Origin of the sequence: Arthrobacter halodurans (assembly GCF_041877255.1) — a bacterium.
Lineage (GTDB): Bacteria > Actinomycetota > Actinomycetes > Actinomycetales > Micrococcaceae > Arthrobacter_N > Arthrobacter_N halodurans.
Genome location: NZ_JBHDLJ010000012.1, coordinates 57,187 through 111,461 on the forward strand (window position 1 = coordinate 57,187; position 54,275 = coordinate 111,461).

General features: G+C 70.7%; 53 protein-coding genes (1 of these 53 running past the window's edge). 24 read left to right on the top strand and 29 right to left on the bottom strand.

The window, feature by feature from the left end; all coding sequences use genetic code 11:
• Both ACETWP_RS13490 and ACETWP_RS13495 read left to right on the top strand, forming a co-directional pair.
• Positions 1 to 320: the 3' portion of a TetR/AcrR family transcriptional regulator gene (locus tag ACETWP_RS13490; protein ID WP_373972774.1), read on the top strand. 262 nt of this gene lie to the left of the window's left edge; 320 of the gene's 582 nt are visible here — the last part of the coding sequence; its start codon lies beyond the left edge, outside the window; its stop codon occupies positions 318 to 320.
• Between the two features lie 70 nt (positions 321 to 390).
• On the top strand, positions 391 to 612 hold the full coding sequence (locus tag ACETWP_RS13495) for a DUF3107 domain-containing protein (RefSeq protein ID WP_373972775.1): 222 nt from the start codon (positions 391 to 393) through the stop codon (positions 610 to 612).
• A 200-nt stretch (positions 613 to 812) separates the two neighbouring features.
• On the opposite strand, the gene ACETWP_RS13500 is transcribed toward ACETWP_RS13495, so the two are convergent.
• A complete protein-coding gene (locus ACETWP_RS13500) occupies positions 813 to 1,496 on the bottom strand; it encodes a ferritin-like fold-containing protein (protein ID WP_373972776.1) in 684 nt (227 codons plus the stop codon).
• 55 nt (positions 1,497 to 1,551) lie between these two features.
• On the opposite strand from ACETWP_RS13500, the gene ACETWP_RS13505 reads away from it, so the two are divergent.
• The 3 genes from ACETWP_RS13505 to ACETWP_RS13515 all read left to right on the top strand — a co-directional run bounded on the left by ACETWP_RS13505 (position 1,552) and on the right by ACETWP_RS13515 (position 6,074).
• Positions 1,552 to 3,027: an RNB domain-containing ribonuclease gene (locus ACETWP_RS13505; protein WP_373972777.1), complete on the top strand. Its 1,476-nt coding sequence runs from the start codon at positions 1,552 to 1,554 to the stop codon at positions 3,025 to 3,027.
• A gap of 303 nt (positions 3,028 to 3,330) precedes the next feature.
• Positions 3,331 to 5,019 carry a DEAD/DEAH box helicase gene (locus ACETWP_RS13510; protein ID WP_373972778.1) on the top strand — a complete coding sequence of 563 codons (1,689 nt, stop codon included), beginning with the start codon at positions 3,331 to 3,333 and terminating at the stop codon, positions 5,017 to 5,019.
• Between the two features lie 119 nt (positions 5,020 to 5,138).
• Positions 5,139 to 6,074, top strand: coding sequence for a DNA-methyltransferase (locus ACETWP_RS13515; RefSeq protein ID WP_373972826.1), 936 nt, complete (start codon positions 5,139 to 5,141; stop codon positions 6,072 to 6,074).
• A 139-nt stretch (positions 6,075 to 6,213) separates the two neighbouring features.
• On the opposite strand, the gene ACETWP_RS13520 is transcribed toward ACETWP_RS13515, so the two are convergent.
• Positions 6,214 to 7,080 carry a PHP domain-containing protein gene (locus ACETWP_RS13520; RefSeq protein ID WP_373972779.1) on the bottom strand — a complete coding sequence of 289 codons (867 nt, stop codon included), beginning with the start codon at positions 7,078 to 7,080 and terminating at the stop codon, positions 6,214 to 6,216.
• A 61-nt stretch (positions 7,081 to 7,141) separates the two neighbouring features.
• On the opposite strand from ACETWP_RS13520, the gene ACETWP_RS13525 reads away from it, so the two are divergent.
• Positions 7,142 to 8,710 (top strand): aminopeptidase P family protein, encoded by a 1,569-nt coding sequence (locus tag ACETWP_RS13525; RefSeq protein ID WP_373972780.1) that lies wholly within the window; start codon positions 7,142 to 7,144, stop codon positions 8,708 to 8,710.
• Positions 8,711 to 8,818: 108 nt separating this feature from the next.
• On the opposite strand, the gene ACETWP_RS13530 is transcribed toward ACETWP_RS13525, so the two are convergent.
• Positions 8,819 to 10,711, bottom strand: a complete 1,893-nt coding sequence (locus ACETWP_RS13530) for an HNH endonuclease signature motif containing protein (protein ID WP_373972781.1) — start codon at positions 10,709 to 10,711, stop codon at positions 8,819 to 8,821.
• A gap of 277 nt (positions 10,712 to 10,988) precedes the next feature.
• Complete coding sequence (locus ACETWP_RS13535) at positions 10,989 to 11,909, bottom strand: YflT domain-containing protein (RefSeq protein WP_373972782.1); 921 nt, start codon at positions 11,907 to 11,909, stop codon at positions 10,989 to 10,991.
• A gap of 119 nt (positions 11,910 to 12,028) precedes the next feature.
• On the opposite strand from ACETWP_RS13535, the gene ACETWP_RS13540 reads away from it, so the two are divergent.
• The 3 genes from ACETWP_RS13540 to ACETWP_RS13550 are packed head-to-tail and all read left to right on the top strand — an operon-like array spanning position 12,029 to position 15,084.
• The gene (locus tag ACETWP_RS13540) at positions 12,029 to 13,312 is read left to right on the top strand and encodes a magnesium transporter MgtE N-terminal domain-containing protein (protein WP_373972783.1); all 1,284 of its coding nucleotides are present in this window, start codon (positions 12,029 to 12,031) and stop codon (positions 13,310 to 13,312) included.
• Positions 13,305 to 13,952 carry a DUF1003 domain-containing protein gene (locus tag ACETWP_RS13545; RefSeq protein ID WP_373972784.1) on the top strand — a complete coding sequence of 216 codons (648 nt, stop codon included), beginning with the start codon at positions 13,305 to 13,307 and terminating at the stop codon, positions 13,950 to 13,952. Before ACETWP_RS13540 ends, ACETWP_RS13545 begins: the two co-directional genes overlap by 8 nt.
• Positions 13,945 to 15,084 carry an Mrp/NBP35 family ATP-binding protein gene (locus ACETWP_RS13550; protein ID WP_373972785.1) on the top strand — a complete coding sequence of 380 codons (1,140 nt, stop codon included), beginning with the start codon at positions 13,945 to 13,947 and terminating at the stop codon, positions 15,082 to 15,084. The genes ACETWP_RS13545 and ACETWP_RS13550 overlap by 8 nt, the downstream gene beginning before the upstream one ends.
• On the opposite strand, the gene ACETWP_RS13555 is transcribed toward ACETWP_RS13550, so the two are convergent.
• The 3 genes from ACETWP_RS13555 to sigE form a co-directional block, all read right to left on the bottom strand.
• On the bottom strand, positions 15,081 to 15,467 hold the full coding sequence (locus tag ACETWP_RS13555; protein WP_373972786.1) for a sec-independent translocase: 387 nt from the start codon (positions 15,465 to 15,467) through the stop codon (positions 15,081 to 15,083). The two genes, ACETWP_RS13550 and ACETWP_RS13555, sit on opposite strands and share 4 nt — an antisense overlap.
• A 67-nt stretch (positions 15,468 to 15,534) precedes the next feature.
• Entirely contained in the window at positions 15,535 to 16,749 is a 1,215-nt protein-coding gene (locus ACETWP_RS13560) for a zf-HC2 domain-containing protein (RefSeq protein ID WP_373972787.1), read from the bottom strand.
• Positions 16,750 to 17,358, bottom strand: a complete 609-nt coding sequence (sigE, locus tag ACETWP_RS13565) for an RNA polymerase sigma factor SigE (RefSeq protein WP_373972788.1) — start codon at positions 17,356 to 17,358, stop codon at positions 16,750 to 16,752.
• Between the two features lie 154 nt (positions 17,359 to 17,512).
• On the opposite strand from sigE, the gene ACETWP_RS13570 reads away from it, so the two are divergent.
• Positions 17,513 to 18,148: an O-methyltransferase gene (locus tag ACETWP_RS13570; RefSeq protein ID WP_373972789.1), complete on the top strand. Its 636-nt coding sequence runs from the start codon at positions 17,513 to 17,515 to the stop codon at positions 18,146 to 18,148.
• Positions 18,149 to 18,237: 89 nt separating this feature from the next.
• On the opposite strand, the gene ACETWP_RS13575 is transcribed toward ACETWP_RS13570, so the two are convergent.
• From ACETWP_RS13575 to ACETWP_RS13585, 3 genes are all read right to left on the bottom strand, one after another.
• A complete protein-coding gene (locus ACETWP_RS13575; RefSeq protein WP_373972790.1) occupies positions 18,238 to 18,405 on the bottom strand; it encodes a DUF3117 domain-containing protein in 168 nt (55 codons plus the stop codon).
• Positions 18,406 to 18,512: 107 nt separating this feature from the next.
• Positions 18,513 to 18,860: a DivIVA domain-containing protein gene (locus tag ACETWP_RS13580; protein WP_373972791.1), complete on the bottom strand. Its 348-nt coding sequence runs from the start codon at positions 18,858 to 18,860 to the stop codon at positions 18,513 to 18,515.
• Between the two features lie 5 nt (positions 18,861 to 18,865).
• Positions 18,866 to 19,660: an LOG family protein gene (locus tag ACETWP_RS13585; RefSeq protein WP_373972792.1), complete on the bottom strand. Its 795-nt coding sequence runs from the start codon at positions 19,658 to 19,660 to the stop codon at positions 18,866 to 18,868.
• A 130-nt stretch (positions 19,661 to 19,790) separates the two neighbouring features.
• On the opposite strand from ACETWP_RS13585, the gene ACETWP_RS13590 reads away from it, so the two are divergent.
• The 4 genes from ACETWP_RS13590 to ACETWP_RS13605 all read left to right on the top strand — a co-directional run bounded on the left by ACETWP_RS13590 (position 19,791) and on the right by ACETWP_RS13605 (position 23,185).
• Positions 19,791 to 20,567, top strand: coding sequence for an amino acid ABC transporter ATP-binding protein (locus ACETWP_RS13590; protein WP_373972793.1), 777 nt, complete (start codon positions 19,791 to 19,793; stop codon positions 20,565 to 20,567).
• Between the two features lie 61 nt (positions 20,568 to 20,628).
• A complete protein-coding gene (locus tag ACETWP_RS13595; RefSeq protein ID WP_373972794.1) occupies positions 20,629 to 21,453 on the top strand; it encodes a glutamate ABC transporter substrate-binding protein in 825 nt (274 codons plus the stop codon).
• Between the two features lie 143 nt (positions 21,454 to 21,596).
• On the top strand, positions 21,597 to 22,274 hold the full coding sequence (locus ACETWP_RS13600; protein WP_373972795.1) for an amino acid ABC transporter permease: 678 nt from the start codon (positions 21,597 to 21,599) through the stop codon (positions 22,272 to 22,274).
• On the top strand, positions 22,271 to 23,185 hold the full coding sequence (locus ACETWP_RS13605; RefSeq protein ID WP_373972796.1) for an amino acid ABC transporter permease: 915 nt from the start codon (positions 22,271 to 22,273) through the stop codon (positions 23,183 to 23,185). Before ACETWP_RS13600 ends, ACETWP_RS13605 begins: the two co-directional genes overlap by 4 nt.
• 168 nt (positions 23,186 to 23,353) lie before the next feature.
• Here the strand turns inward: ACETWP_RS13605 and dapE are convergent, their stop codons facing one another.
• Positions 23,354 to 24,439 carry a succinyl-diaminopimelate desuccinylase gene (dapE, locus tag ACETWP_RS13610; protein WP_373972827.1) on the bottom strand — a complete coding sequence of 362 codons (1,086 nt, stop codon included), beginning with the start codon at positions 24,437 to 24,439 and terminating at the stop codon, positions 23,354 to 23,356.
• Positions 24,440 to 24,570: 131 nt separating this feature from the next.
• On the opposite strand from dapE, the gene dapD reads away from it, so the two are divergent.
• Positions 24,571 to 25,542 (top strand): 2,3,4,5-tetrahydropyridine-2,6-dicarboxylate N-succinyltransferase, encoded by a 972-nt coding sequence (dapD, locus tag ACETWP_RS13615; RefSeq protein WP_373972797.1) that lies wholly within the window; start codon positions 24,571 to 24,573, stop codon positions 25,540 to 25,542.
• A complete protein-coding gene (locus tag ACETWP_RS13620) occupies positions 25,532 to 26,455 on the top strand; it encodes a hypothetical protein (protein ID WP_373972798.1) in 924 nt (307 codons plus the stop codon). Before dapD ends, ACETWP_RS13620 begins: the two co-directional genes overlap by 11 nt.
• Here the strand turns inward: ACETWP_RS13620 and ACETWP_RS13625 are convergent.
• From ACETWP_RS13625 to fdxA, 4 genes are all read right to left on the bottom strand, one after another.
• Positions 26,452 to 27,060, bottom strand: coding sequence for a hypothetical protein (locus ACETWP_RS13625; RefSeq protein WP_373972799.1), 609 nt, complete (start codon positions 27,058 to 27,060; stop codon positions 26,452 to 26,454). The two genes, ACETWP_RS13620 and ACETWP_RS13625, sit on opposite strands and share 4 nt — an antisense overlap.
• A gap of 186 nt (positions 27,061 to 27,246) precedes the next feature.
• On the bottom strand, positions 27,247 to 28,530 hold the full coding sequence (locus ACETWP_RS13630) for a citrate synthase (protein ID WP_373972800.1): 1,284 nt from the start codon (positions 28,528 to 28,530) through the stop codon (positions 27,247 to 27,249).
• Between the two features lie 97 nt (positions 28,531 to 28,627).
• A complete protein-coding gene (gene dapC / locus ACETWP_RS13635; protein WP_373972801.1) occupies positions 28,628 to 29,743 on the bottom strand; it encodes a succinyldiaminopimelate transaminase in 1,116 nt (371 codons plus the stop codon).
• 21 nt (positions 29,744 to 29,764) lie between these two features.
• The gene (gene fdxA, locus ACETWP_RS13640) at positions 29,765 to 30,088 is read right to left on the bottom strand and encodes a ferredoxin (RefSeq protein WP_373972802.1); all 324 of its coding nucleotides are present in this window, start codon (positions 30,086 to 30,088) and stop codon (positions 29,765 to 29,767) included.
• A gap of 187 nt (positions 30,089 to 30,275) precedes the next feature.
• Here fdxA and ACETWP_RS13645 point away from each other — a divergent pair, with 187 nt between their 5' ends.
• Positions 30,276 to 30,617, top strand: coding sequence for a hypothetical protein (locus ACETWP_RS13645; RefSeq protein ID WP_373972803.1), 342 nt, complete (start codon positions 30,276 to 30,278; stop codon positions 30,615 to 30,617).
• A 98-nt stretch (positions 30,618 to 30,715) separates the two neighbouring features.
• On the opposite strand, the gene ACETWP_RS13650 is transcribed toward ACETWP_RS13645, so the two are convergent.
• Positions 30,716 to 32,095, bottom strand: a complete 1,380-nt coding sequence (locus tag ACETWP_RS13650) for an MFS transporter (RefSeq protein WP_373972804.1) — start codon at positions 32,093 to 32,095, stop codon at positions 30,716 to 30,718.
• A gap of 63 nt (positions 32,096 to 32,158) precedes the next feature.
• On the opposite strand from ACETWP_RS13650, the gene ACETWP_RS13655 reads away from it, so the two are divergent.
• Positions 32,159 to 32,653, top strand: a complete 495-nt coding sequence (locus tag ACETWP_RS13655; RefSeq protein ID WP_373972805.1) for an ArsR/SmtB family transcription factor — start codon at positions 32,159 to 32,161, stop codon at positions 32,651 to 32,653.
• Positions 32,654 to 32,708: 55 nt separating this feature from the next.
• Here the strand turns inward: ACETWP_RS13655 and ACETWP_RS13660 are convergent, their stop codons facing one another.
• A complete protein-coding gene (locus ACETWP_RS13660; RefSeq protein ID WP_373972806.1) occupies positions 32,709 to 33,128 on the bottom strand; it encodes a hypothetical protein in 420 nt (139 codons plus the stop codon).
• A complete protein-coding gene (gene typA, locus ACETWP_RS13665; RefSeq protein ID WP_373972807.1) occupies positions 33,115 to 35,037 on the bottom strand; it encodes a translational GTPase TypA in 1,923 nt (640 codons plus the stop codon). The genes ACETWP_RS13660 and typA overlap by 14 nt, the downstream gene beginning before the upstream one ends.
• A gap of 244 nt (positions 35,038 to 35,281) precedes the next feature.
• Here typA and ACETWP_RS13670 point away from each other — a divergent pair, with 244 nt between their 5' ends.
• Entirely contained in the window at positions 35,282 to 36,157 is an 876-nt protein-coding gene (locus tag ACETWP_RS13670) for an SGNH/GDSL hydrolase family protein (protein WP_373972808.1), read from the top strand.
• A gap of 3 nt (positions 36,158 to 36,160) precedes the next feature.
• Here ACETWP_RS13670 and ACETWP_RS13675 read toward each other — a convergent pair whose 3' ends face one another.
• Positions 36,161 to 37,999, bottom strand: coding sequence for an ABC transporter ATP-binding protein (locus ACETWP_RS13675; RefSeq protein WP_373972809.1), 1,839 nt, complete (start codon positions 37,997 to 37,999; stop codon positions 36,161 to 36,163).
• Positions 38,000 to 38,100: 101 nt separating this feature from the next.
• On the opposite strand from ACETWP_RS13675, the gene ACETWP_RS13680 reads away from it, so the two are divergent.
• A complete protein-coding gene (locus ACETWP_RS13680) occupies positions 38,101 to 38,736 on the top strand; it encodes a PH domain-containing protein (protein WP_373972810.1) in 636 nt (211 codons plus the stop codon).
• Positions 38,737 to 38,758: 22 nt separating this feature from the next.
• Here ACETWP_RS13680 and ACETWP_RS13685 read toward each other — a convergent pair whose 3' ends face one another.
• From ACETWP_RS13685 to ACETWP_RS13710, 6 genes are all read right to left on the bottom strand, one after another.
• Complete coding sequence (locus ACETWP_RS13685) at positions 38,759 to 39,814, bottom strand: ABC transporter permease (protein ID WP_373972811.1); 1,056 nt, start codon at positions 39,812 to 39,814, stop codon at positions 38,759 to 38,761.
• The gene (locus ACETWP_RS13690) at positions 39,811 to 41,355 is read right to left on the bottom strand and encodes an ABC transporter permease (protein WP_373972812.1); all 1,545 of its coding nucleotides are present in this window, start codon (positions 41,353 to 41,355) and stop codon (positions 39,811 to 39,813) included. The genes ACETWP_RS13685 and ACETWP_RS13690 overlap by 4 nt, the downstream gene beginning before the upstream one ends.
• A 266-nt stretch (positions 41,356 to 41,621) precedes the next feature.
• Complete coding sequence (locus ACETWP_RS13695) at positions 41,622 to 43,409, bottom strand: ABC transporter family substrate-binding protein (RefSeq protein ID WP_373972813.1); 1,788 nt, start codon at positions 43,407 to 43,409, stop codon at positions 41,622 to 41,624.
• A 365-nt stretch (positions 43,410 to 43,774) separates the two neighbouring features.
• On the bottom strand, positions 43,775 to 44,041 hold the full coding sequence (locus ACETWP_RS13700) for a DUF3253 domain-containing protein (protein WP_373972814.1): 267 nt from the start codon (positions 44,039 to 44,041) through the stop codon (positions 43,775 to 43,777).
• 5 nt (positions 44,042 to 44,046) lie between these two features.
• The gene (locus tag ACETWP_RS13705; RefSeq protein WP_373972815.1) at positions 44,047 to 44,595 is read right to left on the bottom strand and encodes a DoxX family protein; all 549 of its coding nucleotides are present in this window, start codon (positions 44,593 to 44,595) and stop codon (positions 44,047 to 44,049) included.
• Between the two features lie 65 nt (positions 44,596 to 44,660).
• On the bottom strand, positions 44,661 to 46,274 hold the full coding sequence (locus ACETWP_RS13710) for a cryptochrome/photolyase family protein (RefSeq protein WP_373972816.1): 1,614 nt from the start codon (positions 46,272 to 46,274) through the stop codon (positions 44,661 to 44,663).
• A gap of 198 nt (positions 46,275 to 46,472) precedes the next feature.
• On the opposite strand from ACETWP_RS13710, the gene arfB reads away from it, so the two are divergent.
• Positions 46,473 to 46,913, top strand: coding sequence for an alternative ribosome rescue aminoacyl-tRNA hydrolase ArfB (gene arfB / locus ACETWP_RS13715; protein WP_373972828.1), 441 nt, complete (start codon positions 46,473 to 46,475; stop codon positions 46,911 to 46,913).
• 143 nt (positions 46,914 to 47,056) lie between these two features.
• Here arfB and ychF read toward each other — a convergent pair whose 3' ends face one another.
• Positions 47,057 to 48,142 carry a redox-regulated ATPase YchF gene (ychF, locus tag ACETWP_RS13720; RefSeq protein ID WP_373972817.1) on the bottom strand — a complete coding sequence of 362 codons (1,086 nt, stop codon included), beginning with the start codon at positions 48,140 to 48,142 and terminating at the stop codon, positions 47,057 to 47,059.
• Positions 48,143 to 48,196: 54 nt separating this feature from the next.
• On the opposite strand from ychF, the gene ACETWP_RS13725 reads away from it, so the two are divergent.
• Entirely contained in the window at positions 48,197 to 49,471 is a 1,275-nt protein-coding gene (locus tag ACETWP_RS13725) for a DNA recombination protein RmuC (protein ID WP_373972818.1), read from the top strand.
• Between the two features lie 103 nt (positions 49,472 to 49,574).
• On the opposite strand, the gene ACETWP_RS13730 is transcribed toward ACETWP_RS13725, so the two are convergent.
• Both ACETWP_RS13730 and ACETWP_RS13735 read right to left on the bottom strand, forming a co-directional pair.
• Positions 49,575 to 50,669: a 4-hydroxy-3-methylbut-2-enyl diphosphate reductase gene (locus ACETWP_RS13730; protein ID WP_373972819.1), complete on the bottom strand. Its 1,095-nt coding sequence runs from the start codon at positions 50,667 to 50,669 to the stop codon at positions 49,575 to 49,577.
• Positions 50,670 to 50,679: 10 nt separating this feature from the next.
• A complete protein-coding gene (locus ACETWP_RS13735; protein WP_373972820.1) occupies positions 50,680 to 51,615 on the bottom strand; it encodes a hypothetical protein in 936 nt (311 codons plus the stop codon).
• Between the two features lie 100 nt (positions 51,616 to 51,715).
• Here ACETWP_RS13735 and xseA point away from each other — a divergent pair, with 100 nt between their 5' ends.
• Together xseA and ACETWP_RS13745 are read left to right on the top strand one after the other, a co-directional pair.
• A complete protein-coding gene (gene xseA, locus ACETWP_RS13740; RefSeq protein WP_373972821.1) occupies positions 51,716 to 52,996 on the top strand; it encodes an exodeoxyribonuclease VII large subunit in 1,281 nt (426 codons plus the stop codon).
• Positions 52,989 to 53,237 carry an exodeoxyribonuclease VII small subunit gene (locus ACETWP_RS13745; protein WP_373972822.1) on the top strand — a complete coding sequence of 83 codons (249 nt, stop codon included), beginning with the start codon at positions 52,989 to 52,991 and terminating at the stop codon, positions 53,235 to 53,237. The genes xseA and ACETWP_RS13745 overlap by 8 nt, the downstream gene beginning before the upstream one ends.
• Here ACETWP_RS13745 and ACETWP_RS13750 read toward each other — a convergent pair.
• Positions 53,234 to 54,250: a PPK2 family polyphosphate kinase gene (locus tag ACETWP_RS13750; protein WP_373972829.1), complete on the bottom strand. Its 1,017-nt coding sequence runs from the start codon at positions 54,248 to 54,250 to the stop codon at positions 53,234 to 53,236. The two genes, ACETWP_RS13745 and ACETWP_RS13750, sit on opposite strands and share 4 nt — an antisense overlap.
• Positions 54,251 to 54,275: the final 25 nt, after the last annotated feature.

The window sequence follows — 54,275 nt, forward strand, 5'->3', positions numbered from 1 at the left end:
CCTACTTCGAGTTCATTTCCCAGGACAGCCAAGCCCACCGCCTGGTCTTCGAATCCGACCTGATGAACGATCCGGAGGTCAGCGCGCGGTTGGAGGCGTTCAATGCGGGGTTCGCCTCGGCGATCGCCGATGTCATCGCGGAGGACACCAAGCTGCCCCACCCGCAGGCGCTGCTGCTCGGCCGCGCCCTCGCCGGAATGGCCCAGGTGTCGGCGCGCTACTGGCTCGAGTTGGGGGAGCACGTCGACCTCGACGAGGCCAGCGAGCTGGTGTCCCGTTTGGCTTGGCGCGGAATCGGTCGATTCCCCAAGGAACCGTGAAGTAGATTCGTAGGGTCAATACTGAGGCGCCGGCGACCGGCGCACCGCCCGCTGAAGAAGGAGCCGCGCCATGGACGTGCGAATCGGAATCCAGAATGTCGCCCGCGAAGTCGTCATCGAATGCGAGGGTTCCGCGGAGACGGTCTCGGACACGGTCTCGAAGGCGCTCAAGTCCGGCACCGAGCTGCGGCTGACCGACACCAAGGGCCGCGTCGTGATCGTCCCGGCCGGGTCCATCGGTTATGTCGAGGTCGGCGCCGAGGAGCAGCGCCGCGTGGGGTTCGCGCACTAGGCGCGCCCTCGACGCGGCAACGGCGCTGACCGCATCAGCGCAGCGTGGGCCGCCGTCCGGATCCGGCCGCGCCGTCGCGCCGTCGGGTCGGGACGGCGGCCCGCTTCGTGCGTGGCCGCGCTTCGCCCGAAACGGCGCGTCGAAGGCGGAGAAAAGCCGAGCGTGGAGAATCGGCGCCGGCGGCCGGGCGGCGCGCGGTGCTACGCCGTCAGGCCCAAATCCCCCATGCGCCGGGAGTGGTTCTCCACGAGCCGGGCGAACAGTTTGGCCACGCGGGCATCCCGCTCCGGCCCCGGGGGCATCGGGATGAGGGTGTCCCAGAAGGCGTGCCGGTCCCCGATCCTGCGTGCCTGGGTGAGTGCCTCGCCGAGGAGCCGGCGGCCCCAGAGGGCCAACCGGGATCCGAGCCGCGGGTCGTCCCCGAGGGCGTCGTGCAACCGCTCGCGGAGCCACAGCGTCTGGGCGTCTATGGACTGCACCTCGGAGACCAGGACCCGCGCCTCCTCGTCGAGGGCCAACGCGATGGCTTGGTAGAAGTCGCCGGAGACGGAGTCGATGACGTAGGCCTTCATGAGGGATTCGAACCAGTCCCCCGGGCGCGTGCGCTCGTGGAGCGCGTCGATGGAGGCGACGAACGGCTCCATGGCGGCCTGGGGGTCGCGGCCGGCGGCGGCGATGCGCTCCCGGACCAGCTCGTAGTGGCGGAACTCCTCGACGGCCAGGCGCGCCAGCGCGTCGCGGTCGGCCAGCGTCGGGGAGAACCTCGCGTCCGACGACAGCCGTTCGAAGGCCGTGAGCTCGCGGTAGGCCATCAGGCCGTACAGTGCCGTTTCGAAGCGCTCACGGGTGGCCGCGTCGAGGACGGGCAGGGGGTACTCAATCATCCTGCCACCCTACTCCCCCGGCCATTTTGCCGGTGCCAGTGGGTACCCTGAGTCCGTGGCCTACCAGCAGATCGACCTCACGCCCCGCGCCCGCCAGACCCTCCTCGCCGAGGCCATCGCCTCGGTGGAGAAGGAGCTCGAGCTGCCCGAGGCCTTTCCGCCGGAGGTCCTCGCGGATGCCGAGCGCGCCGTCGCCGAGCAGCCCCTGCCGCCGAAGGACCTGACCGGCGTCGCCTTCGTGACCATCGACCCGCCGGGCTCGACGGATCTGGACCAAGCCGTGCAGATCGAGCGCGACGGCGACGGGTACACGGTCCGCTATGCGATCGCGGACGTTCCGTCGTTTGTCGCCGAGGGCGGGCCGTTGGACGCGGAGACCCTGCGACGCGGGCAGACCCTGTACCTGCCGGACCGCCGGATTCCGCTGCACCCGGAAATCATCAGCGAGCGGGCCGGCAGCCTGCTGCCGGGCCGGCGGAGGTCCGCGTACGTGTGGACGTTCGCGCTCGACGCGGTGGGCGCCGTCGTCGCCACGGGGCTCGAACGCGCGGTCGTCGAGAGCCGCGAGCAGCTCGACTACGCGTCCGCCCAGGCCGCCATCGACGCCGGCGGCGCCCCGGACACCCTTCAACTGCTGCGCGAAGTCGGCCTTCGGCGCATCGCGCTGGAGCACGAGCGCGGAGGAGCCAGCCTCCGCCTCCCGCAGCAGGAGGTCGAAGTCGACGACGCCGGGGACTACCGGCTCGTCGCGCGCGCGCCGCTGCCGGTGGAGGACTGGAACGCTCAGATCTCGCTCCTGACCGGCATGGAGGCCGCCCGGATCATGATCGAGGGCGGCGTGGGCATCCTGCGCACCATGCCCGCCCCCGACGGGCACGGCGAACGCCAGTTCCGCCTCCAGGCCAGCGCGCTGGGCCACGAGTGGCGGCGGGACGTGCACTACGGGGACTTCCTCCGGTCTCTCGACGTGTCCGATCCGCGGCAGATGGCCCTGATGTACGCGGCGACGTCCCTGTTCCGCGGCGCCGACTACACGCCCTTCGACGGCGAGCCGCCGGCCGAGACCGTGCAGGCGGCGATCGCGGCCCCGTACGCCCACACGACCGCACCGTTGCGCCGGCTGGTCGACCGTTTCGTCCTGGTCGTGTGCGAACACCTGGGGCGCGGGGTCCCCGTGCCGGAAGGGATCCGGGCGGCGCTGCCGCTGCTCCCGGGGGCGATGCGCGCCTCCAACCAGATCTCCGGTCGGCTCGAGCGCGCCGCCGTCGACGCCGTCGAGGCTGCCCTGCTGCACGGGCGGGTCGGGGAGCGCTTCGAGGGTGTCGTCGTCGACGGCCCGACGCCGGAACAGGCCGGCAAGGCGCGGAACAGCGGGCGCCCGCCCTCTGGCACGGTCCAGATCACGGAACCCTCCATCTCCGCCCGGGTGGAGGGCCACGTGGAGGTCGGAGCGGCCGTCACGGTCGAACTCGTCCGCGCGGACATCGTCGAACACACCGTGCTTTTCCGCGTCGTCGACGGCCGTTCCTGAGGCGTCCGCGCGCCGCGCCGCGGCCGGGGCAGGGCCCTCCGGACGCGCTCCACGGGCCGCGTCCGACGGCGAATCCGCCCGGGCGCGCTAGACTGGCGGGGTAGACAAGGATGCCCGGTCGTACCCACAACGCATTTTCTTGGCAGAGATTCCCAGCGAACCTGCACCCCGCGCGGATCCCGCGCAAGCTAGCCCGCGATCGGCTCCGCTGGATGCGCCGCTTTCGCGGTGGACTCCGTCCCGCTTTTTCCGCGGTGCACGTCGAGCACGCCCGTTCCCGGCGCCTAAACGAATGAGAACTCATTGAACACTGAACAGCACCTCACGGCCGACGGCGGCGCGGAAGAGATCGAGGTCGAGGAGTCCCTCGCCATCGACGAGCCGCCGCACGAGATCGCCGAACAGACCTTCGCCGACTTCGGCGTCCGCGCCGACATCGTCGCATCGCTCGCGGCGGCGGGGATCCTGCACCCGTTCCCGATCCAGTCCATGACGCTGCCCATCGCCCTGGGCGGGCACGACATCATCGGCCAGGCCAAGACGGGCACAGGCAAGACCTTCGGCTTCGGCATCCCGGCACTGCAGCGCGTCATTGGTCCGGATGACGACGGCTACGACCAGCTGCCGACCCCCGGCGCGCCGCAGGCGCTGATCGTGGCTCCGACCCGCGAGCTCGCCGTCCAGGTCGCCGCGGACATCGCGAAGGCCTCGACGCAGCGCAACGCCCGCATCGCGACGATCTACGGCGGCCGCGCCTACGAGCCGCAGATCGAGCAGCTGCAGGCTGGCGTCGAGATCGTGGTCGGCACGCCCGGGCGGCTCATCGACCTGTTCAAGCAGAAGCACCTGAACCTCAAGAACGTCAGGATCGTCGTCCTCGACGAGGCGGATGAGATGCTGGATCTCGGCTTCCTGCCGGACGTCGAGACCCTGCTGGCCGCGACCCCGGCGATCCGCCAGACCATGCTGTTCTCGGCCACCATGCCGGGACCGGTCGTCGCCATGGCACGCCGCTACATGAGCCACCCGACCCACATCCGCGCCGCGGATCCGGAGGACGAGGGCATCACCAAGAAGGACATCCGCCAGGTCATCTACCGCGCCCACCAGCTGGACAAGGACGAGGTCGTCGCCCGCATCCTCCAGTCCGAGGGCCGCGGACGCACCATCATCTTCACGAAGACCAAGCGCTCGGCGGCGAAGCTGAGCGAGGAGCTGATGGACCGCGGCTTCGCGGCCGGCTCGATCCACGGCGATCTGGGTCAGGGCGCCCGCGAGCAGGCCCTCCGTGCGTTCCGCAACAACAAGGTCGACGTGCTCGTCGCGACCGACGTCGCCGCCCGCGGCATCGACGTCGACGATGTCACCCACGTGATCAACCTGCAGTGCCCCGAGGACGAGAAGACGTACCTCCACCGCGTGGGCCGCACGGGCCGCGCCGGCAACAAGGGCACCGCCGTGACGTTCGTGGACTGGGAGGACGTGCCGCGCTGGGGCCTCATCAACAAGGCGCTCGGACTGGACCAGCCGGAGCCGGTGGAGACGTATTCCTCCTCGCCGCACCTCTACTCGGACCTCGACATCCCCGCCGGCACCAAGGGTCGCCTGCCGCGCAACAAGCGCGTGCTCGAGGGGCTGGCCGGGGAGAAGCTCGAGGACCTCGGCGAGACCGGCAAGAAGCCGTCGGGACGCGGCGAGTCCCGTGGCGGACGCGGAGACCGGGGAGCCCGCGGCGACCGCGGCGACCGTTCGCGCGGCGAGGGCGGTGGCCGTCACGGCCACGGCCACGGCCGTGCGGACCGACCCACGAAGGAGTCGACCGGCGAGGACCGCAGCCGGCGTCGCGAAGAGCCGGCCGCCACCGGGCCGGCGTCGACCGGGCCCGCCACCACCGACGCCGCCACGGGTGACGGCGGCACCGCGCCGCGCCGCCGTCGTTCGCGCACCCGCCGCCGCAACGGCGAGGTCGTCGACCGCAACGAGTCCGCGTAGCACCGGTGTCGACCCACCGCGAGGACCGCGGCGGAGGCCCCGACCATAAGGTCGGGGCCTCCGCCCGCGTCGCCCCCGCTCCGGACCTCGCTCCCGCGGTCGCCTCCCCTTCCGCGGACATGCCGGCCCGGACCGCACACGACTGGTCGCCGGACGGGCCCGACCTCGTGGTCCACGCCGAGAACACCGAGTACCTCCCGTCCCTGCCCGACGGCTCGTTCACGATGGTCTACGTCGATCCGCCCTTCAACACGGGACGCAAGCAGAGCCGCCAACAGACCAAGATGGTGCGCGCCCAGGCGGGGGACGGGGACCGGATCGGTTTCAAAGGCGCCAGCTACTCCACCGTGCGCGGTACGCTCAGCAGCTACGACGACGCCTTCGAGGACTACTGGTTGTTCCTCGAGCCGCGGCTGCGCGAGGCATGGCGGCTGCTGGCCGAGGACGGGACGCTGTACCTGCACCTGGACTACCGCGAGGTGCACTACGCGAAGGTCATGCTCGATGCGATCTTCGGCCGCGAGTGCTTCCTCAACGAGATCATCTGGGCGTACGACTACGGCGCGCGGGCGAAGAACAGATGGCCCGCCAAGCACGACAACATCCTCGTCTACGTGAAGGACCCTTCCAGGTACCACTACGACGCCGCGGCCGTCGACCGCGAGCCGTACATGGCGCCGGGTCTCGTGACCCCCGAGAAGGCCGCGCTGGGCAAGCTGCCGACCGATGTCTGGTGGCACACGATCGTCTCCCCCACGGGCAAGGAGAAGACGGGCTACCCCACGCAGAAGCCGGAGGGTGTCCTGCGACGGATCGTCGCCGCCAGCAGCCGGCCGGGCGACTGGGTGCTGGATTTCTTCGCGGGATCCGGGACGACGGGCGCGGTCGCCGCCGCGCTGGGCCGCCGGTATGTCTGCGTGGATGCGAACCCGGAAGCGATCGACGTGATGCGGCGCCGCCTCGCCCACGCGGAGCACCGGGCCTACGGTTCCGCCGGCATCGTCGCGGCGCCGACGACGTCCGAGCGCCCGGTTTCCAGCACGCTCCGCGGCTAGGACCGCCGCCGGCCAATGCCCCGCGGTCGACGCACGCGGCACGGCGCCCGCGGGCGTCACGGTGTTGCCCGGTGTCGCCGCACCGGCCCAACGCGCCCACAGGCTCCGGGCCCGCGGGTCGCGAATCCCGTGCGATCCGCTACTGCCCGCCCAAGCGCTCCGCGCCCACGGGTCGCGAGCCGGTGGCCGCGGCGAGGATGCGCTCCAGCATGGCCGGGGACGTGGTGTGTTCGGCAAGCCGGTTCGGCTTCCCGGCGCCGTGATAGTCGCTTGAGCCCGTGACGATCAGATCGTGGCGCCGCGCCACGTCGCGCAAGAAGCGCCGCCCCTCCTCAGGATTGTCACGGTGGTCGATTTCCAGGCCGAGCAGGCCCGCCTCGATCATCTCCTCGAAGACGTGCGCCTCGACCACGCGTCCCCGAGCCGAGGCCACGGGGTGCGCGAAGACCGGGACCCCGCCCGCGGCGCGCACCAGTTCGACGGCGGATACCGGATCCACGGCGTAGTGACCGACGTAGTAGCGCGAATGCGAGGTCAACACCGTCGCGAACGCCTCCGACCGGTCGGCGGCGACGCCGGCCGCGACCAGCGCGTCGGCGATGTGGGGGCGGCCGATGGTCGCGCCGGGCGCCGAGTGGCGGTTCACGTCGGCCCACTCGATCGGGAAGTCTTCGGACAACAGGGACACCATCCGCCGTGCCCGGTGGATGCGAGCGTCTCGGGCCTTGTTGATTTCTTCGAGCAGCCCGGGGTGTTCCGGATTGTGGAGGTAGCTCAGCAAGTGCACGCTGATGCCGTTGCGCGTCTTGCAGGAGATCTCCATCCCCGGCACGAGTCCGATGCCCAGACGCACGGCTGCCTCGCTGGCCTCCGCCCAGCCGCTGGTCTGGTCGTGGTCGGTCAGTGCGACGACGTCCAGTCCGGCCGATGCCGCCGCGGCGACGACGGCGGACGGCGTTTCCGTCCCGTCTGAGACGGTGGAATGCGCGTGCAGGTCGATCAGCATGGTCCAAGCCTAGTCCCGCGCCTTGGTGTATCCGTCCGCGTTTTGAGACGATGATGTGGTGATGACTGAAGCGAATAGCACCCCCGGCAGCGAGCAACCCCTCGAGGACCGAGTCAACAACCGTTCCCAGCGCCCGAGTTCGGACGCGTTCAAGGCGTTCATGGCCAGCCAGTGGGCACCGGCAGAGAAGGATGCGCAGGGGCCCGATCCCGTGGCGGTACACGCAGCACGGCGGCGACTCGCGATCTCCGCGAAGTTCCCGGGCGAGCGCATCGTGGTGCCGGCCGGGCCACTCAAGGTCCGCTCCAACGACACGGACTACCGCTTCCGGCCGCATTCCGGCTTCGCCCACCTGACCGGTCTCGGCCTCGACCACGAGCCGGATGCCGTGCTGGTCATGGAGCCGACGGACGAGGGAGCGGGCGACGACGGAGGCAACCACGCGGCCACGCTGTACTTCCGTCCCCTTGCCGGCCGCGACTCGGAGGAGTTCTACTCCAACGCGCGCTACGGCGAGTTCTGGATCGGATCGCGCCCATCCTTGGGCGAAGTCTCGGCCCGTCTGGCGCTTCCCACTGCGGACGTCGGGGAGCTCGAGGTCGCGGTGACGAAGAACGCCGGGGCAGTCGAGTTCGGCGGTGTTCGGATCCGGCTGCTGCGAGAGGTCGACATGAACGCGGACGCGCTGGTTGACACGTCCCGCATCAACACGGGCGTGGACCTCGAAGTCTCCGATCGTCTCGACGGGGAGCTTTCTGAAGCGCTTTCCGAGCTGCGCCTGGTCAAGGATGCGTGGGAGGTGGAGCAGATGCGCTCCGCTGTGGCCGCCACCGTCATCGGTTTCCACGAGGTCGTGAAGGTGCTCCCCCGAGCCATCGCGCACGACCGCGGCGAACGCGTCGTCGAAGGCGCCTTCTTCGCCCGGGCACGCGAAGAGGGCAACGACCTCGGCTACGACACGATCGCGGCCTGCGGCAACAACGCGACCGTGCTGCACTGGATCCGCAATACGGGCCGCGTCACTCCCGGCGAGCTGCTGCTGCTCGATGCCGGCGTCGAGGCCGATTCCCTTTACACGGCCGACATCACCCGTACCCTTCCGGTCAACGGACAGTACTCGGATGTCCAACGGAAGGTGTACGAGGCGGTTCTCGAGGCCGCCGATGCCGCGTTCGCCGTCGCCAAGCCGGGCAACAAGTTCCGGGACCTGCACAACGCCGCCGTCACCGTGCTGGCCGAGCGGCTGGACGACTGGGGTCTGCTTCCGGTCCCGCTGGACGAGGCATTGTCCGACGAGGGACAGCACCACCGACGGTGGATGCCGCACGGTACCAGCCATCACTTGGGTCTCGATGTCCACGATTGCGCTCAGGCCAAGCGGGATCTCTACCTCGACGGGGTTCTGGAGGAGGGCATGGTCTTCACGATCGAGCCCGGACTGTACTTCAAGGAGGAGGACCTGTCGGTGCCGGAAGAGTATCGCGGCATCGGTATCCGACTCGAGGACGACGTCCTGATCACTGCCGATGGCTGCGAAAACCTCAGCGCCGCGCTGCCCCGCACGGCCGACGAGGTCGAGTCCTGGATGGCCGGCATCTACGCCGGGGAAGGCGATCACCACTCCGCATAATCTGGTCGTGCCCCCGCGGCGCTGCAAGGTTCCCTGGCGTTGCCCGGGTTCTTTGGCGCTGGCGGGGCCCGCGTGGCTGGCCATGGTCATGGTCGGAGGGCCCGCTTCCTACCCGATGTCGGGGTGGAAGTAGGTGTTGCGCAGCGGCCTGCGCGCGGGGTCCACGTGCGCGGGCGGGATCCAGTGCGGAACCCCGCCGACCATGCGGATCTCCCAGTCCTCCTCGTGGGCCAGGTGGTGGTGGAACGGGCAGCACAACGCCCCGTTGCCCACATCCGTCCCCCCGCCGCGGGACCACCACCGCACATGGTGGGCCTCGCACCCCGCGGCCGGGACCGTGCACCCCGGAGCCGTGCAGCCGCGGTCCCGGGCATAGAGGACCCGGTGCTGGTCCTCGCTGAACAGCCGCGCGGCCCGGCCGGCGTCCAGGACCTGCCCCGCGGTGCCGAGGACCACCGGGATCAAATCCGCCGCGCAGGCCAGGCGCCGGATGGCGTTCGGGTGGATCACCCCGCCCAGGGCGGCCTCGGAGACCATCAGCCCCGGATCCGCGAGCTCCCCCGCCAGGGTCCGGTAGTCGATCGCGACCACGACCTGCGGGCGGACCCCGCCGTTGCGCGGCAGCCTGCCGCTGCGCAGACCCGCCTGCACCGCCGCGACGAGCCCGTCCAACAGCTTCTGCGCACGCGTCCGGGCATCGGCCGGAACCAACCCGGCCCCAGGAACCGACCCAGCCGCCGGAACCGACCCGGCCGCCGAACCCGTCCCCGCCGCGGCCGCCGCCGGCCCCGCGGCGCCGGGCCCGCCGGGAAGCGCGGCCTCCCCCGACCCGGATGCCGGGCCGGATGCCGGGCCGCGGCCCAGCGCCGTGCCGGCCAGGTCGAAAAGCGCAGACCCAGCGGCGCCGGCCGCGGCCGGGTTGGCGCCGGCGGGGTTGGGTCTGGCGCCGCCGAACCCGGCGTTGGCGCCGGGCGCGGGTGTGGCGCCGAACGTGGGTATGGTGCCGGGCGCGGGTGTGGCGCCGAACGTGGGTGTGGTGCCGGGCGCGGGTGTGGCGCCGAACGTGGGTGTGGTGCCGGGCGCGGTGCGGGGTCCGGTGCGGGGGTTGGCCTCGGGCAGGCACGCGACCAGCAGGGCCTCGGCCTGCAGGTCATCGGCGAACAACTCGAAGCGCCGCAACCCCCACCGCCGGCCCCGGTCGAACAGGCCCTGGGACTGCCGGCGGACCTCCGCGGAGGGCTCGAGCCCGTCCTGGTCGATGCGCAGCACCCACGCCTGCGCGACCCGGCGCACGATGCCCGGCTCCGAGGCCCGCGCGGTCGCGGCGAGGTTCGCCTCCATCGCGGCCAGCACCGTCTCCCCGCCCCCGGGCAGGGCCCGCGCGGCCGGCGCGGCCGCGGCCACCGCCCGCGCGGCCAACAGCGCGGTGGCGACCGAGACCTCCCCGCCGGCCACCGCCGCGGCCAGCGCGGGACGGACCGGGGCCAGCTCCTGCCCGGCCAGGGTCGTGCGCGGGAGCAGGACCGCGGCCGCGCCGAGCCGGGCCCTCGCCTCCGCGTAGGGGATCCGCAACACCTGGCACAGGTAGTCCGCGGTCGAGCGGTACCGGCCCCGCCGCCCCGGCCCCGCGGCATCCGGCCCCGAAGCGGCGGAGGAAACGACGGCCGAGGAAACAGCCGGGGAAGCGGTGGCGTCCACGGCCCCGCCCCAGTCCGCGCCCCCGGACCGGTTCCCCGGCGCTGCCTCGGACCGGCCGTGGGGGTCCGCCGCGGTCCCGGGCCGGCCCAGCTCGATGACCCGCGCCTGGTCCGCGGCCCGCGCCGCGAGGATCCGCGCCCGGTCCACCAACCGGCCCAGCGACTCGATCTCCAGCAACAACCCCGCACACCGCAGGGCATCCGGGGCCGGACCCTCCAACACGGCCACCGCCGCACGCAGCCCCTCCTCCAGCGCCGGGAACCCCGGCGCCGCGGAACCGGACTCCCACGACGACAACGACATGCGTCCATTCTCCCGAACAAACGTTCGAACATCCCGCCGGAAAGCCCTGGTGTGGACAACCCGCCCGCACACACACCTGTGGAGGGCAAGTCATCGCTGTCCGGGGCGTGCAGGCTACGGGCTCCTGATCATCGCCGATCAGCGGGCCACAAAATGGGCAACCCGCTCCGAGGGCGTGCCAAAGGACCGCCCGAACCGCAGGGCCGGCTCAGGGCCAGCCCTTCAGCCCGATGGACTTCATCGAGCCGACGCATCAACGCGTACCCGGCAGGTCCGCCTAGTTGCCGGAGCCTTCTCCCGGCTTGCGCTGATCCGTTGCGTCCGAGTCGTCATCCCGGACCGGCCCGGCAGCCGTGGTGTCCGCCGCGGGGGCATTCCCGGACGGCCCTGTGGCGGATTCCTGTGCGGCGGTTGGCGAGTCGGCACCCGGCGCGTTGGTGCCCGGCGCTTTGGTGCCCGGCGCGTTGGCCTCGGCCTGGGCATCGGCGCCGTGCGCCTGCCCGGGTTCCGGAGGCGTCGTTCCGGCGTCCACGCGGATTCCGAACTGCGGGCGGCCATCGGGGAGATCGTTGAATCCCGAACGCCGCGTCTGCTCCGACCCGTCGGAAACGGCGTGCTGCGATGCGGGCGGTTCGGCGCCTGCCGGCGCCTGGGGCGCCGTCGGCGCCTGTCCTCCGCAGCTCGGCGTCGTGTGCTGGGCTTCGACGCGGCTCATGGGAAGGCCCGACGCCATCTGCCGCGCCGCCGCGGCGTGTTCGAAGGCGACGACGACGTCGTAGTAGCCGGCCATGACCTGGCTGCTGGACGCGAAGTCCCGCTTGCCCTTGCGGAAGGAATAGCTCACGACGCCGACGATCATCCAGATGGCCATGCCCAGGCCCACCGCAGACAGGATCTGCGCGATGCCGCCGGTCGGCGTGAACAGGCTCAACAGCAGACCGACGAAAACGCCGAACATGGCGCCCTGCGCCGCGCCGGCGAGCGCGACCTTGGGGTAGCTCAGCTTGGCCGTCACTCGCTCAACGGACTTCAGGTCGTTGCCGATGATGCTCACGTTGGCCACGGGAAAGTCGTGGTCCGCCAGGTAGTCGACGACCTTCTGCGCGTCGAGGTAGGACTGGTAGCGGCCGAGCACCTCGCCCCGCGGAAGGCTAAGGGCGGAATCGTTGGCCGGCGCGGCGCCAAAAGGATTAGACATGAGTCCATTCTGCACCGATCCAGCCCCCGGGTCAGGCCTTATCGCTGCGGGTGAACCGACGTGACGGAACGCCTTCCTGCCGGAATGCCGACGGATGCGGCAGGCAGTAGCCTAAGAGGGTGAGCAGCTCCCTGAACAAGGTATTCATCGCACGCCTGCTCGGCCTCGACGTTTTCGACCCCCTGGGCGATCGCCTGGGCCGGCTGCGTGATGTCGTGGTGCTCGACCGGGGGCCGACGAAGCCGGCGCAGTGCGTCGGCCTGGTGGTCGAGGTCCCGGGGAAGAAGCGCGTCTTCGTGCCCATGACGCGCGTGCAGGCCCTGGAGGCCAGCCAGATCATCTGCTCCGGACTGGTCAACCTGCGCCGCTTCCAGCAACGCGGCGCCGAGCGCCTCGCCGCCGCCGAGCTGTTCGACCGGCGGGTCACCTTCAAGGACGGTTCCGGCAACGGCGTCGTCGAGGACATCGGGCTGGAGCGGCTTCGCAACGGCGACTGGATGATCTCCGACTACTACGTCCGCCGCGGCGAGGCCGGAGGCTTCCGCGCCCTGCGCCGCATGGCGCGCGGCGAGCGGCTGCTGGTCGCGTGCGACGAGGTGGTCCACGGCGACCTCGAAGAGCCCCAGGCGGCCACCCAGTTCGTCGCCGCGCACGAGGAGCTCAAGCCCGCCGATTTCGCCGAGGCCCTCCACGAGATGAGCGACAAGCGCCGCCTCGAGGTCGCCATCGAGCTTCAGGACGACCGGCTCGCCGACGTCCTGCAGGAACTGCCAGACGACGAGCAGGTCCAGATCCTTTCGTCGCTGGACATGGAGCGCGCCGCCGACGTGCTGGAGGAGATGGACCCGGACGACGCCGCCGACCTCCTCGCCGAGCTGTCCGAGGAGCAGCAGGAGGCGTTGCTCGGCCTCATGGAGCCGGGCGAGGCCAAGGACGTTCGCCGCCTGCTCGAGTACGAGGAGAACACCGCGGGCTCCATGATGACCCCCGTGCCGATCATCCTCTCCCCCGAGGCCACGGTCGCCGAGGCCCTGGCCTACGTCCGCCGCGAGGAGCTCAGTCCCGCCCTGGCCGGCTCCGTGTACGTGTGCCGTCCCCCGCTGGAGACGCCCACCGGCCGCTACCTCGGCGTCGTGCACATCCAGGCCCTGCTCCGTTGCCCGCCGCCCGAGCCGCTGGGCAACATCCTGGACACGGACCTGGAGCCGGTGCACGACTTCGCCGACGTCTCCGAGGTCGCGCGCATCCTCGCCGCCTACAACCTGACCTCGCTGCCCGTGGTCAACACGGCCGGCCGGCTGGTCGGCGCGGTGACGGTCGACGACGTGTTGGACCACATGCTGCCGGACGACTGGCGTACACACGACGAGGATCCCGTGGCGAAGGGAGCAACCCGTGGCTGAGAAAACCCACCCGACCGCCGGGCTCGACACCCCGCTGGCGGCCCGCGCGCGCTTCTGGCCCCGCATGACGCCCAACCCGGACGCCTTCGGCAAGGCCACCGAGGGCTTCGCGCGCTTCATGGGGACACCGACCTTCCTGTTGTACATGTCGGTGTTCTGCCTCTTCTGGCTGGCGTGGAACACGTGGGGTCCCCGGGACCTGCGGTTCGACGACGCCGCCATCGGCTTCACGGCCCTGACCCTGATGCTGTCGCTGCAGGCCTCGTACGCCGCGCCGCTGCTGCTGCTGGCGCAGAACCGCCAGGCGGACCGCGACAAGGTCTCGGTGACCGAGGACCGGAACCGCGCCGAGCGGAACCTCCACGACACCGAGTACCTGACCCGCGAACTGGCCGCGCTGCGCATCGCCCTGCGCGACGTCGCCACGCGCGACTACGTGCGCAGCGAGCTGCGCTCGGCGCTGGAGGACATGCTCGAGTCGAACGACGGCGAGGAGATCCGCTTGCGCGGCAAGTCACCGAAGAAGAAGAAGGTCTCCGACGCGACGACGCAGCTGCCGCGGGTGGAGCGCGCCGCGGCGGACGCCGAGGCGGACCCGGACGCCCGGTCCGGCCGGGGGCGGGGGCGCGCGGGTGGCTGAGTCCCCCCGTTCCGACGTCGGATCGCCGGCGGCCGCCCGGCTGCTCGCCGCCCTCGGGGGCGTTCAGGACCCCGAGCTGCGCCGGCCCATCACCGAGCTGGGCATGGTCGGCTCCGTGTCGGTCGACGACGACGGCGCGGCCCGCGTCGCGATCCTCCTGACCATCTCCGGCTGTCCCCTACGCGGCACCATCGTGGACGACGTCACCGCGGCGGCGACCGCCGTCGAAGGCGTGGCCAGCGTCGCGGTCGACGTCGGGGTGATGACGCCGGAACAGCGGTCGGAGCTCAAGGCCGGGCTGAAGAAGCGCACGGCGCCGTTCACCGAGCCGGGATCGCTGACGCGCATCGTCGCCGTGGCCAGCGGCAAGGGCGGGGTCGGCAAGTCGAGCCTCACGGTCAACCTGGCCTGCGCGATGGCCGCCGACGGTCTCCGCGTGGGAATCATCGACGCGGACGTGCACGGTTTCTCGGTGCCCGGCCTCATGGGCATCACGCAGGCGCCCACGCGCGTCGACGAACTCATCCTGCCGCCCGTCGCCCACGGGGTGAAGGTCATTTCGATCGGCATGTTCGTCGACGGCAACCAGCCGGTGGTCTGGCGCGGACCCATGCTGCACCGGGCGCTCGAGCAGTTCCTCACGGACGTGCATTTCGGCGACCTCGACGTCCTGCTGCTCGATCTGCCCCCGGGCACCGGTGACATCGCGATCTCCGTGTCCCAGCTGCTCCCCGGGTCCGGCCTGCTCGTCGTCACGACGCCGCAGTCCGCCGCGGCCGAGGTGGCCGAGCGTGCCGGGGCGGTCGCGAAGCAGACCGGCCAGGAGGTGCTGGGCGTCGTGGAGAACATGTCGTGGATGGACCTGCCCGACGGCGGCCGGATGGAGCCGTTCGGCTCCGGCGGAGGGGAACTCCTGGCCGCGCGGCTGTCGAAGACCCTGGGCGTGGACGTCGGGCTCCTGGGACGGATCCCGCTCGACCCGCGCCTGCGCGAGGGCGGGGACTCCGGACGGCCGGTGGTCCTGGCGGCACCGGAGAGCGCGGTGTCGCTCGAGATCCGGAGGATCGCCCGGACCCTGTCGCGCCGACCGCGCGGGTTGGCGGGCCGCTCCCTCGGGGTGACTCCGGCCTAGGTCGCCTCGGAGTCGAAGGGCGCCTTCTCCCCCGGGGCCAGCGCCGGCTCCGCGGCGCGCGGGGCGGGCGGGTGCGCGGCGGACACGGCCTTGCCGGGTTCCTCCTTGGCTGCCTGCAGGGCGTCGTCGAAGTCGTCGAGCAGCGCGTCCTTGATGATCTTCCGCGGATCGTATTGGCGGGGATCGAGCTTGCGCCAGTCGATGTCGGCGATCTCGTCGCCGACCTCCTCACGGAGCTGCTCCTTGGCGCCGGTGGCCATGCGCCGCACTTCCTTGACGAGCCGCGCCAGCTGCTGGGCGTACTCCGGAAGCTTGTCGGGGCCCAGCACGAGGACCGCCAACACCGCGAGCACCAGGAACTCGCCACCGTTAATTCCAAACACGCTTAGAGATTACCCGTTGCGCGGCACCATGCTGTATTCCGGGCCACACCCCGGGCCGCGGCGCACCTCACGCGCCGGTGTCCAGGACCATCAGGCGCGCCAGACCGCGGCCGATGCGCTCCCAAAACTCGGGATCCGCTGGGGCCTCCGGCACCAGTCGGGCGTTCTCCGTGGCCACGATGCGCCGGATGATCGCCTCCGTGCCGCCGTCCGCCAGCGTGGAATCGATGTCGTAGGCGGCCGAATCCATCTCGATCGACATGGTGCCCGCCCCGTGCGCCCGCACCACGGCGGGCGCTCCCGCGAGCTGTCGCCCCACGGCCGTCACGACGGAGGCAACAGCGGGAGGGTCGCCGCGCGAATCGTCCGTGCCGTCCGCTGCGGTGGGGTCCGGAAGCGTGGCGTTGCCCGGCAACGCGCGTTCGGGCGCGACGTCGGACCCCGTGCCGGCGGCACCCGAGGTCCCGAAGCCGTCGGGCTCCACGCGGGTCTCGGCGATCCTGACGGTTCCGGCGGACCCGGAGAACTCGAGGACGAGCTGCGGGGCGCCGTCCACCCGGTGGCCCGTCGCCTGGTCGAGCGTCAGGCCCGTTCCGCCCAGCTCGGGGCAGTTCCACCCGGCCGCACGGAGCCTGCGCAGGTCCCTCGTCGCCAAAGCGGTGCCCGATTCGTCCCACGACGCGGCGGCCTCATCCGCCGCCACCGCCTCAGCGGCCGCGAGCGCGCCGTCGGGGGTGCGGCCGAGGAACCACGCCGCGCCCAGGACTCCAGCCACGAGCGCGAACACCGCGACCGACGCGAGCGCCGGGAGCAACACGCGGAGCCTCCCGAGCCGTCGGTACTCGCTCATCCTGGCGGCCCACTCCGGCGACGCCTCGCCGCCCGGGTAGGCGCCCGGGGACGGGACGGTGAGTGTCGAGGGGACGCCGCGGGAGGACGGATCGGTGCGGGCGGAGGGGACGGAGCGGGCGGAGGGGACAGTGCGGGACCCTTGGACCGCAGGGGCGGCCTCGCCCGGGACGGCGGCGCCGGGCCGCGGTCGCGCGGGCTCCCGAAACTGGTCGGCGTTGATCAGCCGGTCCACGAACGCGGCATCCGGCCGGGGTCCCACCGACGGGGTCGCGGACAGCGCGCGGAGTCGGCGCCTGAGCCGCCGCCGCTCCTCCAGGTGGACGCGGCACTCGGCGCACCCCTGCACATGGGACTCCAGCGACCCCCGCCGCTCCTCCGGCAGCTCGCCGTCGAGGTAGGCATCGAGCCAGCGCCGTTGACGGTGCAGCATCTAACGCGCCTCGGAGACCGCGGGACCCACCTTCGGCAGTGTCATCCCGGTCGATGTCAGCGACGGGTTCCTGTGGGCGAGCTTCACCCGCAACAGGGAGCGGCCGCGGTGGATGCGCGATCGCACGGTGCCGAGCTTGACGCCGAGGGCGGCCGCAACCTCCTCGTAGGACAACCCCTCGAGGTCGCACAGGACAACGGCCGCGCGGAAGTCCGGCGGCAACGCGTCGAGCGCCGCCTGCACGTCGATGTCGAGGTTGTTGTGCTCGAAACTCCGCTCCGGGCCGGGCTCCTTGCCGGGCATGCGGCTCTCCGAGTCCTCGGCGAGCGCGTCGAACCGGATGCGGTTGCGGCGGCGGGCCTGGTCGAGGAAGAGGTTGGTCGTGATGCGGTGCAGCCAGCCCCCGAGCGTTCCCGGCGTGAAGTTGTGCAGGGAACGGAACACGCGGACGAAGGTCTCCTGGGTGAGGTCCTCGGCGTCGAACCGGTTGCCGGTGAGCCGGTAGGCGAGGCGGTAGACCTTCGGCGAGTGCGTCTCGACGATCTCCTCCCAGCTGGGCACGCCGGTTTCGGCGGCGTCGGGCTCGGGGACCGCCGGCGGATATGTCATGGTTCCGTTCACAGGATCAATTCTGGACGAGTACCCTGTGAGGCACCTGAGGACGCCCTGCGAGCTCGGACCGTCGCGCGGTGGGGGTCGACGCTAGGATGGAAGCGGCCCGCCGGGCCCCCGCCCACAGACATCCCGAAGGAACCGTTCCCGCATGAGCGCCGACAAGCAAAGCAGCTGGTCCTACACCGAGGCCCTGCCGGTCGAGGACGAGGTCCTCACCCGCGCCCGCGAGCGCGGCCACGAGCTGGGCGTATCGCCCGTCGGCTCCGGAACGGCCGCGCTCCTGACCGTGCTGGCCGCGTCGTCGAAGGCACGCACCGCCGTCGAGATCGGCTCCGGCGTCGGCGTCTCCGGCGTCAGCCTGCTCCGCGGCCTGGGGCCGCAGGCGGTCTTCACGTCGATCGACATCGACGTCGACCACCTGAACGCCGCGCGCGAGGCCTACCTCGAGGCGGGCATCGCGCCGAACCGCACCCGCACGATCTGCGGGCGCGCGCGGGACGTCCTCCCCCGCCTGACCGACGCGGCGTACGACTTGGTCTTCATCGACGCCGACAAGGCCGGCCTGGTCGACTACGTGGAGCATGGCGTCCGGCTCCTGCGCCGCGGCGGAACGCTCTTGGTCAACGACGCGCTGGACGAGGACCGTGTGCCGCAGCCGGCGGTCCGCCAGCCGAGCACGGCGGCGGCCCGCCAGGTGGGCCGCTTCCTGCGCGAACACGAGGGGCTGGTCAGCGCGACCGTCCCCACCGGCACCGGCCTGCTCATGGCGGTCAGGACCGCCTAGCGCCCGACCGAGCCCGCCGGACACGACGATGCCCGGCGGCCACGGCCGCCGGGCATCTCGCAGAGGATCCACGGGTGCGAGGTGATCGACTATTCGGTGACGCCGACCAGGCACTGCTTGAGTTCGGCGGCCTCGGCGGAATTCAGCTCCACCACGAGGCGTCCCCCGCCGTCGATCGGCACACGCATGATCAGGCTACGGCCTTCCTTGGTGACCTCCATGGGTCCATCCCCGGTACGCGGTTTCATCGCAGCCATTGGCGCTGTCTTCCTTCCTAGAATGAACGGAACCCCCCTGGGTCCGCCGGTCGCAGTCTCCGGAACCCCGGTCTGACGCGGGGTAATCCTTCAATCTGCATTTCATATTATTCCGGAGATTGGTTCGTGGCGCTAATCACAGGGCCGCGGCGCGCGGCGTCGAGATCGGATCGCAACCTCTCGATCTCCGCGGACAGGACCCCGAGCACCTCGTCGACCTGGTCGCAGCGGTAGCCCCGCAGCCCGACGCCGAGTCGCAGGGCATCGACGTCGGACCGGCGCGGGCGCTCCGGAAGGAGCACGGGCGGCAGCGCCGCGACGGGCTCGACCAGACCGAGAATCTCAACCTCCGGGCGACCGGTCCCGGTCGACTGGGGCCCGCGCCACCGGCCGACGGAAAGGAACACCGCGGCGCCGGCCAACAGGACGGCGAGGAAGAGGAGAAGGGTCTGCACGGTCCCTACTCCTTCGGGAGGCCGTGGCCGTTGCCGTTGCCGTTGCCGTGGGCCATCGCCAGCTGCGCCGCCTCGACGGGGTCGTCCGTGATCTTCACCAGGTTGAGGTCGCTGGGGGAGATCGCGCCGTGGGCCGCCACCGTCCCGCGCAGCCAATCCAGCAGCGGGCCCCAGTAGGCGGTGCCCATGAGGACGATCGGGAAGCTCGTGACCTTCTCGGTCTGCACCAGCGTGAGCGCCTCGAAGAGCTCGTCGAGCGTGCCGAATCCCCCGGGCAGGACGATGAAGCCCTGCGAATACTTCACGAACATCGTCTTGCGCGCGAAGAAGTAGCGGAAGTTGATGCCCACGTCGACCCATTCGTTGAGCCCCGTCTCGAAGGGCAGCTCGATGCCGAGCCCCACGGACGTGCCCGCGGCGGACACCGCCCCCTTGTTGGCCCCCTCCATCGCCCCGGGTCCGCCGCCGGTGATGACGGCGTACCCCGCCTCGGCGAGGATCCGGCCGATCGTCTCGGCGTGCGCGTAGTTCTCGGAGTCGCGGTGCGCGCGGGCGGACCCGAAGACGCTCACCGCCGGGCCGAGCTCCGAGAGCGTGCCGAAGCCCTCAACGAACTCGCTCTGGATGCGCAGGACGCGCCAGGGGTCCGTGTGCGTGAATCCGGATCCCTCGTGGCTGTCGAGGAGGTACCGGTCGGCCTGCGGGGTCTGGGCCTGCTTGTGCCGGAGCACCACGGAACCGCGGCGTCGGGCGGGGTCGGGCACAGGATCGAACTGGCCTCGTTTGTCGTTGCTGGGCATGCACCCACCCTATCCCCAGCCCCACTGGACTCACGGACCCCGGAAAACCACGATTCGGCAACATTAAGATTCCGCGTCGATCACACGAATCTTCCCTTGTGGCCGCGGTTACATCCGCTAGGGTCGAAGCATGAGCACTGAACCTCAGACCGGCAACGCCGCGGCGGCCGGGCAACCGGTCGTCCGTCTGGACAAGGTCAACAAGCACTACGGCCCCCTGCACGTGCTGCAGGACATCAACCTCGAGGTCGCCAAGGGGGAGGTGGTGGTGGTCCTGGGCCCGTCCGGCTCGGGCAAGTCCACCCTGTGCCGGGCCATCAACCGGCTCGAGACCATCGACGACGGCGAGATCTACATCGACGGCAAGAAGCTGCCCGAGGAGGGCAAGCAACTGGCCAACCTGCGCGCGGACGTGGGCATGGTGTTCCAGTCCTTCAACCTCTTCGCGCACAAGTCGATCCTGGAGAACGTGACGCTCGGCCCGATCAAGGTCAAGGGCATGAAGAAAGCCGAGGCTGACAAGCTCGCCATGGGCCTGCTCGAACGCGTCGGGGTGGCCAACCAGAAGGACAAGCTGCCCGCGCAGCTCTCGGGCGGCCAGCAGCAGCGCGTCGCCATCGCCCGCGCCCTGGCCATGCGCCCGAAGGTGATGCTCTTCGACGAGCCCACCTCGGCGCTGGACCCCGAGATGATCCAGGAGGTCCTGGACACCATGGTGGGCCTGACCCAGGAGGGCATGACGATGATCGTCGTCACCCACGAGATGGGCTTCGCCCGGAAGGCCGCGGACCGCGTGGTCTTCATGGCGGACGGCCAGATCGTGGAGCAGGCCGCGCCGAACGAGTTCTTCACGAACCCGCAGAGCGAGCGCGCCAAGGACTTCCTCGGCAAACTGATCACGCACTAGCGACCCGCACCCATCACTCGCGGCCGTCCCCCGGGCCCGGCCAGACCACAAGGAGAAACACATGCGCAAGACCCGCTTCGCGATCGCGGCCATCGCGGCCACGGCCGCACTCACCCTGACCGCCTGCGGCGGCGACGCCGGCGAGGGCGAGGGCGAGGACACGGTCAGGATCGGCATCAAGTTCGACCAGCCGGGCCTCGGCTTCAAGGACGGCGACACCTACAAGGGCTTCGACGTCGACGTGGCCAAGTACGTCGCGAACGAGCTGGGCTTCACGGAGGAGCAGATCGAGTTCGTCTCCGCGCCGTCCGCCAACCGCGAGACGATGCTGCAGAACAACCAGGTCGACATGATTTTCGCGACCTACTCGATCACCGACACGCGCAAGGAGGTCATCGACTTCGCCGGACCGTACTTCGTCGCCGGCCAGGACCTGCTGATCAGCGTCGACTCGGACATCACCTCCCCCGAGGACCTCGACGGGAAGAACCTGTGCTCGGTCACCGGTTCGACCTCCGCGCAGAAGGTCAAGGACACCTACGCGGCCGGCGTGAACCTGCAGGAGCTGCCCGGCTACGCCGAGTGCACCACGCAGATGTCCGGCGGAACCATCGACGCCGTGACCACCGACGACATCATCCTCGCCGGCCTGGCCGCGCAGCCGGCCTACCAGGGCAAGTTCAAGGTCCTGGGCGAGCCGTTCTCCGAGGAGAACTACGGCGTCGGCCTGCCCAAGGGCTCGGACCGGTGCGAGGCCATCAACGCCGCGATCACCAAGATGATCGAGTCCGGCGAGTGGGAGACGGCCCTCAAGGCCAACACCGAGGGAACCGGCTACGAGCCGAACGCCGAACTCAACCCGCCGACCCCGGCCGCCTGCGCCTGATCGGCTAGCACGGCGGGGGCGGGCGGACCAGCACGGTCCGCCCGCCCCCGCCACACCCGGCGGCGGTTCCCCCGGGGTCCCCGCCGCCGGGACCGCTCTCCCACTGGGCCGCCCACGCGCGGCCACCAAGATAGAGGCAGGCAGTGGACAACTACCTATCGATCTTCACCGAATACGACATCGTCGGCGCGTTCTGGGTGAACATCCAGCTCACGTTCTGGGCGGCCATCGGCTCCCTGGTGCTCGGCACCTTCCTGGCCATGATGCGCATCTCGCCCGTGGCCAGCTTCCGGGCCATGGGGACGTCGTACGTCAACATCATCCGGAACACGCCGCTGACCATCATCATCCTCTTCGGGGTGCTCGCCCTGAACGGCCAGCTTGGGCTGGACCTCGGCGGCGGATTCCAGCAGAACTTCTTCCGCCTGGCCGTCATGGGCCTGGCCGTCTACCACGCGGCGTTCGTGTGCGAGGCCATCCGCTCGGGCGTGAACACCGTCCCGCTCGGCCAGGCCGAGGCGGCCCGGGCGATCGGCCTGGGCTTCATGCCCGCGGCCCGCCTGGTGATCCTGCCGCAGGCCTTCCGCGGGGCGATCGTCCCCTTGGGCAACGTCCTGATCGCGCTGATCAAGAACTCGACGGTCGCGGCCGTCGGCTCCGTCGCGGTCGAGTCGTCGTCCGTCATGAAGACCATGATCGAGTTCCGCTCCGACATCGTGATCCCGATCTTCCTCACCTTCGCCGTCGGATTCGTGATCATCGTGATCCCGATCGGGCTCCTGACCACCTGGCTCTCCAAGAAACTGGCGGTGTCCCGATGAGCGCATCCGTAATCTTCGACGCGCCCGGCCCGAAGTCGCGCCGCGTCATCCTCGGCGTCAATGTGGTCGGCGTCGTCCTGATCGCCCTGGTCCTCTGGTGGATCATCGCGGGGCTGGCGGCCAATGGCCAGATGGACCCGGCCCTGTGGGACGACTTCCTCGAGGCCAGCACATGGACCGACTACCTTCTGGTGGGCCTCGCCAACACGCTGAGGGCCGCGGCGCTCGGCATCGTCGGCTCCGTGCTTTTCGGCCTGATCTTCGGCATGGGACGGCTCTCCCACAACAAGCTGATCAACGGCGTCAGCTCGGTCGTCGTGGAGTTCTTCCGCGCGGTCCCCGTGCTGCTGATGATCGTCTTCTTCAACGTCTTCTTCGCCCGCACGCTGCAGATCTCGAGCGACAGCGCGCTGTGGGCCGTCGTCGCCGCGCTCGTGTTGTACAACGGCTCCGTCGTGGCGGAGCTCGTCCGTTCCGGCGTCCACAACCTGCCCAAGGGCCAGCGCGAGGCGGGCATCGCGATCGGGCTCACCCGCCAGCAGTCGCTGCGCCTGATCGAGATCCCGCAGGCGCTCATCGCGATGCTCCCGGCCCTGATCGGCCAGTTCGTCGTCATCCTCAAGGACTCCGCGCTCGGCTACATCATCAGCTTCAACGAGTTGCTGTTCTACGGGCGCACGTACTCCTCGCCGAACGGCAACGTGCTGCAGGCCCTGATCGTGGTCGCCGCGATCTTCATCGTCATCAACTTCTCGCTGTCCCGGCTGGCCGAGATCGTCTCCAGCCGGCTCAGCAGCCGGGGCCCGGGCAAGGTGAAGAAGGACGCCTCCCCCGCGGTGGGCGTCCCGGCCGGCCTTCCCGCCGCGCCCGGCAGCGAGACGGCGCCGGAGGGGGGCCCGACACGGACCTAGGCGGGTGCGCGGAGGGCACAAACGCCGCGGAACGGCCCAGGACAGGACGACGGCGGCGCACCGGTGGGTGCGCCGCCGTCGTCGCGTTGCGTGGCGGGCACGCCCGCGGCCGGGCGGCGCTCTAGACCGCGCGGCACCCCGGCCTCGCGCGGGCCCGTTCCGTCCCGGTCACTCGGACAGCCAGCGCTTGAGCGCGGCCAGGCAGTCGCGGACCGCCTGGGCGGGGACGTGCTCGTCGTCGGAGTGCGCCAGCAGGGCGTCGCCCGGACCGAAGTTCACCGCGGGGACCCCGAGCTCGGAGAACCGGGCGACGTCGGTCCACCCGTATTTGGGCAGCGGGACCGCCCCGACGGCCTCCACGAACGACGCGGCCGCCGGATGGTTCAGCCCCGGCCGCGCCCCCGGCGCGCCGTCGGTGCGCACGATCTCGAAGCCGTCCATGAGTTCCAGCACGTAGGCCTCCGCCTGGGCCACCGTCTTGTCGGGCGCGAAGCGGTAGTTGATCTCCACCTCGCAGGCGTCCGGGATGACGTTGCCGGCGATGCCGCCGGTGATGCGGACGGCGTTGAGGGACTCGCGGTAGAGCAGGCCGTCCACGTCGACCGTCGCCGGCTCGTGCGCGGCGAGCCGGGCCAGCACCTCGGCGGCCGAGTGGATGGCGTTCTCGCCCATCCAGGCGCGGGCCGAATGCGCCGCGACGCCGCGCGTGGTGACGCGGAAACGGGTGGTGCCGTTGCAGCCACCCTCGACCGTGCCGTTCGTGGGCTCGAGCAGGATCGCGAAGTCGCCGCCGAGCAGCTCCGGGCAGTTGCGGAACAGGCGCCCGAGGCCGGACTTCGAGCCCTCGACCTCCTCATGGTCGTAGAAGACGTAGGTGACGTCGCGATGGGGTTCGGTCAGCGCCGCGGCCAAGGCGAGCTGCACGGCGACGCCACCCTTCATGTCGGTGGCCCCGCGCCCATAGAGCACCTCGCCGTCCCAGACCGAGGGTACGGTGCCCCGTGCGCCCGGCGTCGTCGGCAGGGGCACCGTGTCCAGGTGTCCGGCGAGAATGACCCGCTCGGCACGGCCCAGCCGCGTGCGGGCGACGATCGCGTCGCCGTCGCGGTGGACGTCCAGGTGCTCCATGGCACGCAGCGCGGCCTCGACCGCGTCGGCGACGGCCCGTTCGTTGCCGGACACCGACTCCAGGTCGATCAGCGCGGCGGTCAGGAGGGCCACGTCGCCGCCCGTGTCCAGCCCCGGCGTGGCCACGACGGCGCCGGGTGCGCGGGTCGTTTCCGGGTGGGAACCCGCGGCGGCGGGGCGGGCGGCGGTCGGCGGCGCGGGCTGGTCGGAATTCACCAAGCCAGCCTAACCCGGGCCGTCGCCGCTACGATGGATCCATGACTTCAGCAGACGCCCGGCCCCGCCCTGCCCACGACACGTCCGACTCCGGGATGCGCCTCGCCTCCGGGCACGGCCTCGCGACGTACGCCGCCGACGGCTCGGTCCTGGACGTCTGGTTCCCGGTCCCGGTGCTGGGTCCGTTGACGTCGGCCCCGCAGATCTCCGGGGAGCTGGAATCGGTCCGCTCCGACGACGCCGACCGCGGGACCACCCAGCGCGTTGTGCGGCTGGAGATCGACCTCGAGGTCGCCCCGGCCGACGCCGTCGACTCGTGGCTGCGCCTGCACCTGCTCTCCCACCGCCTGGTGGCGCCCAACTCGCAGAACCTCGACGGCGTCTTCGGGCTGCTCGCGAACGTGGTCTGGACGAACTTCGGCCCGTGCGCCGTCGACGGGTTCGAGCTGACGCGGATGCGGCTGCGCCGCCGCGGAGCCGTGTCCGTCTACGGCGTCGACAAGTTCCCGCGCATGGTCGACTACGTGGTGCCGTCCGGCGTGCGCATCGCCGACGCCGACCGCGTCCGCCTCGGCGCGCACCTCGCACCGGGCACCACGGTGATGCACGAGGGCTTCGTGAACTTCAACGCGGGCACGCTCGGGACGTCCATGGTCGAGGGGCGGATCTCGGCCTCCGTCGTGGTCGGGGACGGTTCCGACGTCGGCGGCGGCGCCTCCATCATGGGCACCCTCTCCGGCGGCGGCAAGGAACGGATCGTCATCGGTGAGCGCGTGCTCCTGGGCGCCAACTCCGGCGTGGGCATCTCCATCGGCGACGACTGCGTCGTCGAGGCCGGCCTGTACGTGACGGCCGGGACGCGCGTGCTGCTCGGCGAGCGGACCGTCAAGGCCCTCGAGCTGTCCGGCGTCCCCAACCTCCTCTTCCGCCGCGACTCCACGACTGGTGCCGTGCAGGCGCTGCCGCGCCGGGGCCAGACCGTGGAGCTGAACACCGCCCTCCATGCCAACTGACGTCCGCGACAGGGTTTTCTCCCTCGGACGCGCGCCCGCCGGCCGCGGCAACCGGCAGGCCGCGGCCCGCCGGCGCCGCCGGGCCCGCGGCCTGGTCGCCCTCGGCGTGAGCCTGGCTGTCGCCGTGGGGGGCATCTACGCGGCGTACGGCTTCCTGGACCAGGGCCAGACGCTCGTGCGCGAGCGGTGCACCGCCGTCGTCGGGACCGAGGAGCACGAGCTGGACCCCGAGCAGGCGGCGAATGCCGCCCTCATCGCCGCCGTGTCCGTGCGCCGCGGGATGCCGGCCCGCGCCGCGACGATCGGCATCGCGACCGCCTTCCAGGAATCGAAGCTGCGCAACATCGACTACGGCGACCGCGCCGGCCCGGACTCGCGCGGCCTGTTCCAGCAGCGGCCGTCGCAGGGCTGGGGGACGCAGGCCCAGGTCATGGATCCGCTGTATGCGGCCGACCGCTTCTACGAGGAGCTGGTGAAGTTCGACTACACCGCCCTGCCCGTCACGGAGGCCGCCCAGAAGGTCCAGCGAAGCGCCTACCCGCTCGCCTACGCGGACCACGAGCCCGAGGGACGCGCCTACGCCTCCGCGCTGACCGGCAACTCCCCCGCGGCGCTGAACTGCGTGCTGCGCCGCTCCACGGGCCCCGGGGACCCGCAGGCCGTCGCCGACGACCTGCACGCGGCTTTCGGCGTCGACGCCGCGGTGCGCGGCGGCACCGTCACGGTCTCCGCGGACAAGACCCTCGGCTGGGCCGTCGCCCAGTGGGCCGTCGCCAACGCCGGGAACCGGCAGGTGACGGCCGTGGGCAACGCGGGCCTTCTCTGGAACCGGGCCGAGGACGGCTGGGTGCCCGCGTCGACGACGGACGGCAGCGTGGTGATCACCCTCGCCGGAACGGAGGGCGAGGGCTAGGGCAGCAGCTCCACCATGGGCTCCAGGTAGCTGCGGAAGAGGGTCTCGTGCCGCGGGAGATCGTGGCTGAGAAGCACCGTTCCCGGTTCCAGGAACCAGGCGCGCGGCTCGGCCAGCGGCAGCTCCACCAGGGTCAGGCTGAGCGGCGCTCCGTCGTGGGAGGCCCGGGATGCCCCGCGCTCGCGCAGCATCTCCTCCAACAGGGACCAGCGCCCCGCCGCCGCGTGGTCGCGGGTCCTCGCGTCGCACTCGGTCTGGCGGCTCCGCGCCCAGACGAAGGCCGCACCGTAGTGCGCGCGCAGCAGCCGCTGCAGGGAAGGCGAATCGTCGAAGGAGTGGAAGTGCGGCGGCGAGATCGCGGCCTCGATGGCCGCGTCGGACCGGAGCAGCCTGTGCCACCACTGCTGCCATTCCTGCTTCAGCTCCGCCGAGGAATGCTCCGGAACCTCGGCCGCCGCGACGGGCTTCACCGCCGGCGCGACGGGACAGAGCACCGGTTGTCCCGCGTGCTGGATCCCCGCCAGGTCGCGGAGGTAGAGGGCCAGCAGCATCTGCCCGTTGGTCTTCGCGGACAGGCTCCAGCCGTCACCGGAACTCTCGTACATGCAACGGCCTCCTCCATCAGAGGTCCCGCCTCTAAGGGTAGCCCCGTCCGCGCGCGAGTGGTACGACGTCGTCCCCGCGGGCACGGCTCCGGCACCCCGGGGACGACGACAGCCCCGGGGACGACGACGGCGGCCGGCTCCGTGGAGCCGGCCGCCGTGGCCGCCGTCGTTCGCGCGGACCGGGGCCTAGCGCGTCGGGTAGTGCCGCTCGCCCTCGCCAATGTACAGCTGGCGCGGCCGGCCGATCTTCAGCTGCGGGTCCTGGATCATCTCGCGCCACTGCGCGATCCAGCCGGGGAGGCGGCCGATCGCGAACAGCACCGTGAACATCTTCTCCGGGAAGCCCATGGCCTTGTAGATCAGGCCGGTGTAGAAGTCGACGTTCGGGTAGAGCTTGCGCTCGATGAAGTAGTCGTCGGCCAGCGCGCGTTCCTCGAGCCGCATCGCGATCTCCAGCAGCTCGTCGTTGCCGCCGAGCTTGTTGAGGATGTCGTGCGCCGTCTTCTTGATGATCTTCGCGCGCGGATCGTAGTTCTTGTAGACGCGGTGCCCGAAGCCCATCAGGCGGACGCCGTCCTCCTTGTTCTTCACCTTCTCCATGTAGTCCTCGGGCTTGACGCCGTCGGCCTGGATCTGGCGCAGCATCTTCAGCACGGCCTCGTTCGCGCCGCCGTGGGCGGGGCCGAACAGGGCGTTGATGCCCGCGGAGACGGACGCGAACATGTTCGCGTTCGACGATCCGACCAGTCGCACCGTCGAGGTCGAGCAGTTCTGCTCGTGGTCCGCGTGCAGGATCAGCAGCTGGTCCAGCGCCTTCACCAGGTCGGGATCGACGTCGTACGGCTCGGCCGCGAGGCCGAAGCTGAGCCGCATGAAGTTCTCCACCAGGTTCATGGAGTTGTCCGGGTAGAGCAGCGCCTGGCCGATGGACTTCTTGTGGGCGTACGCGGCGATGACGGGCATCTTGGCCAGCAGCCGGATGGTGGAGAGCTCGACCTGCTCCTCGTTGAACGGATCCAGCGAGTCCTGGTACCAGGTCGACAGCGCCGAGACGGCGGAGGACAGCACGGGCATCGGGTGCGCGTCGCGCGGGAACCCGCCGAAGAAGCCCTTGAGCTCCTCGTGCAGCAGAGTGTGGCGGCGGATCTTCTGGTCGAACTCCTCCAGCTCGGTGGCCGAGGGGAGGTTGCCGTAGATCAGCAGGTAGGACGTCTCCAGGAAGGTGGAGTGCTCGGCGAGCTGTTCGATCGGGTAGCCGCGGTACCGCAGCACCCCCGCGTCGCCGTCGATGTAGGTGATCGCGGACTTCGTGGCCGCGGTGTTCATGAAGCCGGGGTCGTAGGTGACCCCGCCCGTCGTCTTCAGGAGCTTGGCGACGTCGAAGCCGTCGTTGCCCTCGACCGCCGGAACGACCGGGAGGTCGAGCTGGGTCCCCCCGTACGTTAGGCGGGCAGAATTCTGATCCGTCATGGCTTCTCCTCACCGGAGTTCAGATAGTTCCTACAAGCAGTGATCGGTTCCAAGCTACCGCCACCCGGCGGTTCTTCACTAATCCGGGAAGCGCGTTTCACGCGCCGCCGCCGGAGCCCAGCCGCTCGACGGCTGCATCGATCCGCTCGTCCGCGGCGGTCAGCGCGACGCGCACGAAACCCTCGCCGGCCGCCCCGTAGAAGCTACCCGGTCCCACCACGATCCCGCGGTCCGCCAACCGGCCGACCGTGGTCCAGGTGTCCTCGCCCGCGGTCGCCCACAGGTAGAGCCCGGCCTCCGAGTGGCGGATGTCCAACCCGAACGCGGCGAGCGCCGGCATCAGGCGTTCGCGCCGGCCGCGGTAGAGGTCCTTCTGCGCCGCGACGTGCGCGTCGTCGCCGAGGGCCACGCGCATGGCCTCCTGCACTGGCCGCGGAACGATCATCCCCGCGTGCTTGCGGTTGTTGATGAGGTTCGGCATCTGATTCGGCGCCCCGGCGACGAACGCGGCACGGTACCCGGCCACGTTGGACTGCTTGGACAGCGAGTAGACGGAGAGCAGCGAGGTGTGGTCGCCCCCGCAGACGCGCGGATCGAGCACCCCGGGCACGCCGTCCTCCCAGGCCTCCCAGCCCAGCTCCGCGTAGCACTCGTCGGAGGCGACCACGGCGCCGAGGGACCGGGCGTCGCGCACCAGCTCGGCAAGCTCGTCGATCCCGCGCACGATCCCGGTGGGGTTGCCGGGCGAGTTCACCCACACCAGCTTCACCCGCTCCCGGACCCCGGCCGGGAGCTCGGAGAGCCGGTCGGCGGCGACCGCTTCGGCTCCGGCCAGCCGCGCGCCGATGTCGTACGTCGGGTAGGCGACCTCCGGGCGGACGACGACGTCCCCCGGGCCGACGCCGAGGAGCAGCGGGAGCCACGCGACAAGCTCCTTGGAACCGATGGTCGGCATGACGTGGTCGGGGTTCAGCCCGGGGGTCCCGCGTCGGCGGGCGTACCAGGCGACGATCGCCTCGCGCAGGGCCTCGGTGCCGTGGGTGGTCGGATAGCCGGGCGCGTCGGCGGCCCCGCGCAGGGCGTCCTGGACGACGGCGGGCGTGGGGTCCACCGGTGTGCCGATGGAGAGGTTGACGATCCCGCCGGCGTGATGGCGGGCCGTCTCGAGGTACGGGGCCAGGGAGTCCCAGGGGTAGTCGGGCAGCGTCAGCATGGCGCGGCGCGGCGGGGGCCGCTAGCCCTGGTTCTGCGGAGGGAGGACGGAAACGATCGGGTGGTCGATGCCCATGTTCCCGAGCTTGGCCGCACCGCCGGGCGAGCCGACCTCGTCGAAGAACTCGACGTTCGCCTTGTAGTACTCGGCCCACTGCTCGGGGACGTCGTCCTCGTAGTAGATGGCCTCCACGGGGCAGACCGGCTCGCACGCGCCGCAGTCCACACACTCGTCGGGGTGGATGTACAGGGAGCGCTCGCCCTCGTAGATACAGTCGACGGGACATTCCTCGATGCAGGCCTTGTCCTTCACGTCTACGCACGGCTGGGCGATGATGTACGTCACGGTACCCGGGGCCTCCCTCTGGTGGTGCTGGTTCTGGTGCGGACGACAGGCGTCCACGTTGCCTCCAGCTTAGTCCTCCGCGCACCCGAGCGCCCATCGGCGGCCGCGGGGCCCGGCGGCGTGGTGATCGCCGCGTCGTGATCGCCGCGTCATGATCGTCGCGTCGTGGCCCGGATACCATCGGAGCATGCCCGCCGACTTCTTCTCCACGCTCTCCCCCGGGGAACGCATCGTGGTGCGGTACCGTCTCGGTCCCGGAGGGGAGGCACCGGGCGGCGAACGCTTCACCGACGCGCTCGGCGACTTTGTGGGGCTCGCGCCGTCCGCGACCGGCGACGGCGTCCTGGTGGTCGTCCGCACGCGCGCCGGCGAGGTGCGCATTCCGCGGGCGGCCGTCGCCCGCACCAAGCGGGTGCCGCCCGCGCCGGAGCGCCGCCGCCCGCGTGCCGGCGAGGGGACCGCTCCCGGCGGGGGCACCACGTCCGGCGGTGGCACCACGTCCGGCACCGGGAGCGATGCCGGCGGCTGACCCCGCCGGGGGCGGCGTCCGGCGCCGGATGGCGTCCGGCGTCGGGGACGGTACCCGGCGGCGTCGGCAGAGAGGGCGCGGAACCCTGGCCCCGTGACCTAGCGGGCGGGGGGTTCCTCGCCCGGGGCGCCGGCGTCGTGCTCCACCTCGTCGGGAAGGGTGCGCATGCGCGCCAGCGGCGAGAAGACCAGCGGAAGCGCGGCGGCGACGCATCCCACCACGCCGACCCACAGCGCCGGAACCAGACCGAAGCGCTCACCAAGGATGCCCGCCAGGATGGCGGCCAGCGGCATGACGCCCCAGACCAGGAAGCGGATCGACGCGTTCATGCGGCCCAGCAGCCGGTGTGGGCAGATGCGCTGCCGCAGGCTGACCTGGATGATGTTGTAGACCAGCACGCCGAACGTCATGACGAACATCGAGCACGCCAGGACCAGGAACGCCGACGTCGCGTCCGGCGCCAGGGTCGACAGCGGGAAGCCCGCCATGCCCACGCCGGTCAGCGCCGAGCTGATCGGCAGGCTGGTCCCCTCCCCCACGATCCGGGCCACGTACGGGGTCAACGACGCGGCGATCAACCCGCCGACGGCGCCCGCGGAGTAGATCAGGCCCAGCTGAACGGTGTCCAGGCCCAAGGTCCTCAGGACGAGGATGGGCAGCAGCGTGAACACGATGGTGCTGAAGAAGTTCGTGATCGCCGTGGTCGCCGCGATCCGGCCGATCAGCGGATGGTGCAGGACGTAGCCCAGCCCCTCGCGGATCTCGGCGACCAGATGGTGCTCGGCGGGCGCCGGTTGCAGGACCTCGTGGTCGCGGACCCTCCACAGGCAGAGGGCGGAGATCAGGTACCCGGCGGCCTGGCCGATGAACAGGACCGGCGGGAGGAAGACGACGAGGAGCGCGCCGCCGAGCGCCGGGCCGGCGAGCCGGGAGATCTGACCGGTGGTCTCCAGCTTGGCGTTCGCCTCCGAGATCTGGTCGCGCTCCACCAGCGAGGGAATGGAGGACTGGTAGGAGACGTCGAAGAAGACGTTGGCCACGCCGATCGCCGCGGCGATGATCCACAGCTGCCACATCTGCAGGACCCCGGCGTACCAGAGCACCGGGATGGCCAGCATGGCGACCACGCGCGCCAGGTCCGCCCGGATCATGACCCGGCGCTTGAACCACCGGTCCACCCAGGCGCCGACCGGCAGGCCGACGAGCAGGAAGGCTGCGGTGTTGGCGGCGTTGAGGACGCCGACCTCCCACTCCGAGGCCTGGAGCAGCACGACGGCAAGCACGGGAAGGGCGATGGCGCCGAGTTGCGCGCCGAGCTGGCTGAGCGTCTGTCCCGTCCAGAAGACCAGGAAGTTCGCGTCGCGGAGTAGTGAAACGACCGGACGGTTCTCGGGATCGTGAGCGGGGGTGCCGCCGCCCCCAGCGGCCGCACCCTCTCCGTCCGGGGCCTGGTGAGACTGGGGCCCTGAGGAGGTCATAAGTGCCTTGCTATGCGATTTGATAATATCAATCGGTCGAGTTGTTTACCGTATGCTGAACATATGGCAACCGACGAGGAGCTGCAAGCACGTGCCCGCGCACTGAGCTCACCAATTCGACTCCGCATCCTCCGCCTTTGTCTGCATAAGTCGCGGACAAACAAGGAGATTGCCGACCTTTTGGACATCAATCCCGCCACCTCGCTGCACCATGTCCGCACGCTGCTCGCCACCGGATATCTCGATGCCGAACCGGCGCGCCGCGGCAACCGCGGGGCCAAGGAGGTCCCGTACCGCAGCACTCGCATGTCGTGGGGCACGAAGCTGCCCGACGCGGCGCCGGTGCTTCTGGAGACATTCCTGCAGGAAATCGACGGCCTCGCGCCGAACGAGATCCAGGTGCTGCGCGTCGGGCTCAAACTCACCGAGGCCGACCAGCGGGAACTGTTGGAGCGCATCAAGGACGTGGTCTCCGACTACGCCCTGCGCCCGGCGGACGAGGGAGGCGTGGCGACGTCGCTTTTCGTGGCACACCACCTGGACCAGTCGGCCAACTAGCGGCGCCACCCCGCCCGGGCCGTGCGCGCCGTATCGATCGGGAAGTCCGCGCGGGTCAGCGGCTGCGCAGCGTCCTCGCGCTGACCAGCAGGGCGACCACCGTTGCGGCCACGATGCCGTAGAGCCACAGCGCCCCGGCGAGCGACGGCCCGGGCAGCAGTTCGCGGTTGGCCCACGACACGATCATGCGGTTGCGCTCGTCCATCGACACCCACGCCACCAGCGAGTAGGCCGTGATCCCGGCCGCGGCCGCTGCCCAGACCCGCTCGGAGTAGACGGCGGCCGCGGTGAAGACGCTGCCGGCGAAGAGAAGGGCCGCCACGGCCCCCCACGGAACCGGCGTGTCGCCGGCGTAGGCGAGGTGCGCGTGCAACAAGGTCCCGACGACCGCGGCCAGCCCTCCCGCCGCCAGGGCGGCGATCAGGGCGGTCGCGGTCGCCAGGACCTTCTGGCGGGATGCGCTAGGAGCGGGCACGGGCGCGCTGCGCCTTGTGCCGGTCGCTCGCGTTCAGGATGAGCTTGCGGATGCGGATCGACTCGGGGGTGACCTCGACGCACTCGTCCTCGCGGGCGAACTCGAGGGACTCCTCGAGCGTCAGGTTCCGCGGCGGGGTGAGGTTCTCGAAGGTGTCCGACGAGGCCGCACGCATGTTGGTGAGCTTCTTCTCCTTCGTGATGTTGACGTCCATGTCGTCGGCGCGGGAGTTCTCGCCGACGATCATGCCCTCGTAGACCTCGGACGTGGGCTGCACGAAGAACGCGCCACGCTCCTGCAGGTTGATCATGGCGAACGGGGTCACGACGCCGGAGCGGTCCGCGACCATCGAGCCGTTGGTGCGGTACTCGATCTCGCCGGCCCACGGCTCGTAGCCCTCGGCGATCGAAGCCGCGATGCCGGCGCCGCGCGTGTCCGTGAGGAAGCGCGTGCGGAAGCCGATCAGGCCGCGGGCGGGAACGGTGAACTCCATGCGGACCCAGCCGGTGCCGTGGTTGGACATGCTGGTCATGCGTCCCTTGCGGGCGGCCAGCAGCTGCGTGACGGCGCCCAGGTATTCCTCGGGGACGTCGATGGTCATGTGCTCCATCGGCTCGTGCAGCTTGCCGTCGATGGTCTTGGTGACCACCTGCGGCTTGCCGACGGTCAGCTCGAAGCCCTCGCGGCGCATCTGCTCCACGAGGATGGCCAGCGCGAGCTCCCCGCGGCCCTGGACCTCCCAGGCGTCCGGGCGCTCGGTCGGCAGGACGCGGAGCGAGACGTTGCCGATGAGCTCCTTGTCGAGGCGGTCCTTGACCTGGCGGGCCGTGACCTTGGCGCCCTTGACGCGGCCGGCCAGCGGGGAGGTGTTGATGCCGATGGTCATCGAGATCGCGGGGTCGTCGACCGTGATCAGCGGCAGCGGCTTCGGGTTCTCGACGTCCGTGAGGGTCTCGCCGATCATGATGTCCTCGATGCCGGCGACGGCGACGATCTCGCCCGGGCCGGCCTCCTCGGCGGGAACGCGGGAGAGGCCCTTCGTGGCCAGCAGCTCGGTGATCTTCACGGTCTTCATCTGGCCGTCCTGGCGGGCCCAGGCGACCTGCTGGCCCTTGCGCAGGGTGCCGTTGAAGATGCGCAGCAGCGCGAGGCGGCCGAGGAACGGCGACGCGTCGAGGTTGGTGACGTGGGCCTGCAGGACCTCGTCGGGGTTGTACGTCGGGGCGGGGACGTGCTCCATGATGGTCGCGAACAGCGGCTCGAGGTCCTCGCAGTCCGGAAGGGTGCCGTCCTCGGGCTTGTTCAGCGAGGCGCGGCCGGCCTTGCCGGAGGCGTAGACGACGGGGACGTTCAGCACGGAGTCCAGGTCCAGGTCCGGCACCTCGTCGGACAGGTCCGAGGCGAGCCCCAGCAGCAGGTCCATGGAATCGGAGACGACGCCGTCGATGCGCGCGTCGGGACGGTCGGTCTTGTTGACGACCAGCACGACGGGGAGCTTGGCCGTGAGCGCCTTGCGCAGCACGAAGCGGGTCTGCGGCAGCGGGCCCTCGGAGGCGTCGACGAGGAGCACCACGCCGTCGACCATGGACAGGCCGCGTTCCACCTCGCCGCCGAAGTCGGCGTGGCCCGGCGTGTCGATGACGCTGATGGTCACGTCGCGGCCCTGGGCGGACGGTCCCTGGTAGAACACCGTGGTGTTCTTGGCCAGGATGGTGATGCCCTTCTCGCGTTCGAGTTCGCCGGAGTCCATGACCCGGTCCTCGGTCTCCCCGTGGGAGGAGAAGGCGCCCGTCTGGCCGAGCATGGCGTCGACCAGGGTGGTCTTGCCGTGGTCGACGTGCGCGACGATGGCGACGTTGCGAAGGTCGTCGCGACGAGCGGTGTTGGCTGCCGAGGAGAAATCTGACATGCGTTCGGGGCTCACTTCTGTGGGGGGTAAGGAATCAGTGCGGTGGGGCCACGACTGACCCAATCAGCCAGTCTAACATTCGGGAAATCGCTGCCCAAATGCGCGCGCGGTCCGCCCGGGCGCGTCGCGGTGGCGCCGGGGCGTCCGAGGGTCCAAAATGAAGCATCCGCCGCACCATCGGCGGGGCATCGGGGGGGAGGTCGGCGCAGTGGGGGGAAGCCGTGTGTGGAGGTGCGCCGCGACCGTGCTGGCCACCGGGGCGCTGTTGGGATCGCTCGTGGCGCCGGTGCCGCCCCCGGATCCGTCGCGGCCCGGGTCTTCTCCCCCCACCGTCGCCGCGGGCGGCACGGCCCTCGCGGGCGCGGCCGGAACCGCCGGCTCGGGGTCCGCGCCGGTGGCCGGCGAGCACGCGGGCTGGGACGATTCCGGCAGCACCGGCACCGTGCGGAACCCCGCCACAGGCCGGGACGAGCTCGTATACCCCGCGCCTGAGGGGCTCGCCGTGATCATCGGGGACTCGCAGTCCGACGGCGCCGCGGGGGTCCCGGGGGCGGCGACCTGGCCGCGGCTGGCCGCCGAGGCCCTGGGTTTCCGGCCCGTTTTCCGTGGACGCGGCGGGACGGGCTTCACGGCCTCCCGCGGGGGCCACCTCAACTACGTCGACGCCCTGCGCACCCAGCAGTGGCTCCTGCCCCGCGGGCCCGTGGGACTCGTCGTCGTGCAGGGCGGAGGCAACGACGCGCGGTCCGGGGCCGGCGACGCCGCCATCCGCGACGGCGCGCTCGCCCTGGTCTCCGAGCTGCGGGCCGGCTATCCGGGGAGTCCGATCGTTCTGGTGGGGACGCTGGCGCGGTCCGCCGACGACGGGGGCGGGCGCCGCCACGCGGTGGACGGCGTCCTGCGCGCCGCCGCCGGGGAGGCGGGAATCCCCTTCGTCTCCGCCGGCGACTGGCTCACCACGCGTGGCCTGGCCGCCCGCCTGGCCGACGAGGTGCATCTGGACGCCGAAGGGCACCGGCGGGCGTCCGGGGTCCTTCTGGAGGGGCTGCGCGACCTCGGCCTGCAGCGGCGCGACACCGTCCTGGCCGGCGCCGGGGCCGAGGGCCCCGCCGCCGGCTGATGCCTAGGAGGCCTCGGCGTCCGCCAGCAGCTTGGCGCGCAGTTCGCGCCGCTCGCGCTGCTCGGCCGGGTTCGGGACGGGCACGGCCGCCATGAGCCGCTGCGTGTAGAGGTCCTTCGGACGGCGCAGGATCTCGTCGCGGGTCCCCTGCTCCACGATCTGCCCGTGGCGCATCACCACGATGTGGTCCGCGAGCACATCGATGACGGCCAGGTCGTGGGTGACGAACAGGCAGGCGAAACCCATCTCCCGCTGGAGGTCCTGGAACAGGTCCAGCACCTTGGCCTGCACCGAGACGTCCAGGGCGGACGTCGGCTCGTCGGCGACCATCAGCTTGGGCTCCAGCGAGAGCGCGCGGGCGATGCCGACGCGCTGCTTCTGTCCCCCGGAGAGCTCGTGCGGGTACCGGTTCCGGTAGTTCCGGGGCAGCTCGACCTGGTCCAGCAACGTTTCGATCCGCTTCTGCAGGGCCGCGCCCTTCGCCACGCCCGCGAGGTACATCGGTTCCCCGATGGACTCGCCGATGGGCAGGCGCGGGTTCAGCGAGCTGGACGGGTCCTGGAAGACCATGCCGATCTGCCGGCGGACCTCGTACAGCTCCTTCGAGGTCGGCTTCAGGTTGGAGATGTCCTTGCCGTTGACGACGAGCGAGCCCTCGGCGACGGGGAGCAGGCCGACGGCCGCGCGTCCGATCGTGGTCTTGCCCGAGCCCGATTCGCCGACCAGTCCGACGACCTGGCCCTGGTGCACGGTGAGGTTGGCGCCCTCGACGGCGCGGAACGCCGGGACGCGGCCCTGCTTCGGGTACTCGATCGCGACGTTCGTCAGCTGCAGCACGACCGGGCGCGCGTCCATCTCGGCCTGGCGGGCGCGGGCGGCCTCGATGCCGGCGAGCACCTCGCGCTCGCGGATCTCCAGCTCCGCCTGGTCGACGACGTCGAGCTCGATGCTGGTCGCCGCGGCGACCGACGCGCTGATGTCCACCGCGGCGTCCTCGTCGCCGCCGGAGCCCAGCTTGGGGACGGCGGCGAGCAGGGCCTGCGTGTAGGGGTGCTTTGGGGCGTTGAAGATCTCCTCGGCGGTGCCGGTCTCGACGATCCGGCCGTGGCGCATCACCGCGATGCGGTCGGAGAGGTCGGCCACGACGCCCATGTCGTGCGTGATCAGCACGATCGCGGAGTTCAGCTTGGTGCGCAGGTTGCGCATCAGGTCCAGGATCTCCGCCTGCACGGTGACGTCCAGGGCGGTGGTGGGCTCGTCGGCGATGAGGAGCTTCGGGTCGCAGGAGAGCGACTGGGCGATCATGGCGCGCTGGCGCTGGCCGCCGGAGAGCTGGTGCGGGTAGGACTTGAAGGCCTTCGCGGGGTCCGGGAGCTCGACGAGCTCGAGCATTTCCAGCGCGCGCTTCTCCGCCTGCGACGGGGAGATCGGGTTGTGCAGGCGAAGGGTCTCCACGATCTGCGCCCCGATCGTGTACACCGGGTTGAGCGCGGTCATCGGCTCCTGGAAGATCACGGCGACGTCGTTGCCGCGCACGGCGCGCAGGTTCGCGGGGTTCATGCCCAGCAGCGAATTCCCGTTGAGCTTGACCTCCCCGGTGACCCGGCTGTTGCTGGGCAGCAGGCCGAGCAGGGCCATGGAGCTGGCCGACTTGCCGGAGCCGGACTCGCCGACGATGGCCAGGACCTCGCCCGCGTTGACGTGGTACGTCAGGTCGATCGCGGCCGGCACCCACTCCTTGTCGACGCCGAAGTCGACGCTCAGGTTGTTGACCTCCAGGACGGGCTGGTTCCCGCCGCCGTTCGTGGCGGTTCCGTGGGTCTCGATGGTGTTCTGGCGCATCTGGTACTCATTTCCTTCCGGCGTGTGTCCGGCTAGATTCCGACGGCGGGGCGCTGGTGGCGCCGATTACTTCCGTGCCCGGAATGCTGAAACTATGGGGTATGACTTTCGCGTTGGACCCGTCCAAAGACTTCGTGTTCCGCCCGCGGTCCTCCAGGACCCTGGCGGGGGTGCTGATGGCGGCGTCCCTGGCCGGGGCGGTCGCGGTGCTGGCGACGGGCGGCTGGAGGTCCTGGTCGGCGGTGCTGCCGCTGGTCTTGGTCGGTTACGTCGCGTGGCTGCTCTTCTGGTTCCCGAAGGTGGTGGTCGGCGACGACGCGGTCACCCTGGTCAACCCGCTGCAGACCCTGGCCGTGCCCTGGGCGTCCATCATCCTGGTGGACACCAAGTACGCCCTGACGCTGGTGACTCCCTCCGGCCGCCACACCGCCTGGGCGGCCCCCGCGCCGGGTGCCACCGCCAGCCTGCGGGAGATGAAGCGCACGGCCAAGGCCGAGAAGCGGGACTCCTCGGGGACCCGCTACAAGAGCATCCGCCCGGGCGACCAGCACTCCAGCGACTCCGGCGTCGTCGCCGCCGTGGTCCGCCAGCGCCTCGAGCGGCTGGCCGAGGACGGAAGGATCGACGTCGACGCGACGAACTCCGCGAAGCCCGCCCGCAGCGTCCATGTGCTCCATGTCGGTGTCCTCCTCCTCCTGCTCGTGTTGACCTTCACGCTGCCGGCCCTGGCCGGGTAGCGGCGCCCCCTCCGACGGGCGGCTAGGGCGCCGTCGTCGTGGTGGGCGCCGGTGCCGCCGTGGCGGACCCGTGCGTCGAGCGGTCCTTGGCCCGGGCCGCGTTGAACTTCTTCTGCCGCGGGTCGAACGCGTCGCGCAGCCCGTCGCCGATGAAGTTGATGGACAGGCAGATCACGACGATGAACAGTCCGGGGAACCAGAACAGCCACGGCCGGGTGCTGAAGGCCTCCTGGTTGTTGGAGATCAGCGACCCCAGCGACACGTCGGGGGCCTTCACCCCCAGCCCCAGGTAGGACAGGCCGGTCTCCAGGAGGATCGCGGCGGACATCAGCAGCGTGACGTTCACGATGATGACGCCGACCGCGTTCGGCAGGATGTGCTTGAAGATGATGCGGCTGTTCGACGCCCCGGCGATGCGCGCCGCGTCCACGAACTCGCGCTCGCGGAGGGAAAGGAACTCGCCGCGGACCAGCCGGGACAGGCCCGTCCAGATGACCAGGCCGATGAACACGCCCAGCGCGATCGTCGCCATGTTGCCCTGCACCTTGTCGCCGGCGATGCGTCCGAGGACGGCGGCCAGGATCAGCAGCGGGATGATGATGATGATGTCGACGACGCGCATCAGGACCGATTCGATCCAGCCCCGGAAGTAGCCCGAGACGGCACCCACGACGACTCCGAGGAACCCGCCGACGGCCCCGATGACGAACATGATCATGATCGACTGCTGCGTTCCGCGCATGGTCATGGCGAAGTAGTCGCGGCCGATGCGGTCCTGGCCGAACGGGTGCTCGCCCCAGTTGAACAGGTGCACGAACGTCGGCCGCCCGCCGTTGATGGTCTCCGAGAACTGGGTGTGGTTGTACTTCCACCATCCGGGGACGCCGGCGAAGCCGATCGAGCTGAAGGCCAGGATGAAGATGAACACGAAGACGACGATCGACACGAGGGCGGCGGTGTTGCCGATGAAGCGCTTGCGGACGATCGCGCCCTGGGACAGGCCCTTGGTCTCCCGCGCCGGGGTCGCCGGCTCGTCGGGAAGCTGCGCCGAGGGCGTCACTGGATTGGGGGTCGTCATGCTTTCACCCTTACGCGTGGGTCGAGAACGGAGTACACAAGGTCGGCCACGAGGTTGAACACGAGGGCCAGGATGCCGGTCACCAGGAACACGCCCATGACGGGGTTCGGGTCCGGGATCGGCGCGAGGGAGGCGACGAACAGGTTGCCCATGCCGGTGAAGGCGAACACCCGCTCGGTGATCACCGCGCCGCCGATGAGTCCGCCGATGTCGAAGGCGACCAGGGTGGCCAGCGGGATGAGCGCGTTGCGGAAGGCGTGCCGCATGACGACCGTGCGCTCGGAGAGGCCCTTGGCCCGCGCCGTGCGGACGTAGTCCATCTGCATGATCTCCAGCATGGACGAGCGCGAGTAGCGGGAGTAGCTCGCCAGCGACACGAGCAGCAGGGCGATCGTCGGCAGCAGGAGGTGGGTGTAGGTGTCGAGGCTCTGGATCCACCAGTTGCCCTCGAGGTTCGGCGTCGAGGATCCGATCGTGGCGATCGGGCGCCCGCGCACGCGCGGGTTCTGGAAGTAGTTGGGCCACTCCACCATGAAGCGGTCCAGGATCACGATCCCGGCGACGAGGAAGCCGGTGATGCCGGCCGCGCGCATGGACTGCCCGCGGTCGTAGCCCCCCATGAACCAGCCGACGGCGCAGCCGATGAGCGCGGCCACGATGAACACCAGGGCGATCCCGAGGGCGGTGACCTCCGAGAAGACCGGGTTCAGGACGTAGTAGCCCACGACGCCGACGGGCACCATGATGAGCGCCGAGTAGAGCGCCTTGCGGTTCTTGACCCCCGCCGTCAGCTGCGTCATCAGGTAGGCCACCCCGACACCGGTGAGGGCGATGAGGATCGGCCCCAGGCCCGGGTTGGTGAACCAGCCGGTCACGGACAGCAGGACCATGAGGCCGGCGGTCACTCCGGCGCCGACGGCGAAGCCGATGCCGCGCCGGACCGCGTTGCCGCTCATGAAGAGCACCACGACGAGTCCGATGAAGGCCGCCGTGATGACGATCGCCGTCGGACTGAACGACGGTTCCCTGAGGAAGTCGTTGAACCCGATCGCGCCGAACTCCTTGAGCAGGACGGCGAGCCAGAAGATCGGCAGGGAGAAGAAGAGGAAGGCCATGAAGGTGACCGAGTAGTCCAGCGTGCTGTACTGCCGCAGGGCCGTGACGATGCCCAGCGTGATGCCGAAGACGATCGCGAGGATGGTGGAGGCCGTGATGAGCAGGATGGTCTGCCCCATCGCGCGGCCCAGGGCGTCCGTCACGGGCTCGCCGTTCAGCATGAGCCCGAGGTCGCACTGGCCCACGAAGGGCACGAAGCACTGGACCGCCCCGCCGAGCCACTTGAAGAAGCGGATCGGCGGCGGCGTGGTCAGGTCCAGCAGCTCGGTCCGCTGCTGCATCAGGGCGTCCTTGTTGGGGAGGTTGCTCTCGCGCAGGTCCGCCAGCGGATCGCCCGCGGCGGCCGTCAGCTGGTAGACGAGGAAGGATGCCCCAAAGAGGATGAGCACGGCGGTGATAAGCCGCCGGACGATGTAGGTCACCATAGGAAATAAGCCTCAGTTAGAAGAACCCGGGGATCACCCGGTATTGCTTTCGCAGAAGTGTAGTTCACCTCACCACACGCCGGAAGCTGGGACATCCCAATCGCTTCCGCCCGCGAGGTCAAGGAACCTGCACGCCCGCCGGACATGGGCCCAATCGGTGGAAACCTTTCCACGCGGTGCCTTCGGGGGCACCAGAAAGCGCCGGAACCTGGTGCTTCGGTCCCGGCGCCTCCTAGTGCTTGTTCCCTAGATGCGGGGGCGATCCGTTACTGCTTGACGGACCAATCCCAGAAGTTCCACCACACGCCCGTCTGGTTCGGCATGTACTGGACGCCCTCGATGTTGGAGGAGTACGCGTCCACGCCGACCGGCTGGAAGAGCGGCAGGCCGTAGCCCGAGTCCCAGATCAGCTTGTCGATCTGGATCTGCAGCTTCTCCTGCTCGGCCCGGTCCGTGGTGACGATGAGCTCGTCCATGAGGGCATCCGCCTCGGCGCTCTTGAAGCCGCTGAAGTTGGAGGAGCTCTCGCTGCCGAAGATCTGCGGCACGCCGGTCACGCCGACGCCGGAGGAGATCCAGCCGAAGATCGAGGCGTCGTAGGTGCCGGTGCCCAGCGCCGCGCCCCACTCGGAACCGCCCAGGCCGCCGTCGACGACCTTGAACCCGGCCTGCCCGGCCGACTCCGCGATCAGCGTGTAGGCGTCGACGCGGTTGGGGTTGTCCTTGTTGTACATGATCTTGACCTCGGGAGTCTTGCCGTCCAGCAGCTCCTTGGCGGTCTCGATGTTGGCTTCCTGGAACTCCGAGGAGCCGTTGTTGGCGGCCGACTCGGCGTACGCGGCGTTCGCCGGGACGAAGAGCTGGGAATCCAGCGGCGTGGCCTCCGGGTCCAGCTTCTTCAGGATGGTGTCGACGATCTGCTGGCGCGGGACCGCGTGCATGAACGCCTTGCGGACGTTCTCGTCCTTGAAGACGCCGCTGAAGTTCAGGTCGAGGTGGTCGTAGGACAGCTGCTCGCCCTTCTCCACCACGACGGCGTCCCCGAGTGCCTCGAGCTGCTCGAGGGTGTCGGCGGAAGCCTGCGGGGCGATGATGTCGACCTCGCCGTTCTTCAGCGCCTGGACCTGCGCCGGTGCCTCGCCGATGTAGCGGACGACGATGGAGTCGACCTTCGGCATCGGGCCCCAGTTGTAGGCCTCGTTGCGCACGAGCGTCATCGACTGGTCCGGGACGATGCTGTCCACGATGAACGGGCCGGAGGACAGGTACAGGGACTCGTCGTCCGGCATGGTCTTCGTGTCGTAGCCCGTGTTCCAGAAGTCGGCGACGGCCTTGAGTTCCTTGTTGGTCTCGGCCGGCTTCTCCGGATCGCCCTTCGGGGTCTCCATGATCAGCTTGGAAAGCGCGGCCTGGTCCATGCCGGCCTTCTCCGCGGCGACGTGCGCCGGGGTCAGGACGCCGAAGGAGATCTCCCAGTCGGCGAAGGGCTTGGAGTAGGTCAGGGTGACGGAGCGGTTGTCGTCGCCGACCTCCGGGACGTCGGTCAGCGACAGGCCGGAGGTGTCGCCGGCGTACTGGAAGTACTGCGTGCCCTCGGTGACGGCACCCTCTTCGTCGAACTTGGCGTCGTCGAAGCGGGCGGACATGACGGCCCAGGCCAGAAGCATGTCGTCGGCGTCGATGGCCTCGCCGTCGGACCAGGTGACACCCTCGTTGATCGTGTACTTGACGGTCAGCGGGTCCTCGGAGACGACCTCGTACTTGCCGAACTGCTCGTTCTTGACGATTTCGAGGTTGTTGTCGATGTAGTTGAAGCTCGAGGTGGTCGTGTAGGCAATCTTGGAGTTGATATCCACATTGCCCTTGGCCGTGTTCGAGTTGAACGAGCTGAATGCGTTCACTTCGACGACGCGGACTTCTCCGCCCGTGGCGGCTTCCGAGCTGCCGGCAGCGGACGAATTGTTGGTGTTGCCGGTGCTCGCCGCGCAGGCGCTGAGCGCCAGAGCAGCCGCGGCACCTACGGCAACAGCCTTGGAAATACGCGTGAAACGCATTCCGCCTCCTTGTTTGTTTAGGTGTGTTTACAAGCCAAGCTCTGCACTTGGCTCTGACGACGCCGGTGTTCGTGGCGCGTCTCACATGGGAAAACCTTAGACCGGAGGGTGGGGGGTTGGATATAAAAATCTCGCTTCAGAATGCGATGTTATGGAGTCGCAACTTAAAGAGGGGTACGTCACATTCCCCGTCCGTTTTCCCCGCAACGCCGGGGAACCGCGGGAACTCAAGGATTTCTTTCAGATTGGGTTCGGCCAACCAGTCTGCGGATGTGACGCGGCTTTTCCGTCAAGAAGTCGGAAAATAAATCCGCCCTTCCGGCGCGCCGCGCGCGCCCCGCCCGCCACGGCCGCCGGAGACGGGGTCAGCCGGCCACCCATCCGATGCGCAGGGGCCCCTTGGCGGTCCGCCCGTCGACGATCTCCCCGCGCTGCAGAATGGCGACAGCACGCTCGTCGGCGAGACCGAACGCCGCCTCGCGGACCGGCTGCATGAGCCTCCTCCAGTCCTGCGGGTCCAGGGAACGGGCGACCTCCGACGGACAGATCGTCCGGCCCCTCCCCCGGGCCTCCGCGAGGCGGAGGATCTCGGCGCGCAGCACGTCGCGCTCGGGAACGGCGCGCCCGGACACCCCCGTCACCGACCCCGCCGCCGGACGGCGCCGCCCAGCACCGCGCGGTCCCGCCAGGCACCCGTCGACCAGAGGGCCCAGACCACCAGCAGCGGCTGGAAGGCAAGGCGGGCCGCGCGCGCCGTGTCCGTGGACAGCCCGAAGGCATCGGCGCGGCTCGCGAACTGGGCGATGTTACCCGGGAAGATCGCCACGAAGAAGGCGGCCGTCGCCCATCCGACGGGGACGCGGTGCCGGGGCGCCAGCAGCAGCGCGGCGCCCAGCGCCAACTCGACGACGCCCGAGAGCACGACGACGAGGTCGGCATCCAACGGCACCCACGCGGGGACCTGGGCCGCGAACTCACGGCGTGCGAAGCCGAGGTGGCCCGCACCGGCGAACAGCAGCACGAGCCCCAGGACGGCCGCGGCGATCCTCCGGGCCGGGCCCAGGGGACGGCTGCCGCGCGGTCCGCGGAGCGCCGGCGCCCCCTGCGCACCGGAGGGGCCCTGCGGCCCGGGTCCCTCCCGCGGGCCGTCGGCGGGCGGGCCGGGAAGCGGCTCTGCGGGACTCATCCGCCCACGGTAGCACCGCTCGTTCCACCCTGGAGATGGTTGGGCGGTCTCCGTTCCGCGCACCGTCAGGGGGCGCGCGTTGTTCCGCGCTCCGGCGTCGTTCTCAGCAGTGCCGTGTCGCTCCCGGCGTCGAGCAGCGCCGCGGCGCGGCGTCGATGGATCTCCCGCGTGCCCGGGTCCATGGCGTCGAGCTGCGCGAGGACCATCCGCAGGCGAGGGTTCCCCTCCAGGACCGCGCGGTGGTCCTCGACGAACGTCCAGTACAGGCCGTCCCACGCGGGCATCCACTCTCCCGCAGGCAGGTCCGACATCTTCCGCAGGTAGTTGCTGCCCGACACGTAGGGCTTGGTGGTGATCTCCTCCCCCGCCGCGAACTGGCTCATCGCGTAGACATTGGGGACCATGACCCAGTCGTACGCGTCGATGAACAGCTCCATGAACCATTCGTAGACCCGGTCGGGATGGATCCGCAGCAGGGACATCGCGTTGCCGAGCACCATCAGCCGCTCGATGTGGTGGGCGTACCCGGTGGCGAGCACGCGGGAGACGACCATGTCCACGGGCGCCAGCCCGGTGGTCGCGTCCCACCAGCCGTCCCCGAGCGCGTGCCGGTGGTCGAACCGATTGGCGGTGCGCATCCGGCGGCCGCTGGTGCGGTAGGTGGCGCGCATGTATTCCCGCCAGCCGACCACCTGCCGCACGAACCCCTCGACGGAGGCGAGCGGGGTGTGGCGGTCGGCGCCCTCGAGGACCGTCCGCACGACGTCGCGCGGATCCAGCAGCCCGATGTTCAGCGCGGCGGTCAGCAGTCCGTGGGCGATGAACGGATGCGCCGTGGAGATCGCGTCCTCGTAGGGACCGAAGTCGTGCAGGCGTTCGCGGACGAACTCCTGCAGATGCTCGCGGGCTTCGTCGCCGCTGGTGGGCCAGGCGAACAGGTGGGGGTCCCCGGGGGCGTGGGGGAACTCGGCGCCCACCCAGGCGATCGCGAGCTCGACCTCCCGGGGCGTCCCGCCGCCCGCCGCGTCAGCGCCCGGCATCAGCGCGTCGATGTCGAAGGTCCCCTCGCGCCGGAGGACGGGATGGCGCGCGAAGCGGCCCACCACGTGCGGCGCGTAGCCGCGGGGAAGCCCCTTGCGGTTGTCGGCGTCGAAGGACCACCTCCCGCCGACGGGTTCGCCGTCGTCGACGAGGATGCCGAGCCGGCGACGCTGCCACACGTAGAAGTCCTGCAGGTGGGAGTCGTGGCGCGAGAACCAGTCGTCGATCTGCTGCCGGTCGGTGAGGAAGTTCGGCGTCTCCAGCACGTGCTCGGGGCGCATCCGGTAGCCGCCGTCGGCGAGCCCGGCGATCAGATCCCGCTCGAGCCAGTCGTCGACCACGTCGAACCAGGTCACCTGCGCCGGGCCGCGGTTGCGCACGAACTGCGCGAGCTGGTCGCGGGAGCCGCGGTCGGCATCGCTTTCGAGGACCTCAACCTCGTAGCCGTGGTCCATGAGGAGACGGGCGAAGCGGGCCATCGACGCGCGGTGCAGGACCAGCTTGTGGGAATGGAACGCGTACTGGCGGAAGAGGAGGTCGTGCTCGATGAGCACGAACACGGTGTCCCCGGCCACGTCGAGGTGCTGCTCGAAGAGCTGGTGCGGCAGGACGAGGCGCACACGCGGGCCGGATTCCATACCCCCACGATAGTGGGGCGGCCCCGGGCCGAGGGCCGCCGTCGGGTCAGGCGTTGAAGCGGAACCTCACCACGTTCCATCGCCACATCACCTCCGGTTCGTGCACGCGGTCATGCGCGATGCATGGCATCCAGCCTTGGCTGCTTCCGACCGGTACTGATCGCGGCATCCACCACGGAGTTGCGGGATAATGATCATGTGGACTACCTGCATGTGCCCCCGGGACCCGGCGCGCCCCGCGGCCTTCGCATACCGGCGGGAGAGCTGGTCGAGCAGTTCTCCCGAGCCTCCGGCCCTGGCGGTCAGGGCGTCAACACCGCCGACTCGCGTGTGCAACTCAGTCTCGATCTACGCACGACAACGGCCCTGAGCGAGGTCCAACGCGAACGCGCCCTCGACCGGCTCGCCGAGAGAGTCTCGGGCACGGTGCTGACCATCAGCGCCTCCGAGCACCGTGCCCAGCGGCTCAATAGGACTGCGGCGAGGCAACGCCTCGCCGCGGTCCTGCGGGATGCAGTGGTTCCCCCGGTCGTCCGGCGATTGAGCCGTCCCACGGGTGGCTCGCGGCGTCGTCGGCTCGAGGGAAAACGCAGGCGCTCCGAAACCAAGCGCAACCGACGGCGCCCTGATTCCGAATGACCTGCCTGCGTGCGCGCATCGCCGGGCACTCTCCCAGTCGCTAAACCGAGCAGCAACGCGATTCGGCCGAGCCCCTGTTCCGATGGCGCGGATGATGGGGCTCGCGGACGGGCCGGCTCCACAGCTCCGGATGAGAGCCGAGGCTAGACGTTGAAGCGGAACTCCACCACGTCGCCGTCGCGCATGACGTAGTCCTTGCCCTCGATGCGGGCCTTGCCGGCGGACTTCGCCGCGGCGACCGACCCGGCGTCGACCAGGTCGTCGAAACCGATCACCTCGGCCTTGATGAAGCCGCGCTGGAAGTCGGTGTGGATCACGCCCGCGGCCTGGGGGGCGGTGTCTCCCTTGTGGATCGTCCAGGCGCGCGATTCCTTGGGACCGGCGGTGAGGTAGGTCTGCAGGCCCAGGGTCTCGAAGCCCACCCGGGCCAGCTTGTCCAGCCCGGATTCGGCGTAGCCGGCGTCCTCGAGCATCTCGGCGGCCTCCTCCTCGGTCAGCTCGGCCAGCTCGGACTCGAACTGCGCGTCCAGGAAGATGGCCTCGGCCGGGGCGACAAGGGCGGAGAGCTCGGCCTGCATCTCGGCGTTGGCCAGCCCGGCCTCGTCGGTGTTGAAGACGTAGATGAACGGCTTGGTGGTCATCAGCTGCAGCGGCGCGATTTCCTCGAGGTCCACCTTCGCGGCGGCGGCCCCGGCGAACAGGGTCTTGCCCTCCTCCAGCACCTTCTGCGCGGCCTTGACCGTCTCGATGAAGGACGCCTCGATCTTCTTCGCGCGCAGTTCCTTCTCGAGCCGCGGCATCTGGTTCTCGATGGTCTGCAGGTCCGCGAGGATCAGCTCGGTGGAGATGGTCTCGATGTCCGACGCCGGGTTCACCTCGCCGTCGACGTGGACCACGTCGGAGTCCTCGAACACACGGGTCACCTGGCAGATCGCGTCGGCCTCGCGGATGTTGGCCAGGAACTTGTTGCCCAGGCCCTCGCCCTCGGACGCGCCCTTGACGATGCCGGCGATGTCCACGAAGGAGACCGTCGCGGGCAGGACGCGCTCGCTGCCGAAGATGCCGGCCAGCGTCGCCAACCGCGGGTCCGGCAGCGGGACGACGCCGACGTTGGGTTCGATGGTCGCGAACGGATAGTTGGCCGCGAGCACCTGCGCACGGGTGAGGGCGTTGAAGAGGGTTGACTTGCCGACGTTGGGCAGTCCGACGATTCCGATAGTAAGAGCCACGGGAGACGAGTCTACCTGCCGCAAACTGTCGGCGCTGGCTGGCAGAGTGGTTCCATGGATGCTTTCGGCTGGTTAGTGGCGGGCCTCACCCTCCTGCTCGGGGCGCTCGCGGGCGCCGGTTCGCTGTGGTGGTTCGCGGTGCGGGGGTCGCTTTCCGGGTTGCGGGCGGAGAACGACGACGCGGCGCGGCGCCTCGGGGAGGCGTCGAACCGGCTGGCGGGCGCGGAGGCGGAGAACGCGTTGCTGCGCGCCCACGCGGCGGAGGACCGCGAGCGCGGCCGGCAGGACCATGCCGTGCTGGCCGCGCTCTCCCCCGTGGCCGAGAAGCTGCGGCAGGTCCAGTCCCAGGTCGCGCTGCTCGAACGCGACCGCGTGGAGCAGTACGGGCAGCTGAGCCAGCAACTGGTCGCCGCGGCGGAACAGGACGCGGCGTTGCTGCGGACCACCTCGTCGTTGGCGGGAGCTTTGCGCAACAACGCCGCCCGCGGCGTCTGGGGCGAGGTGCAGCTACGCCGGGTGGTCGAGGCGGCGGGCATGCTCGAGCACGTCGACTTCAGCGAGCAGGTGGTCACGCCCGGCGGGCAGCGTCCGGACCTGGTGGTCTCACTGCCCGGCGGGAAGAGCGTCGCCGTCGACGCCAAGGTGCCGCTGAACTCCTACCTCGAGGCGCAGGAGCTGGACACGGACGCCGATCCCGGCCTGCGCGCCCGCCAGGCGGAGCTTCTGGCGGCGCACGCCAAGGCGCTGCGCGCGCACGTGGACACGCTCGGGTCCAAAAGGTACTGGGACGGGGTCGCCGGAAGCCCCGAACTGGTGGTCTGCTTCCTGCCGGCGGAGTCCTTCCTGGCGGCCGCCCTGTCCGCGGACCCGGGCCTGCTGGACCACGCCTTCTCCAAGAACGTCGCCCTCGCCTCGCCCGCGACGCTCCTGTCCATCCTCAAGGGACTCGCCTTCGCCTGGCGCCAGGAGCTGCTCACCGAGAACGCCCGGGCCCTCTTCGACCAGTCCCGCGAGCTCTACGAGCGCCTGGGCACGATGGGCGGCCACGTCGCGCGGCTCGGCGGTTCGCTGAAGGCCAGCGTCGAGAAGTACAACGCCTTCGTCGGCGCCCTCGAGTCGCGGGTGCTGCCCTCGGCCCGGCGGATCCAGGAATTGGATCCGGGGCTGGGAAGCGCCGCGGCCTCGGGCCGCACTCGCCTGGAGGCGCCGCCGCTCGAGTCCACCCCGCGCGTGCTCAGCGCCACGGAACTCCTGGACGAGCGCCAGCTGGCGGAGAACGCCACCGGCGGACGGGACGGGGCCGACGGCGCGTCGGCCCGGGCGGGCTGACGCGGCACGTCCGATGCGCAGGCTGCGTGCCCCGTCCACGCGGGCGGGCCGATCGCACGGCTGATCCCACGGGCGGGCCGACGCGCGAGGCGCCGGCCGTCCGCTAGCCGCTCGTGCGCGCCCCGCGGCCGCCGAGGCCGACGGTGGCGTCGCCGGCCTCCTTGAGCTTCGCGCGCAGCTCCTTGGGCAGCGAGAACAGGATGTCCTCCTGCGCCGTCACCACTTCCTCGGCCGGGCCGAAGCCGTAGTCGTCCAGCAGGTGCAGCACCTCGCGCACCAGGACCTCGGGCACGGACGCGCCGGAGGTCACGCCGACGGTCCCGACACCCTCGAACCAGGTCTCGTCGATTTCATTGGCGTAGTCCACGCGGTAGGCCGCGCGCGCGCCGTACTCCAGTGCCACCTCCACCAGGCGGACGGAGTTCGAGGAGTTCGAGGAACCGACCACGAGCACCAGATCGGCCTGTGGCGCGATCTTCTTGATCGCGGTCTGGCGGTTGGAGGTGGCGTAGCAAATGTCGTCGCTGGGCGGATCCTGCAGGTTGGGGAAGCGCTCGCGCAGGCGGCGGACGGTCTCCATGGTCTCGTCGACGGAGAGCGTCGTCTGTGAGAGCCAGATCAGCCGGTCCGGGTCGCGCACCTGGATCGTGGCGGCCTCCTCCGGGTTGTTCACGATCTGGGTGTGTTCCGGCGCCTCGCCGTAGGTTCCCTCCACCTCTTCGTGGCCCTCGTGGCCGATGAGGAGGATCTCGTAGTCGTCCCTGGCGAACCGCACCGCCTCGCGGTGCACCTTCGTCACCAGCGGGCAGGTCGCGTCGATGGTGCGCAGGTTGCGGTCCTCGGCCGACTGGACGACGGCCGGGCTGACGCCGTGGGCGGAGAAGATCACGAGGGCGCCTTCTGGCACCTCGTCCGTCTCCTCGACGAAGATGGCCCCGCGCTCCTCCAGCGTGGTGACCACGTGCAGGTTGTGGACGATCTGCTTGCGCACGTAGACGGGCGGCCCGTAGTGCTCCAGGGCCTTCTCCACCGCGATGACGGCGCGGTCTACGCCGGCGCAGTAGCCGCGCGGGGCCGCCAGCAGCACGCGCTTCGGACCGGCGACCGGGGACGCGGCCGCCACGTCCTCGGGGCTGCGGCGCCGGCGCGGGACCGAGGGCATGGGGACGGAGACCGGAACGGAGGAGCTGGAAGGCATACCCCCGATTCTAGCGGGTCGCCGCCGGCCTCCTCAGGACGCGCAGCGCGACCCCGGTGGCCGCGACGGCGCAGCCCGCCACCAGCGTCCACCAGGCCAGGGGGACGGCTTGGGTCGCCAGGCCCTCCATCAGGGTGTGTCCCACGAGCGCCTCGATCCGCCCGGCCCCGTCCCCGGGATCCGCCGCACCGGAAGCCGCGGCACCGGATGCCGCACGCGACGCGAGGGCGAGCGCCGCGCCGCCGAGGACGGCCACGACCGTCCCGCCGAGCGTGAGGACCCACCACCGGCCGCGGGCGTCCGCGAGCAGCAGCGATGCCAGGGCCGCCACGGCGGAGGCCACGGCCCACCAGCCCCACTGCGCCGAGAGCCGAACCGCCCCGGCGAGCGTTTCGGGCGCGACGTCCGCCGGGTCCGGCACCCCGAGTTCGACCGAGATGTCGAGCCTGTCCCCCAGCGGCTCCACCAGCGGGCCGAGCCCGAAGCGGTCCGCCGCCTCCTGCAGGCGCGCGTGGCCCAAAACAGCCAGCGGCCGCAGCTCCAGGGCCGCGGTCGCCGAGGATCCCGCTCCCCCGGGCAAGTCCCCGGCGCCCACGGCCTCCAGGCGGGCGACGTAGCGTTCCCGCGTGAGGTCGACGGTCTCGAGCCAGGCCCCGCGGAAGTCCGGCTCCGCAAGGGCCGTGGAGACGGCTTCCGAGGCAGCCCGTTCGAGGAGCGGAGCGACGACGGCCGGGATCTCCGCGCGATCCGGCACCTGCTCCAGCAGCCGCGCCGAGAGCTCCGCCGCCAGCGCGTCGCGAAGCCGCGGGTCATCGGCCAGCGGACCGGCGATCTGCCGCGCGGGCTCCGCGGTGCGGGCCAGGCGGTCGACCCCGAAACCGGCGACGGCTCCCACGGCGAGGACGGCCGCGACGACCATCAGCAGGGCCGCCCAGATCGCACGCATGTCGTTCTCCTTCCGGCACCGCCGTGGCGGCGTGCCCGATTTGTCCCACCTTACTGATAGTTATGGAGGGTGCCGGAGGGACCGGCCGGGAAGGAAGTCCGTGGACGAGGAACGTGCTGGGCCGACGACCGTGCCAGCGACGGCGGCGGACACCTCCCCCGAATCGCCGTGGCCCCTGCGGCTCTTCTCGGAAAAGCTCAAGCAGCACATCGAGCGCTCCCCGGACGTCTGGATCGAGGGCCAGCTGCTGGAGGCGAACATCCGCAACGGCCACGCCTACCTGACCATGCGCGACGTCGACGTCGAGTACTCGCTCTCCGTCACGGTCTGGGCTTCGGTCATGCGCACGCTGGAATCCCGGCCGGAAGTCGGCGCACGGGTGGTCGCCCGGGTCCGCCCGAACCTCTACCTGAAGACCGGCAGGCTCTCCATGAACGCCTCAGACCTCAGGCCCGTGGGGCTGGGCGACCTGCTGGTCCGGCTCGAGCGGCTCCGCCAGGCGCTGCAGGCCGAGGGCCTGTTCGACACGGCGCGCAAGCGCCCCCTCCCCGTGCTGCCCCGCCGCGTGGGGCTGATCACCGGGCGCAACTCGGACGCCGAGAAGGACGTGCTGCGCAACGCCTCCCTGCGCTGGCCGGGCGTGGAGTTCGAGGTCCGCAACACCGCCGTCCAGGGCCAGAACGCGGTGCGCGAAATCGTGCAGGCCCTGCGTGAACTCGACGCCCTGGACGCCGTCGACGTGATCGTGATCGCGCGCGGCGGCGGCGCGCTGGAGGATCTCCTGCCGTTCAGCTCCGAGGACCTGGTCCGCGCGGTCGCGGCGGCCTCCACCCCGGTGGTCAGCGCCATCGGGCACGAGGCCGACCGGCCCATCCTGGACGACGTGGCGGACCTCCGCGCCTCGACGCCGACGGACGCCGCCAAGCGGATCGTGCCGGACGTGGGCGAGGAGCGCCAGCGGATCCAGCAGGCCCGGCTTCGGCTGGACCGCGCGGTCCGGCAGTTCCTCGAGCGCGAGTCCCACCGCCTGGAGTCGCTGCGCACGCGCCCCGTGATGTCCCAGCCCTCCGGCATGGTGGACGTGCGCGCCGAGGACGTCCGGCGGCTCCGCCAGCGCTCCCTTCATTCGATGCGCGCGGCGCTGTCCCGGGGGTCCGACGCCGTCGCGCACCTGCGCGCCCAGGTCCGGGCGCTGTCGCCGCAACAGACGCTGGACCGCGGCTACGCGGTGGTGCAGGCCGCCGCCGACGGCGCGGTCGTCCGCGATCCGGCGGACGCCCCCGCCGGCACCCGCCTCGCGGTGAGGGTCGCCCGGGGCCGGTTCGACGCCGTCGTGCTGCCACCAGATGAATCCACAGCGAAGGGAAACTCGCATGACTGACACCGGTACGAACGCCCGCCCCCTGCACACGGATGTCGCGGAACTCAACTACGAACAGGCCCGCGAGGAGCTCGTCGCCGTCGTCTCCCAGCTGGAGGCCGGCGGCGCCAGCCTGGAGCAGTCCCTGGCCCTGTGGGAGCGCGGCGAGGCCCTGGCCGAGCGCTGCGAGGCGTGGCTCGAGGGCGCGCGCCAGCGGCTCGAGGCCGCCCGCGCGAGGGCCGACGAGGGTTCGGACGCCTAGACGGAGGCCGCGAGGCGCAGCTTCTGCTCCTTGACGTCGAAGTCGGCGGCCGGCCACTGCGGGTCGATGTCCTGCAACGCCTCGATGAGCAGCTGCTGCACGGCGATGCGCGCGTACCACTTGTGGTTGGCCGGGACGACGTACCAGGGCGCCTCGTCGGTGTTCGTCTGCCGGATCGCGAGTTCGTAGGCCTCCATGTAGTCGTCCCAGACCGCGCGTTCGTCGATGTCCGCGGGGCTGAACTTCCAGTGCTTGTCCGGGCGGTCGAGCCGCTCGGCGAGCCGATCGTGCTGCTCGCCCTTGGAGATGTGCAGCATCACCTTGATCACGCGGGTGCCCGATCCGGCCAGGCCGGCCTCGAGCTCGCGGATGGCGCCGTACCGGCGCTCGATCTCCTCCGGCGCCGACAGCCCCCGGACGCGGTGGATCAGCACGTCCTCGTAGTGCGACCGGTCGAAGACGCCCAGCATGCCTTCCTCCGGAAGGCGCTTCTCGATGCGCCAGAGGAAGTCGTGCCGCAGTTCGGCGCGGGTGGGCGCCTTGAACGCGTGGTGGCTCACGCCCTGGGGATCCACGGACCCGATGACGTGCCGGACGATCCCGCCCTTCCCGGCCGTGTCCATGGCCTGGAGGATCAGCAGCACGCGGTCCTTTTTCTCGCCGATGCGCGACTCGGCGAAGTAGCGCTCCTGAAGCTGGCTGAGCACGTCGTCGGCCGCCTTCAGCGTCTCCTTGCCCTCGGCCTTCCGGCCCCGGTAGCCGGGGGTGGAGTTGGGGTCGATCGTGGCCAGGCTGACGTGCTGCGGGGCACGCAGCGCGGCGCTGGGCCGCACGTCGAATCCGAGCACCCCCGCCGGCTCCACCGGGGAGGACTTCGGGGCCGCCGCGGCCTTGGCGGCCTGCGTGCCCTTGCCGTTCTTGGCGCCCTTGGCGGTCTTGTCGTTCTTGGCGACCTTGCCGTTCTTGGCGACTTTGTCGTTCTTGGTGCTTTTGCCGTTCTTCTGCTGTCCCATGGCCCAACTATGCCATCCCGGCCCC

What these genes read in the sequence shown, in the direction of transcription:
- ACETWP_RS13585 (WP_373972792.1), bottom strand. Translation starts at nt 19,660, where the DNA reads ATGCCCAGCAACGACAAACGAGGCCAGTTCGATCCTGTGCCCGACCCC.
- ACETWP_RS13560 (WP_373972787.1), bottom strand. Translation starts at nt 16,749, where the DNA reads ATGCTGCACCGTCAACGGCGCTGGCTCGATGCCTACCTCGACGGCGAG.
- ACETWP_RS13495 (WP_373972775.1), top strand. Translation starts at nt 391, where the DNA reads ATGGACGTGCGAATCGGAATCCAGAATGTCGCCCGCGAAGTCGTCATC.
- ACETWP_RS13570 (WP_373972789.1), top strand. Translation starts at nt 17,513, where the DNA reads ATGAGCGCCGACAAGCAAAGCAGCTGGTCCTACACCGAGGCCCTGCCG.
- ACETWP_RS13650 (WP_373972804.1), bottom strand. Translation starts at nt 32,095, where the DNA reads ATGACCTCCTCAGGGCCCCAGTCTCACCAGGCCCCGGACGGAGAGGGT.
- ACETWP_RS13590 (WP_373972793.1), top strand. Translation starts at nt 19,791, where the DNA reads ATGAGCACTGAACCTCAGACCGGCAACGCCGCGGCGGCCGGGCAACCG.
- ACETWP_RS13750 (WP_373972829.1), bottom strand. Translation starts at nt 54,250, where the DNA reads ATGGGACAGCAGAAGAACGGCAAAAGCACCAAGAACGACAAAGTCGCC.
- ACETWP_RS13605 (WP_373972796.1), top strand. Translation starts at nt 22,271, where the DNA reads ATGAGCGCATCCGTAATCTTCGACGCGCCCGGCCCGAAGTCGCGCCGC.
- ACETWP_RS13680 (WP_373972810.1), top strand. Translation starts at nt 38,101, where the DNA reads ATGACTTTCGCGTTGGACCCGTCCAAAGACTTCGTGTTCCGCCCGCGG.
- ACETWP_RS13620 (WP_373972798.1), top strand. Translation starts at nt 25,532, where the DNA reads ATGCCAACTGACGTCCGCGACAGGGTTTTCTCCCTCGGACGCGCGCCC.
- ACETWP_RS13710 (WP_373972816.1), bottom strand. Translation starts at nt 46,274, where the DNA reads ATGGAATCCGGCCCGCGTGTGCGCCTCGTCCTGCCGCACCAGCTCTTC.
- ACETWP_RS13500 (WP_373972776.1), bottom strand. Translation starts at nt 1,496, where the DNA reads ATGATTGAGTACCCCCTGCCCGTCCTCGACGCGGCCACCCGTGAGCGC.
- dapC (WP_373972801.1), bottom strand. Translation starts at nt 29,743, where the DNA reads ATGCTGACGCTGCCCGACTACCCCTGGGACTCCCTGGCCCCGTACCTC.
- ACETWP_RS13745 (WP_373972822.1), top strand. Translation starts at nt 52,989, where the DNA reads ATGACTGACACCGGTACGAACGCCCGCCCCCTGCACACGGATGTCGCG.
- ACETWP_RS13705 (WP_373972815.1), bottom strand. Translation starts at nt 44,595, where the DNA reads ATGAGTCCCGCAGAGCCGCTTCCCGGCCCGCCCGCCGACGGCCCGCGG.
- ACETWP_RS13685 (WP_373972811.1), bottom strand. Translation starts at nt 39,814, where the DNA reads ATGACGACCCCCAATCCAGTGACGCCCTCGGCGCAGCTTCCCGACGAG.
- ACETWP_RS13520 (WP_373972779.1), bottom strand. Translation starts at nt 7,080, where the DNA reads ATGCTGATCGACCTGCACGCGCATTCCACCGTCTCAGACGGGACGGAA.
- ACETWP_RS13690 (WP_373972812.1), bottom strand. Translation starts at nt 41,355, where the DNA reads ATGGTGACCTACATCGTCCGGCGGCTTATCACCGCCGTGCTCATCCTC.
- ACETWP_RS13530 (WP_373972781.1), bottom strand. Translation starts at nt 10,711, where the DNA reads ATGTCGTTGTCGTCGTGGGAGTCCGGTTCCGCGGCGCCGGGGTTCCCG.
- ACETWP_RS13595 (WP_373972794.1), top strand. Translation starts at nt 20,629, where the DNA reads ATGCGCAAGACCCGCTTCGCGATCGCGGCCATCGCGGCCACGGCCGCA.
- ACETWP_RS13525 (WP_373972780.1), top strand. Translation starts at nt 7,142, where the DNA reads ATGACTGAAGCGAATAGCACCCCCGGCAGCGAGCAACCCCTCGAGGAC.
- ACETWP_RS13675 (WP_373972809.1), bottom strand. Translation starts at nt 37,999, where the DNA reads ATGCGCCAGAACACCATCGAGACCCACGGAACCGCCACGAACGGCGGC.
- typA (WP_373972807.1), bottom strand. Translation starts at nt 35,037, where the DNA reads ATGTCAGATTTCTCCTCGGCAGCCAACACCGCTCGTCGCGACGACCTT.
- ACETWP_RS13655 (WP_373972805.1), top strand. Translation starts at nt 32,159, where the DNA reads ATGGCAACCGACGAGGAGCTGCAAGCACGTGCCCGCGCACTGAGCTCA.
- sigE (WP_373972788.1), bottom strand. Translation starts at nt 17,358, where the DNA reads ATGACATATCCGCCGGCGGTCCCCGAGCCCGACGCCGCCGAAACCGGC.
- ACETWP_RS13515 (WP_373972826.1), top strand. Translation starts at nt 5,139, where the DNA reads ATGCCGGCCCGGACCGCACACGACTGGTCGCCGGACGGGCCCGACCTC.
- ACETWP_RS13725 (WP_373972818.1), top strand. Translation starts at nt 48,197, where the DNA reads ATGGATGCTTTCGGCTGGTTAGTGGCGGGCCTCACCCTCCTGCTCGGG.
- ACETWP_RS13695 (WP_373972813.1), bottom strand. Translation starts at nt 43,409, where the DNA reads ATGCGTTTCACGCGTATTTCCAAGGCTGTTGCCGTAGGTGCCGCGGCT.
- dapD (WP_373972797.1), top strand. Translation starts at nt 24,571, where the DNA reads ATGACTTCAGCAGACGCCCGGCCCCGCCCTGCCCACGACACGTCCGAC.
- ACETWP_RS13730 (WP_373972819.1), bottom strand. Translation starts at nt 50,669, where the DNA reads ATGCCTTCCAGCTCCTCCGTTCCGGTCTCCGTCCCCATGCCCTCGGTC.
- ACETWP_RS13575 (WP_373972790.1), bottom strand. Translation starts at nt 18,405, where the DNA reads ATGGCTGCGATGAAACCGCGTACCGGGGATGGACCCATGGAGGTCACC.
- ACETWP_RS13735 (WP_373972820.1), bottom strand. Translation starts at nt 51,615, where the DNA reads ATGCGTGCGATCTGGGCGGCCCTGCTGATGGTCGTCGCGGCCGTCCTC.
- ACETWP_RS13535 (WP_373972782.1), bottom strand. Translation starts at nt 11,909, where the DNA reads ATGTCTAATCCTTTTGGCGCCGCGCCGGCCAACGATTCCGCCCTTAGC.
- ACETWP_RS13630 (WP_373972800.1), bottom strand. Translation starts at nt 28,530, where the DNA reads ATGACGGATCAGAATTCTGCCCGCCTAACGTACGGGGGGACCCAGCTC.
- ACETWP_RS13645 (WP_373972803.1), top strand. Translation starts at nt 30,276, where the DNA reads ATGCCCGCCGACTTCTTCTCCACGCTCTCCCCCGGGGAACGCATCGTG.
- ACETWP_RS13625 (WP_373972799.1), bottom strand. Translation starts at nt 27,060, where the DNA reads ATGTACGAGAGTTCCGGTGACGGCTGGAGCCTGTCCGCGAAGACCAAC.